We start from the raw sequence: 40,385 nt of genomic DNA, 5'->3' as shown, positions 1-40,385 counted from the left end.
GACGGCGGCGCAGGTCGCGGGTGGTGTGGTGCCGGTGGGCACGCCGGTGGCGAACACCCGCTTCTATGTCCTGGACGGGTGGTTGCGCCCGGTGCCGCCGGGTGTGGTGGGTGAGTTGTATGTCGCGGGTGTGCAGCTGGCGCGGGGGTATGTGGGTCAGCCGGGGCTGACGGGTGAGCGGTTCGTGGCGTGTCCGTTCGGTGGTGCGGGTGAGCGGATGTACCGCACCGGTGACCGGGCCCGCTGGACGGCGGACGGGGAGTTGGTGTTTGCGGGGCGTGCGGATGACCAGGTGAAGATCCGTGGTTTCCGGATCGAGCCGGGCGAAGTCCAGACCGCACTGTCGGTTCATCCGCAGCTGGCGCAGGTGGCGGTGGTGGCCCGCGAGGACGCTCCGGGTGATGTCCGGCTGATCGCTTACGTGGTCGCTGACGATGAGGACACCGATCCTGCCGTGCTGGTGGCGTCGGTGCGTGGTTTTGCGGGGGAGCGGCTGGCGGACCATATGGTGCCGTCCGCGGTGGTGGTGCTGGAGGCGCTGCCGCTGACGGGCAGCGGCAAACTCGACCGCGGGGCCCTTCCGGCTCCTGATTATGCGGGTGTGTCGGTGGTGGGTGGCCGGGCGCCGGGGTCGGTGCAGGAGGAGATCCTGTGCCAGGCCTTCGCCCAGGTCCTGGGCGTGCCTGTGGTGGGAGTCGATGACGACTTCTTCGTGCTGGGTGGTCATTCGTTGCTGGCGGTGTCGTTGGTGGAGCGGTTGCGTGGGCGGGGGGTGTCGGTGTCGGTGCGGGCGTTGTTCCAGACGCCGACGCCGGCCGGTCTGGCCGCGGTCGCGGCTCCGGAACCGGTCGTGGTGCCGGCGAACGGGATCCCGGACGGCGCGGACCGTCTCTCCCCCGACATGCTCCCCCTGGTGGAGCTGTCGGTCGCGGAGGTCGAACGCATCGTCGCGCGGATACCGGGCGGCGCCGCGAACATCGCGGACATCTACCCCCTCGCCCCCCTCCAGGAAGGCATCCTCTTCCACCACCTGTTGCAGGCGGACGGCGGCGCGGACGTATATGCGGCGCCGCGGGTGATCGCGTTCGACTCGCGGGAGCGGCTGGACGCGTTCCTTGGGGCGTTGCAGCGGGTGGTGGACCGCCATGACATCTACCGCACAGCCTTCGTGTGGGAGGGCCTGAGCGAGCCGGTCCAAGTGGTCACCCGCCAGGCCGTCCTGCCGGTTGTTCCGGTGGAGCTGAGCTGTGTCGGCAAGGCCGCGGTGCAGGAGCTGATCACGGCGGCAGGCTCGGTCATGGACATCGGTAGTGCCCCGCTGATCGATGTGCACACGGCTGCGGAGCCGGCGAGTGAGGGCCGGTGGCTGGCCCTGCTGCGGATACACCACCTGGTCCAGGACCACACGACACAGGACGTGCTGCTGGAGGAGATGGGCGCGTTCATGGCAGGCCGGGAGGATTCACTTCCGGAGCCGTTGCCGTTCCGCAACTTCGTGGCGCAGGCGCGGCTGGGCGTGACCCGGGAGGAGCACCAGGACTACTTCGCCGGGCTGTTGGGTGATGTGGAGGAGACCACCGCCCCGTACGGACTGCTCGATGCGCACGGCGACGGCAGTGGTGTGCTGCGCTCGCATCTGCGCGTGGATGAGGAGATCAGCGCCCGGGTGCGGGAGGCCGCCCGCGGCCTGGGGGTGAGTCCGGCGTCGGTGTTCCATCTGGCGTGGGCCCGGGTCGTCGCCACCCTCAGCGGGCGTGACGACGTCGTGTTCGGCACGGTGTTGTTCGGGCGGATGAACGCCGGTGAGGGCGCCGACCGGGTACCGGGGCTGTTCCTCAACACACTGCCGGTCCGGGTCCGGGTCGGCAGCGTGGGGGTCGGTGAGGCACTGGAGGGCGTGCGCGACCAGCTGGCGGAACTGCTGGTGCACGAGCATGCCCCGCTGACGCTCGCACAGCAGGCCAGCGGCGTACCCGGCGGCAGTCCCCTGTTCACCTCACTCTTCAACTACCGCCACAGCCAGCGTCCGGCCGCGGAGCCCCGCCAGGAGGCGGACACCACGCCCAGGCGGATCCGGACGGTGTTCACACGGGAGGCCACGAACTATCCGGTGGCCGTCTCGGTGGACGATCTCGGTTCCGGATTCGGACTGACTGTGGATGCGGTGGGTTCGGTGGACGGGCAGGCGGTGTGCCGGCTGCTGCACACCTGCCTGGACAACCTCGTCACCGCGCTGGAAGACCACCCGGCCAGCTCGCTGTCGGCGGTCGACATCCTCGACGAGGCCCAGCACGACCAGCTCTTGGTGGAGTGGAACGACACCGCGGCGCCGGAGTCGGATGCGACGGTGCCCGGGTTGCTCGCGGCGCAGGTCGCGCGGACTCCGGACGCGGTGGCCGTGGTCTGCGAGGGGCAGTCGCTGACCTATCGGGAGCTGGATGCGCGGTCCAACCGGCTGGCGCGGCTGCTGGTGGCCGACGGGGTGGGCCCGGAGCGCGTCGTGGGGCTGGCGTTGCCGCGCTCCGTCGAGCTGGTGGTGGCGGTGTTGGCCGTGCTCAAGGCGGGGGCGGCGTATCTGCCGATCGATACGGGCTATCCGGCGGAACGCGTCGCCTTCATGGTGGGTGACGCGGCTCCGGTGTGCCTGATCACGACGGCCGGTCATGTTGCCGGATTGTCCGGTGGCGTGGCGTGTGTGGCGCTGGGGGAGCCTGAGGTCGAGGAGCGGCTCGCCGGGCTGTCGGGCGCGGAGCTGACGGACGCTGAGCGGCTTGGTCCGCTGGTGCCGGCACATCCGGCCTATGTGATCTATACGTCGGGGTCGACGGGGCGTCCTAAGGGCGTGGTCGTCAGCCAGCGGGGCGCGGTGGGCTATCTGGAGTGGTGTGCTGAGCGGTACACGGGTCTGCGTGGGGTGGCGGGCCTGCACTCCTCGGTGGCCTTCGACCTGACGGTGACGTCGCTGTTGGGGCCGCTGACGGTCGGTGGATGTGTGCGGGTGGTGGAACTGACGGAGAGCGAAGGGGTACGGGAGGCGCTGTCGGCAGAAGGCGGGTGCACGTTCCTGAAGGTGACTCCGAGCCACCTGGCGTTGCTGGGCGAGCTGGCCGCGGGAGCCGAGCTGTCGGGCGACCTGGTGGTGGGTGGTGAGGCGTTGTCGGTGGACGTGCTGGAGCGTTGGCGTCGGGCCAATCCGTCGGCGACGGTGGTGAACGAGTACGGGCCGACCGAGGCGACGGTCGGATGTGTCACCTGCACGGTGGGTCCCGGCGAGCCTGCCGCCGGTGCGGAGGACGGCGGGATGCCGATCGGCACTCCGGTGACCAACACGCGGGTGTACGTGCTGGATGAGTGGCTGCGTCCGCTGCCGGCGGGGGTCGCGGGTGAGCTGTATCTCGCGGGTGCGCAGTTGGCGCGCGGGTATCTGAACCGTCCGGGGCTGACGGGCGAGCGGTTCGTGGCCTCCCCGTTCGGTGGCGGAGGCGAGCGGATGTACCGCACGGGTGACCGGGCGCGGTGGTCGGTGGATGGCCGGCTGGAGTATCTGGGACGTACGGATGAGCAGGTGAAGATCCGTGGTTTCCGGATCGAGCCGGGCGAGGTGGAGGCGGTGCTGGTCGCGCATCCGCAGGTCGGACAAGCCGCAGTGATCGCACGGGAGGACGTCCCGGGCGACAAGCGCCTCACCGCCTACGTGGTCGGCGAGGCGCAGGGGCCCGAGCTGCGGGACTACGCAGCCGACCGGCTGCCCGCCCACCTGGTGCCGTCGGCTGTCGTGGTCCTGCCCGAGTTGCCGCTGACGGTGAACGGCAAGCTCGACCGCAAGGCGCTCCCCGCTCCGGACTACAAGGCGGGACTCGGTGGTGATCCGGCGTCAGGCCGTGGCCCCTCAGGCGTACTCGAAGCAGCGGTGTGCGAGGCGTTCGCCGAGGTCCTGGGCGTTCCCGAGGTCGGCGTGGACGACGACTTCTTCGCGCTCGGCGGGCACTCGCTGCTGGCGGTGTCGTTGGTGCAGCGGCTCCGGGACAGAGGCGTGACCGTGTCGCTGCGGACGCTGATCAGCAACCCGACGCCGACACGACTGATGCAGACGTTCGGTCTGTCGTCGGTGCAGGACGCCCTGGGCGACGTGCTGCCGATCCGGACCGGCGGCACCGGCCCGGCGTTCTTCTTCATCCACCCCGCGGGTGGCCTGAGCTGGTGCTACATGCCGTTCGCCCGCTACATCCCGCAGGAGCATCCGCTGTACGGACTCCAGGCGCGGGGAGTCGACGGCCCCGGGGCGCTTCCCGGCTCCGTCGCCGACATGGCGGCGGAGTATGTGGACCGCATCCGCAGTCTGCAGGCGTCCGGCCCTTACTACCTGGTGGGCTGGTCCTTCGGCGGTACGCCGGCACACGAGATCGCGGTCCGGCTCGAGGCCGAGGGGGAGCAGGTGTCGCTGATCCTCATGGACGCGTTCCCGGCGGTGCCGGGGACCGATACCGTGCCTTCCCGGCGTACGACGGCCGATGGCACGGCACGCCTGGCGGAGCGTATCCGGGCTGAACTCGGTGCGCTCATGGGCGGAGTCGACGAGGAGGAAATCGCCTCCCTTGCCCAGGTGTTCGACAACAATGCCACGCTGAGAATACGGCACAATTACGGCACATTCGGTGGGGAGACCCTGATTCTCGTCGCGGAAGAAGGAAAACGGGCGGACTTCTCCGCCGAGACCCTGTGGCAGCCCCACCTCACTCGGCAGGCATCCACCGTCCCGCTTCCCTGCGCGCACTCGGACATGGCACGGCCTGACATGCTGGCACGTGCCTGGGAAGCCATCGCGGAATGGCTGCACACTCGAATCTGATCGCTTACGGCGGGCCGGCTTTGCTGGTGTGCCAGGCCGAGCGGCGCGCAATCCGCTGCCGCCCGGCATGGACACGTCGTCTGTCTCGGACCGGACGGCACCAGCAAGCCGGCCCACGGCTCGGCACCAGCAAGCCGGCCCACGGCTGTGCCGAACTCGGCGTCGGCTACGGACACACCGAGGTCGAGGGCCTGAACGCCCCTGATCCAGAGCTCTCCACGCCGCACTCGCTGCCACGGTCCTCGCTGCCATCGGCTGACGCCGGTGCGGTGTGAACTCGGTGCGCGTGGCGGGCACGTTCGCCGCCGCGGTGATCCGCACCGCCCGTGCCCGCGGCGGAGCCAGCCGCTTCACTCTGCGCCTGCCTCAACTCCGGCCCTCGGGCGCCGACTTCGCCGGCCCGTGGGCAGAGGCCGGGGCGCCGTATGCGCACCTGACCAGGCGACAGCCCCTGTCCGCCCGCGACGCGAAGGTACTCGGAGGTGCCGCGCCGAACCGGCCGACCGGCACTCACCGCGGACCGCACACCGAGGCATCGCCCCGAACCCGCTTGAACGGATCAACCCACAAGGTTGTGTAAGCCTATTGTGCTAGGGTCCTAGTGAAGGAGGTGAGAGGAGGTATTGCCTTGATCGACTTTTATCTGGACGCTCGAAGTCGTGTCGCACCGTATGCCCAAATTGCCCAGCAAGTTCGCCAGGCACTACGCCTGGGCTTGCTCGACGTCGGTGATCAGTTGCCGACGGTCAAGGAAGTTGTGGCCATCGTTGCAGTCAATCCGAACACTGTCCTGAAGGCGTATCGGGAACTCGAACACGAGGGCCTGGTGTCACCTCAGCCGGGAGTGGGGACCTTTGTCGTCCGCACGCTCGCGGATGACTCCTTGACAGCACATGAGCCCCTGCGGAAAGAGCTGGAGCAGTGGCTGGCCAAGGCGAAGTGGGCGGGGCTCGACGAGGAAAGCATTCAAGCACTGTTCGCCACCACATTCCGGACTTCCATGAAGGAGGGGAAATGACGTTCGTCTTAGAAGCTGAAGGCCTCGGGAAGAGGTACGGCCGCCACGAAGCACTGGCGGATTGCAATCTGCAGATTCCAGAGGGCCGGGTCGTCGGCCTCGTCGGCCCGAACGGAGCCGGCAAGTCCACGTTCCTCGGGCTGGCCTGCGGACTGATCCAGCCGAGCGAGGGGACCATCAAGGTCCTCGGCCACCATCCGGCCGCCGGCACCGACCAGTTGGCCCGGGTCGGATTCGTCGCCCAGGACACACCGGTCTACGCGAACCTCACCGTGGCCGAGCACCTGCGGCTGGGCGCCGAGCTGAATCCGCGGTGGGACCAGAAGCTGGCAGAGCGGCAGGTTCGACAGCTCAACCTGAAACCCGACCACAAGGCCGGCAGGCTCTCCGGAGGCCAGCGGGCCCAGCTCGCCCTGACCATCGCTGCCGCCAAGCGACCCGAACTGCTGATCTTCGACGAGCCGGTCGCCGCACTGGACCCGCTGGCCCGACGCGGATTCCTGCAGAACCTCATGGAGTTCGTCGCCGAACTCGAGGCCAGCGTCATCCTCTCCTCGCACCTTCTCGGCGACCTCGAGCGGATCTGCGACCACGTGGTCGTCCTGGGTGACGGCCGCCTTCAGGTGGCGGGCGAGGCCGATGACCTCGTGGCCGAGCACTACCGACTGGTGGGAGCGCAGGGCGACTTCGAAGATCTGCCCCAGGACATCGAGATCATCCAGGCCGCGCACACGGACCGCCAGACCACGCTGATCGTGCGCTCGACCGGACCGATCCCCCACCACTTCACCGAGGCCACGCACCTGGACCTCGAAGACATCATCCTCGCCTACATGAGCCGGTCCGCGTACGCATCGGTGACCGGGACGGCGCAGCAGTTCTTGGAGGCCCGGCAGTGATCTGGCTCACCTGGAGACAATTCCGTGTGCAGGCCCTGACGGCCGCTGTCGCCCTGGTGGGCCTCGCGGGCTATCTGATCTACCTGGGCATGCAGATTCGTGACGCTTATGACAAGGACATCGTCGGCTGCAAGACCAGCGGCGACTGCGAAGGCGCCACGCAGCTGTTCCTGAGCGACTACGAACTGCAGGTCTTTCTGGCCAGTGTCCTGCTCATTTCCGTTCCCGCGCTCATCGGCCTCTTCTGGGGTGCGCCGCTCATCACTCGTGAACTCGAGGGCGGCACGCACCGGCTGGTCTGGAACCAGAGCGTCTCGCGGACTCGTTGGCTGGTCGTGAAGCTCTCGTTCATCGCGCTGGCCAGCGTGATCGTGGTGGGCGTGTTCAGCCTGCTGCTCACCTGGGCCGCGAGTCCGTACGACCTTGTCCAAGGTGAGCGGTTCGGCGCCATGGGGTTCATGTCGAGGAACATCACACCGCTCGCGTACGCCGTCTTCGCCTTCGTGCTCGCCGTGACCATGGGACTTCTGATCCGGCGTACGCTGCCGGCCATGGTGGTCGCGCTGGCTGTGGTCGCCGCGTTCCAGGTCATCACCTCGTTCGGGATCCGCCCGCATCTGCAGGAGCCGTCCACCGCGACGGTGGCCCTGGAAGCGGACACCGAGTTCAAGGCGATCCGGGACGAGAACAGCAAGATGCAGATCAAGGGATACAACATCTCCGGAGCATGGATGCTGGACAGCACCCATACGATGCTCGAGGCGGACAACAAGCCCTTCACCGTCGCTCAGTACGAGAAGGAATGCTTCAACGGCGACATGGACAAGGTCAAGGCCTGTCTGGCGACGAAGAACCTGCACCTCGACGTCGCATATCAGCCCGCAAACCGCTACTGGCGATTCCAGTGGATCGAGTTCGCGGGATACCTCGCACTCTCCGGGCTGCTGGTCGCCTTCTGCATCGCACGCATCCGTCGGCCGCTCTTCTGAGCCGACCAGACCCGCGGTACTCATGCGAGTGGCCCGCAGCCGAGCCGGCGTCAGTGTCGAACTGTCACCGGCAGGCCCGGGCCCTTCGCCATGTTCGGCCCCGTTCCCGAGCACCGGCCCGTCGCCCGTGCACCGGCACGATCACGGAAGCCGGGACACCTCCTTCAGGAGATGTCCCGGCTTCCGTGATCGAGAGGCGGAGTCGGTCACGCTCCAGCCGGTGACGCTTCCGCGTTCGCCGCAGAGGGCTCGGACGGCTCGGACGGCTCGGACGGCTCGGACGGCTCGGACGGCTCGGACGGCTCGGGCAACCGGTCCGTCGCCTGCTGGGAGAACTGCGTGTGGTAGAGATCGGCGTAGAGCCCCCCGGCCGCGAGCAGCTCCTCATGAGTGCCGCTCTCGCAGATCCGGCCGCTGTCGACGACCAGGATCTGGTCTGCCTCGCGGATGGTGGAGAGCCGGTGCGCGATCACCAGCGAGGTGCGGCCTGCGAGGGCGGTCCTGAGAGCCTGCTGGATCGCCGCTTCCGACTCCGAGTCCAGGTGCGCGGTGGCCTCGTCGAGCACGACGATCGGGGGAGCCTTGATCAGCAGCCTGGCCAGCGCGATCCGCTGCTTCTCGCCGCCGGAGAGCCGGTAACCGCGCTCACCCACGACGGTGTCGAGCCCTTCGGGCAGAGCGCTGACGGTGTCCCAGATCAGCGCGGCCTTGCACGCCTCGATCAGCTCCTCCTCGCCGGCCCCGGGGCGAGCGTACGACAGGTTGACGCGCAGGGTGTCGTGGAAGAGGTGCGACTCCTGGGTGACGACCCCGACGCTCTCGCCCAGCGACGCGAGGCTCAGATCGCGGACGTCGTGACCGCCGATGCGCACGGTGCCCGAGGTCGTGTCGTACATACGCGGCACCAGCTGGGTGATGGTGGTCTTGCCGGCACCCGACGGCCCGACCAGTGCCGTGAGCTTGCCGGCGGGGGCGTGGAAGCTCAGCTCGTGCAGCACGTCCGGCGCGTTCGCCCCAGACCGGTCGGCCTTGCTGCTCGTGTGCAGCTCCAGCGAGAGCAGTGACACCTCGTCAGCGCTGGGATATCGGAAGGAGACCGCCTCGAATGCGACGTCCGGGGCCGACGGGGCCGAGCCGTTGCCGCTCCCGGCCCCCGGCGGCAGGGCCTTGGCGCCGGGGCGCTCGGTGATCAGCGGCTTGAGATCGAGGATCTCGAAGACCCGGTCGAAACTCACCAGGGCGACCGTCGCGGTCGCCTGCATGGACGACAGCTCGTTGACGGGCCCGTACAGCCGCATCAGCAGCGCCACCATGGCCACCAGCGTGCCGAACTGGATGGCGCCGTCGATGGTGAGCGCGCCGCCCAGGCCGTAGACGAGGGCCGTGGTGAACGTGGTCAGCACGGTGACGATGATCGGCAGCAGCCGTCCCCAGACGGCCAGCCTGATCGCCAGCGTGCGGACCTTGCCGGCCTTGCTCGCGAACAGTTCCTTCTCGTCCTGCGGGCGGCCGTAGAGCTTGGCCAGCATCGCTCCGGAGACGTTGAAGCGCTCGGTCATCAGCGCGCTCATCTCGCCGTCCTGCTCCATCATCGACCGCGAGAGCCGCTGTATCCGGCGCGCGAGCACCCGCACGGGGATCAGGAACACCGGGATCATCACCAGGGCGGCCACCGTGATCTGCCAGGACAGGTAGAGCATGGCGGCCAGGACCAGGATCAGGGTCAGGATCGTGGAGACCGCCTGGGCGAGGATGCTGGTCACGGCCTGGCGGGCGCCGGCGATGTCCGAGTTGAGGCGGCTGATGAGCTTGCCGGTCTGGGTCCGGGTGAAGAAGGCGACCGGCTGCTGCTGGACATGGGCGAACACCTTGGTTCGCAGGTCGAAGACGACGCCTTCGCCGACCCGGCTCGAGCACCAGGTCTGGACGAAGACGGCCCCGGCGTTCACCAGGGCCAGTCCGGCCAGCCCGATGCTGAGCCACACGACGCGATCAAAGTCCTTGGGAATGATGCCCTGGTCGATGATCAGCTTGAGGATCAACGGGCTGCCGACCGCGATGCAGGCATCGATGACGGTCACCGTAAGCAGCAGTGCGATCTGCCAACGGTACGGCCGGGCGTACGGAAGAATCCGCCGCACCGTGCCCGGCCTGACCCGCTGACGTTCGGCCGACTCGTCGCCCGGCCGGATGCGTATCGGGGTTGGTCTTGTCAGCACGCTCACGGAAACTGTCTCGCTCTCTGGTTTTCTCGCGTTGAATGGAGAAAATGAATCGGATCAAGATCCGGCGACAGGTACCGGCGAGCCTGCCGTGCGCTGCCGCGGTGTCGTGCCCCGGTGCATGTCGAGGAACTCGATGAGGACCGAATTGACCGCGTCGGGGCGTTCCAGGTATCCGAGGTGGCCGCAGTCAGGAATTGTGGTGAGGCCGCAGTCGGGTATCGCCTCCGCGACTTCGGCGACCAGGCGAGGGGGACAGACGCGGTCGTCGGCGAAGGCGACGGCCTGGCACGGCACGGTGATACCGCGCAGTGCCGCACGTCGGTCGCCGAGCGCCGAGACGGCCGCCGACTGGCCGCCGACGCTGTTGTCGCCGGTGAGTTCGAACATGTCCAGCCATACGGAGGCCGTGGTCTCGTCGTCCATCGTCGCCGGCGAGAGCATCTCCAGCATGGTCCTGGTGGCCGTGTACTTGGGCGGCAGCCGGATCCCGCTCTCCCGCAGCTCCCGGTCGGCAGCCGCCTGGGCCCGACGGAAGACATCGGAGCGCCCCCGGGTGGCCATGAGCGTCGCGGAGCGCACGAGATGGGGCGAGGCGAGCGCCAGCTCCTGGGCGATCATCGAACCCATGGAGGACCCCACGACGTGGCACGGGCCGAAGTCCAGCGCCTCGATCAACCCCCGCGTGTCGGCGACCATTTCGGCGATGGAGTAGTCGCCCGCCGGTGCGTCCGACGGGGCCACGCCCCGATTGTCGAAGGTGACTGTTTCATATCCGGCCCGGTTCAGCGCAGGAGTCTGGTGCATGGTCCAGACGCGGCCGGAGGCGGACGAGCCCATGATCAAGAGGACGGGTTCACCGCTGCCTGAACGCTGGTACGAGAGCTGGATGTCGTTGGTCTTGACAAAAGGCATGGGGCGCTTTTCACTTCCTGCCGGAAACGCGGAGAGTACCCGCGCGCACGGCTGTCAGGGGACCATCCGATACGAGGCGTTGCGGATTCTCATGGTGGATGGCCCCCTCCTCGGCGTGCCCTTCGGTGAGCGCCACGTCAGGCCACGGAGAAATCCACGCGCCCGCGATGCATCATGGCGCGACAGCCCTGGTCAATGCCAGCATGAGTGGCCCGATGGCCGTCCTTTCCCGTTCAACTGCCGCCCCGGGCACAGTTGAACGGCGAGGCGGCGGCCACGGCACCGTGGAGTATCGTTCCATCGCCTGGAACCGGAACCATACTGCCGATGTGACCAGCCCTTGATGTCAGCCCGATATCGGTGCGAAAGCTTCACCCCTTTCCGATACATACACGGCCGACGCATGCGGTGCCGTCGGGAGTCGGGCGAGCATGTCTGACGGGCATGCAGTTTCTCTTACATTCCTCTGGAGGGGTCTCGAAAATGGCCGACGAGTCGTTGTTCCTGCGGTCGAAGGTTATTGTCGAGCCGCTGCTGGATAGATTCTTCGCCTGGCCGTACACCATGGCACCCGTGCAGTCCGCGATGAACCTCGCATTCCTACAGGTGCCGTTGCTCGAGTCGTATCTGCAGTCCCCGCAGGTGCACGTGGCTGCCAGCAACAATCCGGACCTGCGCGGCGGTTACTTCATCAACATCGCCGAGGAGCGCGCCGACGAGGTGCGCGACCTCCTGGCGGGCATCAAGCGTGACAGGGCCGCGATCCTCCGCTTCGCCGAGGCGATAGCCGAAGGGCAGGAACTGCTACGGGCCAACGCCACCGGCTTCGACCTCACCCCGCTGTACCCCAAGCTCCCCCCGGAGCTGGGCGGTCTGGTCGAGCTGGCCTACGACACCGACAACCAGGCGCAGATGCGCTTCATCGAGCCGCTCGTCTACACCAGCGACGTCTACCAGGAGTCGCGCCAGTCCGTGCAGCTGTCGTTCGAGACCGGGATCGAGCGCCCCTTCATTCTCAGCACGCCCCGGCTGACGACGCCGGACGTCCTCGAACTCGATCTGCCGTTCCGTCACCCCGGTCTGGAGGAGCTCTTCAAGGCCCGGGTGCACCCCACCGGCCTCGGCCGTCTGCGCGACGCGCTGGAGCTGAACGACGCCCAGGCGGAGCAGCTGCGCGGCATGCTCAGCGACCGGCCCAGTCTCGCCGAGGACCGGCACATCGACGCCGGCGGCCGTATCCGCTACTTCGGGCACGCCTGCCTGGTGCTGCAGACGCCGCAGGCCGCCATCGTGACCGACCCGTTCATCAGCGCGGACAGCACGGCCGGTGACCGCTACACCCTGGACGATCTCCCGGACTACATGGACCTGGTGCTGATCACCCATGGTCACCAGGACCACATCGTTCTCGAGACACTGCTGCAGCTCCGCGGCCGTATCGGGAAGATCGTCGTCCCCCGCTGCGCGCGCGGCAATCTCGCGGACCCGTCCATGGCCCTCATGCTCAGGCACCAGGGTTTCCCCGTGCTCGAGGTCGACGACTTCGACGAGATCGAGTTCCCCGGCGGCAAGGTCACCGCCACGCCGTTCCTCGGCGAGCACTGCGACCTGGACATCCGCGCCAAGTCGACGTACTGGGCGGAGGTGGCCGGCAAGAAGGTCTTCATCGGCGCCGACTCCTCCGGCATCGAACCCTCGCTCTACCGTTACATCAAGAAGCACCTGGGCACCGCGGACATGGCCTTCCTCGGCATGGAGTGCGACGGCGCGCCGCTGACCTGGCTCTACCAGGCACTGCTGACGATCCCCATCACCAAGAAGATGAGCAACTCGCGCAAGCTCTCCGGCTCCAACGCCGAGCAGGCCGCCGCGATCATGACGGAGCTGGGGGCCGGCGAGGCGTACGTGTACGCCATGGGCGAGGAACCGTGGCTGGGTCACGTCATGGCCACCACGTACACCGAGGACACGTACCAGATCAAGCAGATCGAGGAGTTCCTGAACTGGTGCAAGGAGCGTGGCATCCCGGCCGGTCACCTCTACCGCCAGCAGGAGTGGCGCTGGTAGTTCCCTTCCGGCGGACGAGCCGGGCACACCCCGCCCGAGGGCCCCGCTCCCGCCGGCATCCGGAAACCGCCGGCATCCGGAAACCGCCGGCATCCGGAAACCGCCGGCATCCGGAGACCATCGACATCCGTGACCGCACAGGTCAGGAGGAACTCTCAGTGGCTGTTCACGACATCGCTCATGTCGAGCTGTTCACCCGCGACAAGGTGTCGATGGTCGACCACTTCGTCTCGGCCATGGGCTTCACCGTGGCCGCGGAAGCCGTGGAGGTCGACCGGAGCTCCACCCTGCTGCGCCAGGGTGACGTGCGGCTGGTGGTCACCACCGGCCACGGGATCTGGGGTTTCCTCCACCAGCACGGCGACGGCATCGCGGACATCGCCCTCGCCTGCGACGACGTGACGGCGACCTACGAGGCGGCACGGTCGGCCGGCGCCGGACCGGCCCCCTCGCGCTACGGGGTCCCGCGGCTGAAGGCATTCGGCGACGTCTGTCACACCCTGCTGCCCCGGCGCCCCGCGGGCAGCACACCGCCGGGGCGCCGGTGGGTGGCGGCGGGCACGGCGCCCCCACCCCCGGTGGAGCGGATCCGTCTGCTGGACCACGTGGCGGTCTGCGCCGAGCCGCAGACGACCGCCCACCTGGCCGCCTTCTACCAGGACGCGTTCGGCTTCACCCGCCTCTCCGCACCGACGGAACCGCCCGTGCTGCGCAGCGCGTCCGAGCGCGTCACGCTCGCGCTGGCGGCACCGGCGGCGACGGCTACGCCGCAGGACCCGCTCGTCGGCTTCCTGGAGCGCAACGGCGGACCGGGGGTGCAGAGCCTCGCGTTCCGAAGCCCGGACATCGTCTCCGGCGTACGGGAGCTGAGAGCACGCGGCATGCAGTTCCTCCCCGCCCCGGACGCCCACGACGACCGGCTCGCCGGACACTTCCCCGACCTCGCCGGCCTGCGCGACGCGCAGGTGCTGGCGCAGGGCGCCCCAGGGGCGTACCTCTTGCAGGCGTTCGGCCGCTCGCCCCACGAGCGCGGCACCCTTTCCTACGACCTCGTCCAGCCCCACGGCTCCCCGGAGCTCGGCGCCGCCGCCCTCATGGCCCGGTACGCAGCGCTGGAACGCCACCACGTGGCCGTATCGTGACGGGCCCGGCCCGGCTCCGCATGGACGAGCTGCACGGCAGCCTCGGTGACCCGGTGCTGGACACCATGAACTTCCTCAACGGAATCACCCACCGCTATCCGCAGGCGATCTCCTTCGCACCCGGCCGCCCCTACGACGGCTTCTTCGACACGGACCAGATCACCCAGTACCTGAGCCGCTACCAGGAGCACCTGGAGAAGGGCGGAGCCACCCCGGGCGACGTCCGGTCGGCGCTCTTCCAGTACGGTCCGACCGCCGGCCTGATCCGCGAGGTGATCGCCGACTGGCTGAGCCTGGACGAGGACATCCACGTCGCCCCGGAGTCGATCGTGGTCACCGTCGGTGCCCAGGAGGCGATGCTGCTCACCGTACGGGCCCTGGTGGCCGGGAGACAGGACGTCATCCTGGTCTCCAGTCCCTGCTACATGGGCATCACCGGCGTCGGCCGGCTGCTCGACGCCGAGATGGCCGCGGTCCCGGAGCACCCCGACGGCTTCCGCTGCGCCGACCTGGAGGCCGCGATCCGCGCCGAACGGGCGCGCGGCCGACGCCCCCGAGCCTTCTACGTGATCCCCGACCACGCCAACCCGTCCGGCACCACCATTGCCCTGGAAACCCGCCGGGAGCTGCTCGAACTGGCCGCGCGCGAGGACATCCTGCTGCTGGAGGACAGCCCGTACCGGGTCGTCAGCCCCGGCCGGCAACTGCCCACGCTCAAGGCGCTCGACCGCCACTGCCGGGTCGTCCACCTGGGCTCGTTCTCCAAGACGCTCTTTCCCGGGGCCCGGGTCGGCTTCGTCGTCGCCGATCAGAGCGTCGTCGACGCGACCGGCCGCACCGGGCTGCTGGCCGACGAACTCACCAAGATCAAGAGCATGGTGACCGTGAACACCTCGGCGCTCTCCCAGGCCGTCGTGGCCGGCATGCTCCTCTCCGCCGACGGGCGTGCCTCGAAGCTCAACACCCGGACATCCGCCTACTACGGCAAGGCGCTGCGCGACGTACTCGACCAGCTCGACCAGGAGTTCTCCGAGGACGAGCGGACGGCGCTCGGCATCCGCTGGAACAAGCCCACCGGCGGGTTCTTCCTCTCGGTCCAGGTGCCGTTCAGCGCGGACAACACCGCGCTGAAACGCTCGGCGGAGGAGTTCGGCGTCATCTGGACGCCCCTGTCGTACTTCTACCCCGAGGGCGGCGGCGAGCACGGCCTCCGCCTCTCCGTCAGCTATCTGACCCGCGACGAGATCGGGCGGGGGATCGAACGGTTGGGGCGCTTCATCAGAGCCCAGTCCGCCATCTCACCAGAAGGGTGATCGACCTGTCAGCAGCGCTACGCACCATACGAAGCAAGACCCGCATGTGGGGATGGACCTACCGATGACCCTCCACGCGGCTCTCCCGCAACCGCACGCCACCGAGAGCAAGAGCACGGGCGTCGTCGGCATCGTCGGCGTCGGTACGGCGACCACGGAAGCCTCGTACACACAGCCGGAGGTCCTGGACATTTTCGGGATCACCGATCCCAAGGTCCGCTCCGTCTTCCTCAACAGCGCCATCGAACGGCGTCACCTCACCATCCCGCCCCGAGGCAGCGACGGCAGCCGCCTCGCCGAGCCCCAGGGCGAACTGCTCGCCAAGCACAAGAGAATCGCGCTGGACATGGGAGCGCGCGCCGTGCACGCCTGCCTGGAGAGCTCCGGCTACGAACTGGCGGACGTCGACTACCTGTGCTGCGTCACCTCCACCGGATTCCTCACTCCCGGCCTGAGCGCCCTGCTCATCCGCGAGATGGGGCTCTCACCCGGCACCAGCCGCGTCGACATCGTCGGCATGGGCTGCAACGCCGGGCTGAACGCGTTGAACGCCGTCGCCGGATGGTCGGCGGCCAACCCCGGCAAGGTCGCCGTCATGGTCTGCGTGGAGGCCTGCTCGGCCGCGTACGTGATCGACTCGACCATGCGAACGGCCGTCGTGAACAGCTTGTTCGGCGACGGCGCCGCGGCGGTCTGCCTCGTGGCGGACAGCCTGGACGCCGCCAGTGGCCCCGCCTTCGTGCCGTCGGCGCCCGGCAGCCCGCGCATCCTGGGATTCGCCAGCCACCTCATCACCGACGCCATCGGGGCCATGCGCTACGACTGGGACGACGAGCAGGCGAAGTTCAGCTTCTACCTCGACCCGGAGATCCCCTACGTGGTCGGCGCCCACGCCGAGCGGGTCGTCGACCGGCTGCTGTCGCGCGCCGGGATACGCCGCAGCGACGTCAGCCACTGGCTCGTGCACTCGGGCGGCAAGAAGGTCATCGACGCCGTCCGGATCAACCTCGGCCTCACCCGTCACGACGTGCGGCACACCACCGGCGTGCTGCGCGACTACGGCAATGTTTCGAGCGGTTCGTTCCTCTTCTCCTACGACCGACTGCTCCGGGAGCGGTCCCCCGAGGTCGGTGACTACGGAGCCCTCATGACCATGGGGCCCGGCTCGACCATCGAAACAGCGCTGGTGCAATGGTGACGGAGAAGCAGATGAATCATCAGGACAACGACCGGGTGCTACGGCTCGACGGGCGCCAGCCGCTGTCCGCCGCATGGGTCGGCGCGGTCGTCGAAGCCTGCGGCAGGGTCGAGACCGACGGCCGCAACCTGGTCGTCCACGTCTTCGGCACCCCCGACGGCCCCTGGCCGGACGACCTCACCGTGTCGCTGGTCAGCAAGTGGGAGCGGGCACTGCGCCGCCTGGAGCGGCTGCCGGCCGCCACCATCGCCGTCGCCGAGGGCGACTGCGGCGGACTGGCGCTGGACGCCCTGCTGGCCACCGACTACCGCATCGCCACCGAAACGACCCGTCTCGTGCTGCCGGTCAGGGACGGGGCCACCTGGCCGGGCATGGCGCTCTACCGCCTGGGCCGGCAGGCCGCGGGCGCCTCCGTGATCCGTCGGGCCGCGCTCTTCGGCACTCCCGTGGCGGCGGCCGAGGCGCTGGCCGTGCATCTGGTCGACGAGGTGGCGGACGACCCGGCGCGGGCCCTGGAACTCGCCGGCGAAAGGCTCGCCCCGGTTTCGGGAAGCGAGCTGGCGATACGCCGGCAGCTGATCTTCGACGCCTCCTCCATCGCCTTCGAGGACGCTCTCGGTGCCCACCTCGCCGCCTGCGACCGGGCACTGCGGCGCGCTGCCGTAGAGGTGGCGTCGTGATCGGGCCCGCCCCGGTCCGGGCGCACGGGCCCGACACAGCCCTTTCGGTACGGGGGGAGCTGGCCCGCGCCCGCATCGTGCTGGCCGAGGCCGCCCGGCGCACCCAGGACCGGCTGGCCGCCCTGCCCGCGCCGCGGGAGCGGTCCGTGCGCGAGCGCGAGATCGCTGCCGCGGCGCTGGACGGCACCCGTACCCTGCGCGCCGCCTTCATGGAGGCGCACGCGGAGGCCGTCTACGACGAGCTGACGGCGAACCGCGACCGCGGCCTGAGCCTGGCCGAGCTGGCCGAGGCTGCCGCGACGGCCTTCCCCGGCCTCGTCCCCACCGGCGACCAGTTGGCGGCCGAACGGAGCGTGGCGCAGGCGGAGAAGGAGGGCCACGAGATCGACCAGGGCATCTTCTTCAGCCGGCTGCTGGGCTCGCCGACGGCCGGCACGCACCTGGTCGAGTCGCAGCTCCGGCCGACGCCCCGCGCACTCGCGCTGTACGCCGGGTACGCCGCCACGGGCGCGGCGGACCTGGGGTCGGTGCGGATCGAGCGCACCGCCGGCGTGGCACGCCTGACGATGTGCCGCGACGACTGCCTGAACGCCGAGGACAACCGTCAGATCGACGACATGGAGACGGCGGTGGATCTGGCGCTGCTGGATCCCGAGGTGGAGGTCTGCCTGCTGCGCGGGGGAGAGATGACCCATCCCCGGTACCGGGGGCGGCGGGTGTTCAGCGCCGGCATCAACCTCAAGTCGCTGCACAGCGGCGACATCTCGCTCGTCGACTTTCTCCTGCGCCGGGAACTCGGCTACATCCAGAAGATCCTGCGCGGCATTCGTCCGCAGGACAGCGACAGCTGGCGCAGGCCGACGGTCGAGAAGCCCTGGGTCGCCGTGGTGGACACGTTCGCCATCGGCGGCGGCGCCCAGCTCCTGCTGGTGTTCGATCATGTCATCGCCGCCTCGGACGCCTACCTCAGCCTCCCCGCGGCCAAGGAGGGGATCATCCCCGGCGCCGCCGCCCTGCGACTCGTACGGGCGGCCGGCCCCCGTCTGTCCCGGCAGATCATCCTGGAGGGCCGCCGGGTCCGGGCCGCCGAACCGGACGCCCGGCTGCTGGTGGACGAGGTCCACGAGAACGAGGAGCTGGACGGAGCCGTCGAGCGGAGCCTCGAGCGGCTGAGAGGTCCCGCTGTCGTCGCCAATCGGCGGATGCTGCAGCTCGCGGAGGAATCCGCGGACGAATTCCGGCGCTACATGGCGGAGTTCGCCTATCAGCAGGCGCTTCGCCTGTACAGCGCCGACGTGCTCGACAAGGTGGGGCGCTTTTCCGGGGCGACGTAGGAAGGTCCCGGCAGAGCGGCAGGGAGGGGGTGCGGTCGCGCACCCCCTCCCTGCCGTTGCTCAGCCCTCGGTCCACCCGTGGCTCTTGGCGAACCGAAGAAGCCCGTCGCGCACGGGCATGATCTGCGCCCCCGTGAGCGAGGGCGCGGCCGACAACAGCGTGTCGGTCACCTCATGCAGGAACTCGGACGCCGTCAGCACGTCACACAGGGACTCGTCCCCGTCCGCCTGCCTGGCCGCGACCGCTCCGGCGCCGGCAGCGCGCGCGCCGGCCGGCTTGACCTCGGCCCCCTCCGGCAGCCTGACGGACGAGGCCTTGAGCCCGCGATCCCCCTCCTCCACCTCGAACTCGACGACGAGCCCCGGGCGCAGCTGATGCTCGGGCATCAGCAGATCGTTCACATGCAGGAAGACGTCCTCCCCTCCATGCTCAGGCGCGATGAACCCGAATCCCCGAACGCCGTCGAACCGCACCACATGACCGGTAACCATGCCACCAACCCCACAAGACATCGGGCCCCTTGCCCGAACGGACACCAAGATTCAGAAGATAGGCCAGCCCGTCCCCGCGAGGCGAGGGCGCTGTCCGCCGGACACTGCCGCAGTTGAACGGGAGCGGTGCGGCGCCGCGGCTCAGGGGCGGCCGAGGACGACCACCGCGTTGTGGCCGCCGAACCCGAAGGCGTTGCTGACCGCGATCGGGACGGGGGCGTGCCGGGCCGTGCGATGGACGATGTCGATGTCGGCCACGTCGGCGCCCGGCGTCTCGAAGTTGGCGGTCGGCGGGATGACGCCGTGGTCGATGGACAGCGCCGTGAACGCCGCCTCGACGGCGCCGGCCGCGCCCAGCATGTGGCCGGTCACCCCCTTGGTGGAGGTCACCGCCGTGTGCGAGCCGAAGAAGTGCTCGATCAGCCGCGCCTCGACGGCGTCCCCCTGCGGCGTGCTGGTCGCGTGCGCGTTGACCAGCGCCACCTCCGACGCGGACACCCCGGCGTCCGCCAGGGCCTGCCGCATGGCGAGCTGTGCGCCCTTCCCCTCCGGGTGGGGAGAGGTGAGGTGGTAGGCGTCCGAGGATTCGCCGTAGCCCAGCAGCCTCGCGTACGGCCGCCGGCCGCGCGCCCGCGCGGCTTCCGCGTGCTCCAGTACGAGCACCGCGGCCCCCTCCGCCAGGACGAAGCCGTCGCGCTCCCGGTCGAACGGACGGGAGGCGGCCGAAGGCGCGTCGCGGCGCCGGGAGAGCGCCTTGAGCCGGTCGAAACCGGCGGACGTGATGGGCAGCACCGCGGCGTCGGTGCCCCCGGCGAGCACCGCGTCGCAGCGGCCGGCCCGCAGCAGGTCGAGCGCGAACCCCAGCGCGGACGCGCCGGACGCACACGCGGTGGAGAGGCCGAGCGACACTCCGTGCAGGCCCAGATCCATGGACACGGAGGCCGCCGCCATGTTTCCGATGGCCTTCGGGACCGCCAGCGGGTTGACCGGTCGCGGCCTCGCCTCCGCCAGCCGCGCAGCCTGCTCCAGCCACGTCCCCAGGCCCCCGCACGCGCTGCCCATCAGGACTCCGACGCGTGCGGGATCCCAGCCCCCGTCGCCCGGAGCCGCGTCGGCGACGGCCTCGCGGGCCGCGGCGACGGCGTACTGCGAGAAGGGGTCCATGCGGCGAGCGTCGGTACCCAGCAGCCGGTTCGCGTCGAACCCGGAGGTCGCACAGCTGAAGTCCACGGGCAGGCCCTGGAGCCGGGCGTCAGGGGCCGCCGTGGGCAGCCCGGCGCAGACGGCCTTCCAGGAGGTCATGGTGTCGGTTCCGGCCGGTGTCACCATCCCGAGGCCTGTGATCACCACCTCGGGGGACCGATGTCTGCTCGTGTGTCTGCTCGTGCTCATGCTGGTATGTCCGCTCCGCGTGACTCCAACAGCCTGGCCAGCTCGGAGACGGTGGTGAGGCTGCTCAGGTCCTCCTCCGCGACCTCGACGCCGAGTTCGTCCTCCAACTGCGCGCCGAGCTCCGCCAGCGAGAGCGAGTCGACCTCCAGGTCCACGAAGGACCTGTCCGGATCGATGGTCCCCGGAACCTTGTACACGGTGCCCAGCAGATTGATCAGGTAATCGATGAACACAGGTGGGTTCCTTCCCCTAGACCTCTGAGATCTCGACCTCTGAGATCCCCTCAGACCTCTGAAGTGATGGCGGTCAGCTGCGGCCAGACCAGGGCTGTCGACGCCCAGCTGAGACCGCCGCCGAAGGCGGTGAGTGCCGTTCGGGCGCCGGGCCGCAGCTCGTTCCTCGACAGCGCTCCGGCCAGCGCCAGAGGGATGGAGGCGGCCGCCGTGTTCCCGATCCGGCTCAGCCCGCACACCACCTGCTCGGGGGGCAGCTCGAGCCGTCTGGCCAGCGCCTCGACGATCCGCGCGTTGGCCTGGTGCGGTACCAGTAGGTCGAGTGTCCGCGGACTCCAGCCGCAGTCCTTCAGCACCCGCCGGGTCGAGTTCGCCATCTGCTCGATGGCCTGGAGGTACACCGTCCGTCCTGCCATGGCGAACCAGCGGTCACCGGTCGGCTGCTCGCGGATTCCGGGAACCCGGATCAGCTCCGCGCCCGCGCCGTCACTGCCCAGGTCGTACGCGAGGAGCGCACCGGGCTCGTCGGACGAACCCGCGCGGAGCACCACCGCTCCGGCCCCGTCGCCGAAGAGGACGGCGGTGGACCGGTCCGTCGGGTCGACGATGCGGGAGTAGGTCTCCGCGGCGACGACGAGGGCGCTGTTCACGATCCCCGCGGTGATGAGGGCGCCGGCCGACGCCAGGGCGTACAGGAAGCCGCTGCAGACCGCGGAGACGTCGAACGCGGGAATGCCGCCCTGCCCGACGCGGTGCGCGATCTCCGGCGCCGCGGCGGGGCACGGGCGCTCCGGCGTGGTCGTGGCGAAGACGAGGCTGTCGACCGAGTCCGTCCCCGCGGAACGCAGGGCGTTCCCGGCGGCCTCGCAGGCCAGGTCGATCACCGAGATGTCAGGGGTGACCCGGCGGCGGGACTCGATTCCGGTGCGGGTGCGAATCCACTCGTCGCTGGTCTGCAGGTCGTCCGGAAGAGACGAATTGCCGATCTCTGTCTTCGGCAGGCAGGTCCCCAGTCCGGAAATCACTGCCGCAGGCCGCGACTTCGGCCCGCTCCGGGCGGATCTGTCGAGGTCCGATGCCCTCATTCGGTCGCCTTTCGGAGTACGTGCGCGATCAGCACAGCAGACCGTGACATCAGGTGATTTCTACGCCCGGCGACCGTACCCATTCTGGGAACGGGGGCACAACCGCGGCCCGTCGCGGCACCGGGGGAGGGGCGGAGCGGGGGCGCCGCACCGACCTCCACGGGCCTGTCGGGCGATGTATCGTCGCTGGTGGCTGAGGGAAAGATGTTCAACTGGTGCGGTGGCGCAGTTGAACGAGGGTGTGGTGATCGCTGCCGATTGATTAGCCTCCGATGGCCGCTGTTGATCGGGGGATGGCCCTGACCTGACGCCCGATTTCACATCACCTGGGAAAGGACGGCGTGGTGACGAATCCATTCGACGACCCCGATGCCAACTACTACGTGTTGGTCAACGAAGAGGGTCAGCACTCCCTTTGGCCGATCTTCGCGGACGCACCTGACGGTTGGAAGATCGCGTTCGGTGAGGCGGGTCGTGTGGAATGCCTCGACTTCATCGAGAAGCACTGGACCGACATGCGGCCCAAGAGTCTTGTCGAGGCCATGGAGAGTTAGTCGGCAACAGCCTCTGCCCGGCCGGCCGACGGCCGGGCAGAGGCGTTTCTCCGTCCAAGTGAGCTGCGGGCCGCCCGAGATGAACCGGGCGGCCCGCAGCCGTACGTGCTCAGAGTGCCGGGCTCAGAGCGCCGGGCGAGGCGGGCGCTCCTCCACGCCGGCCTGCCGCAGGTGGGCGGGCAGGGCCGCCACCAACCGCTCCATCGTCTCGTTCAGCACGAAGTGACCGGCGTCGAGGTGATGCACCGAGAACGAGGTGCTGGTCTCCTCGCCCCAGGCCGACAGGTCCTCGAAGCCGACAAAGGGATCGTGCCGTCCGCCCACCGCGACGATGGGGACGTCCAGCCGCTCCGTGTGCTCGGTCGTCCCCTCCTCCGCGATACGGAAGTCGGCGCGCAGGGTGGGTTCGAAGACATCCATGATCTCGGGGTCGCCGAGCACGGACTCGTCGATCCCGCCGTACAGCGCGACGCGTTCGAAGAACTCCTCCCGCGGGAGCAGATGGATCGACTCCGAGGAGCGCCGGACGGGGCCCGCGATGGAGGAGACGACCAGTGCCTCGGGCCGCTTCCCGTGTCTGTCGCGGAGCCGGTGTGCCAGCTCCAGCGCGATCACGCTGCCCGAGCAGTGTCCGAGGAGGACGAAGGGCCGGTCGCTCAGCGCGGCGACAGCCGGTTCCAGAGCGTCCACCAGCAGTTGGAGGTCGTCGAACGGCGCTTCGTCGATCCGGTTCTCCCGCCCCGGGAAGCGGATGGCGCACAACTCGGCCCCGGCGGGCAGCCGTCCGGCCCACGGGGTGAACGCGGCAGCCCCGGCTCCCGCGTGGGGGAAGCAGAACACCCTGATACGCGCGTCCGGGATCCGCTGCGGGCGTACGACCCAGCGCTTGGCGGAGAGCAGCGCGCGCGGGTCCGTCGCCGGAGAGGTGGCCGCCATCTCACCCCACCCGCCAGGCGAAGACGGTGTGGAGATCGCTGGTCCGGTACTCGGCGGCCTGCCGGACGGAGGTGGACATGCCGTGCCCTTCGAGGAGGGAGAGCACCTCTTGGAGCGCTCCGTCGCGATCGGCGACCTCGATGGCGGCGTTCCGGACCGCCGGCCACAGCCCGTCGCCGATCCCCTGCAGCACCCGGAGTTCGAACCCCTCCACGTCCACCTTGAGGAAGTCGATGCGGTCGATGCCGGCCCGTCCGGCGAACGTCTCCACGCGCTGCACGTCGCAGCGCACCAACTGCCGCTCGCTGAGGCAGTCGTCCACGAGCTCCTCCGCCGCGATGATGAATTCGTCCCGGAGTTCTCCGTCGAGCGAATCCGCGGCGCTGGTGATGAAGGCCGACGCAAGCCCTCGGTCGACTTCCGGATCGGCGTCAAAACCCGACATCATGGTGTAGTTCGGGTAGTACGTCAGCTCGCGCGTCTGATCCTCGTCGCCCAGGGCCACGTTGTGGGCGTGGGCGTGGGGGAGGTGCCCGGTGTTCCGCCGGAGCGCGTCGAAGACATCGGGCGCCGGCTCGAAGGCGAAGACCTTCGCGTCGGGCCACCTTTCCATGGCGAAGAGGGTGAACAGCCCTATGTTGGCGCCGATGTCCAGAATCACCGGCTTCGCGGGAACGTCCCAGCCCCGCGGCGGGATATAGGACTCGTCGCTGAAGATCTCGCGGTACAGGTAGTCCGTCTCGTTGCCGTTGAGGCTGAAGACGTGCATCCCATTCGGGAGCTTTCTCCTGACCGGAGCCGTGGGAGCTCCTCCACCTGCTGTCATCGCACCGAGATTAGGGCGCCCCCGGTGTCGGCACCGGCAGTGCGGGAGGTGATTGTGCGGCAGTTCCGCGTACACCTGGGGCGCCTGTCGGGGGAGGGGCGCTATGTGCGTTGCCGACGAGTCGCCGCTCAAACTGCCTTTCGCGCTGATCACGGCCTCGTAGCATGCTCGATGGTTCGGCGATGTGGAGGAGCGCAGATATGGCGAGGGCACACAATCACGCGGTCCGGCTCCGGCTGAGCGATCCGACGCAGGTGGAATCGGTGAGGCGGCGGTTCTCCGGCGCCGGTTTCCGTGTGGTGGACGTGCCGCAGGCGTCGACCGGGCCCGGCGCCGTCGAGGCGTGGCGCGAGGAGGCGGCGGTCGTGGAGAAGGCGCACGCGCTGCTGCTCTGCCACCCGGACGGTCCGGCCGACCTGGTGGCCGTCGCCCCGCGGGCACTGCTGGACGCGGCCGGACTCCGCCGCCTGGCCGCAAGGTCGGTCGGCGGGGACTGGAACGCGGTGTGCGGCGAGTTCGAGCACCTCGCGCGGAGCGCCTGTGACATACCGGCGGTGCCGATCGGCGCGCCACCCGGCTGGGGGCTGGGGGAGGGCGACGGCGACCGGTTCGCCACGGCCTGGGCGGCCTTGCCGTCCGATGCCCCGGCCGACGAACAGCAGCTGCGGACGGCCCTGGCCGTGACGCTCCAGCGCTACGACGCAGACGACACCGAGCAGGTCACGGTCGGCTCCGACCCAGCCGTCGCCGTGCGGGTGAGCGGTACCCCCGAGGGGACAGCACAGGCGGATTCCCCGGTGGTGGCAGGCACGCTGCCGGGCAGCGGCGCGGAACCGCTACGTGCGGACGAGGCATACCTGCCCTCCCTCGCGCCGGCCTTCCCGCTGACCTTCTCCCTCGAGCGCCGGGCGGACCACCGCCTCTGGCTGCGTTGCGACCACCTGCTGAGCCACGCCTGCCCCGCCATCGGCGAGCAGCTGGTACGGCATGTCGCGCACGTGTACGCCGGGTCGGCGGGCGCCGGACGGCCCCCGGCCGCCGACATCGAGCTCTTCGACGACACCGAACGGCACCGGATCGTGCGCCTGGGCAGTTCGGTGCCCCCGGCGCCCTCCCCGGCGGCCACCGTGCACGAGGCCTTCGCCGCGGTGGCGGACTCCGCACCCGATGCCCTGGCGGTGTCCGACGACGAGGTCGACCTCACCTACGAGCAACTGGACCGGCTGGCGGGGGTGTTCGCGGCCAACCTGAAGGCGCACGGGGTGCGCGCCGGTGACCGGGTCGGCGTATGCCTGGACCGGTCCGCCGAGCAGATCGCCGTGCTTCTGGGTGTGCTCAGGACCGGCGCGGCCTATGTCCCGGTCGACCCCGCGTACCCGGCCGAGCGGGTGGCGTACACCATGGACGACGTGGAGGCACGCCTGCTGGTGACCCGGTCCGCCGAGTCCCCGCGGCAGCGGGCGTACCGGACGGTGACGCCCGATCAGCTGCTCGGGGACGACGTGCCGGAGAGCACCGGCGAGCAGGGCGGCACCGAGGACACCGCGTACGTGATCTACACGTCGGGTTCCACCGGGCGGCCCAAGGGCGTCGCCGTACCCCATGGCAACGTCCTGAGCCTGGTCCAGGCCACCCGCGCCGGCATGCGGCTCGGGGCGGCGGACGTGTGGACGTTCTTCCACTCCAGCGCCTTCGACTTCTCCGTGTGGGAGATCTGGGGCTGCCTGCTCACCGGCGGCCGGCTGGTGATCGTGCCCCATCACACCTCCCGCGACCCGGAGCAACTGCGGGAACTCCTGGTGGCGCACGGGGTCACCGTCCTGAGCCAGACGCCCTCGGCGCTCGCCAACCTCCTGTCCGTCGACCACAGCGGCCTTCCGGTGCGGCTGCTGATCCTCGGCGGTGAGCCGCTCGACGCCAGGATGCTGCTGCCGTGGTTCGACGCCTACCCCGGCGACCGGTGCCAGGTGGTCAACATGTTCGGCATCACCGAGACCACCGTGCACGTCACCGCCCAGACCGTGACCCGCGACCTCGCGCTCTCCGCGACCCGCTCGGTGGGCGCCCCGCTGCCGGGCTGGCACGTCTACGTCCTGGACTCCGCGGGGCGGCTGCTCCCTCCCGGTGCGGCCGGCGAGATCCATGTCGGCGGGGCCGGTGTCGCGCAGGGGTACGTCGGCCGGCCGGACCTGACGGCGCAACGGTTCCTGACCGACCCGTACCAGGGGGGCCGCATGTACCGCAGCGGCGACCTGGGGCGGCTGCGCCCGGACGGGGCGCTGGAGCATCTGGGGCGCATCGACAGCCAGGTCAAGATCCGGGGTTTCCGGATCGAGCTGGACGAAATCCGCTCGGTGCTGCTGGAGAGCGGACACGTCCGGGCCGCCGCGGTGGTCGTGGACCCCGCGCACGGCGGGCGCCTCGACGCCTATGTGGTGCTGGACGGCAGCGACGTGAAGGCCGTGCGCCGGTACGTGGCCGCCGTCCTGCCCGATTACATGGTCCCCTCGACCGTGACGGAGCTGGACGCCCTTCCGCTGACCACGAGCGGCAAGGTCGACGTGGCGCGGCTGCCCGCCCCCGCTGTCACCACCGGGGCCGGCCAGGACGACACGCCGACGGCGGACGACACTCTGGCCGCGTGGCTGCAGAAGCTGTGGGAAGAGCTGCTGGGTGTCCCGATCGGGCTGGACGACGACTTCTTCGAAGCCGGAGGCAACTCGACGGTGGCGGTGAAGAGCAACGCCGCGATGCGCGCCGAGGGCATGCCCACCCTCCGCCTCCGCCAGTTCTACCGCCACCCCACAATCCGCCAGGTGGTGGCGGCGCTCAAGGCGGCCGAAGGGTGAGCCCGGCCTGATCCGAACGAGAGGCCCTAACGCCCCAGGTCGCCGAGGACCCGCCGGACCTGCTCGGCGACCTCCGGAACGGACCGGCCGGAGCAGTCGATCCGCCGCACCGCGATCTCCGGCCGGTGGGCGCCCAGCCACTCCAGCACCGCCGCGTACCCCTGCCGGGCCCGCGTCAGGAACTCCGTGGTCTCGTGCAGCTCGTGGGAGCGGTCCCGGCCCCGGGTGCGTGACACCGCCTCGGCCACGGGCAGGTCGAGGTGCAGGACCGCGTCGGGTGCCGCGACACCGAACCGCCGGACCAGGCCGTCGAACATCTCCTGCGGCGGCCTGGTCCCCAGCTGGAGCAGGTCCGCGCCCACCGACCACGGGTCCTCGCCGCCCGTGCACTCGCGCAGCCAGGTCCGTACCGCCCGAGCGGCGGCCGCGTCCTGCTTCTGCCACCAGGCCGGCACGTCGGCGCCCGGCTCGGCGTCGTCCGTCTCGATGCGCCCGAACAGCGGCAGATAGACCAGGGGGTCGATGAGCGGGTGCCGGTCGGCCAGCACCGTCCGGCCCTGTCCGGCCGCCTGGCGCTCCGCCGGGCCGTAGAGGTGCAGTTGCAGGGCGAGGGCGGCGAGCTTCAGGTGCACCCCGCCCAGGGCGTCGGCCGCGGCCGACGCGTCGGCCAGCATCCGGGACAGCTCGGCGACCGGACTGGCCGGGTCTTCGTGCGCCCGGATCGCGTGGATCGCCGTGATGCCGTCCGTCTCACGCATGCTGCGCAGCACCGTGGTCTTGCCGGTGCCGTCGATGCCGACCACGGCCACCCGCATCTCAGACACCTCCCTGCGCCTGTTCGAGGTGCCAGAGGCGCAATGCCGTCCGGACCACCCCGGGGAGGAAGTCGAACTGCCGCTGGGTGTGCCCCGCGGCGTACAGTGCCAGCCGCGTCATCAGGAACTCCCGCAGCGCCAGCTGGTATCCGCGCCGCCAGTCGCAGCCGGCGACCAGCTCCGCGGCCCGCGGCGACACGGCGGCCACCGCCTGCGCGTGGAGCTGGAGCATCGCCGCCACCTCGGCCTCCGTCGCGTCCTCGCCCAGCGTGAACGCGAGCAGTTCCACGACGTCGCGTTGCGGCAGGCCGACCACCGCCAGCTCCCAGTCGTACGCCACCACGCGGCCGTCCTGCACCGCGAGGTTGCGCGGGTTGAAGTCGTTGTGGACCAGTGTCCGGGGCAGGGCGTACAGCTCCTGCGTCCAGTTGCCGGCGTCCTCGACGATGCCGAGCACCGCGTCCCGCCCGTCGGCGTCGAGCAACTCCGGCTGATCCGCCGCCGCGTGCCGCACCAGGGCCGCCCACAGCTCACCGGCCTTGGCCAGCAGCGCGGGATCGGGGACCTGGTGCAGCCAGCCCTCTGCCAGCAACTCCTCCTCCCGGCCGAGCCAGTGTCCGTGGACCGAGGCGATCGCGCGCAGGGCCAGTCGGACCCGGTCCCGGGTCCACGGCTGCCCGTCGTGGCGCAGTCGCTCCATGAGGACGACATAGGCCTCGCGCTCGTCGTCCTCCAGGAGACCGAAACACCGGGGCAGCAGCTCCCGCAGCGGGCCGTCCGTACGGCGGTACACCGACAGCTCCCGTCGGTGGGCGTCGGTGAACTCGGTGTAGCCGCCCCAGCGGTGCCAGGCGTCGGCCACCTCCGCACCGCACAGCGAGACCAGCCGGGCGATGCCGGCGACGATCTCCTCGCCCCGCGACTTGACCTTCGCCACGAGGTCGGCCGTATGGGCGCAGCCGTCGCCGTCGGTCCAGCTCACCCGCAGCGGATGAATGCCGGTGAGCTTGCGGTTCTCGCCCAGCGCACCGAGCTCGCTGGCGATTCCGTCGCCGTGCAGCTGCGGCAGGTGCTCCACCCGGGTCACATGGACCCCGGGGTCGTCGAGTCCCTGCGCGAGCACCGGCTGCAGCAGCGCCGTGTTGAGGTCGTCGGGAGCCTGCAGCCAATTGACGAGTCGGGCCCGGCCGAGCCGCTGGTGCGCTTCGGCGAACTGCCCGCTGACGACCGCCGCCAGCGTGGAGACGTCGAGCGCCAGGGCGAACCCGGCCACGATCTCGGCGAACCGGCGGACGCCGCCCGCACCCGCGCAGCCGAGCATCTCCAGGAGGTCGCGCTGGTGCGGCAGCGCCGTGCCGCCGCCGACGGTGCCGACGGCCAGATTGGGCAGCAGAAGAGTGACGATCACTCCGTCGCCGTCCCTCTCCAGCGAGAAGAGCGACACCCCCGACTCGTGGACGCACGCCACGTCCTGCCCCGTCGCCAGGAAGAGCGCCGCCACCACGTTGGCCGCGTTGATGCCGTACCCCGTCATGCCGGCGTGCTGGGCGCCCATGACCGTCGCGGTGTAGCCCTTGACCATGGCCTCGGGGGTGGTCTTCAGGACCGCCGCCATGACCTCACGGCTCAGTCGGCATTCGGCGGTCACCCGGCTGCCACGGCCGAACAGCATGGAGCCGGCCGTCACCTTCTTGTCGCCGCTGAGATTGCCCTCCAGCAACATGCCGACGGGCCGCAGGCTCTCGTCCTCGGCCAGGGCGTCGGTCAGCCAGCGGCAGATCTGCCAGGTCGCCGCCGTGGTCATGTTCTGACCGGCGGCGTCGGCCGTCTCGAAGACGAACCGCAGGTGCAGATAGCGGCCTATCTGGTACGGGTCGACGTCCACCAGACGGGTGTGCCGCGACACCAGGCGGACCTGCTCGTCCAGCAGGCCACGCCGCTGCCGCAGCCAGCCGGTGAACCGCCGGGCGGTGGCGATGTCGGCGAACTCGAACGCGGGTACCCGGTTCATCCGCTGCGACAGCACCGCCGTCGTCACCCCACCGGACCGTGTGAGGGCGCGGGCGCCCCGCGACGCCGAGGCGACGAGCGCCCCCTCGGTGGTGGCCAGCGGCGCCACGATGTCCCCGCGCGCGGCGTCGCCGGCGAAGCGCAGCGGACCGGCCAGGCCGACCGGCACCTCGAGGGAGCCGACGAAATTCTCCACGTTTCCGACCAGCTTCTGCGCGTCCAGGCCGGTCGTCTCCAGCGACGCCAGCGCGCTGCCGCTCCGGCCGCGCAGCCAGCCGAGCCGCTGCCGGCGGGCGTCCTCGGAGTACTGCCCCCGGCCGGGTATCGACTCGTTCATACGGTGCCGCCCTCCGTTACGGCCTGCCCCGCGGACGCCTCGCGACCCGCGGTGATCCGCGCCCACGCCTGCGTACTGGGCTGGAAGATCCGGTCCTTGACCCGGGGCGGGCGCTGCCCGGCGCGTACGACGTGCTCCCACTCCCGCAGGAAGGCGTCCTCCGGTACGGCGATCACCTCCACCGGTCCGATCCGCCCGCCCGCACGGCCCTCCCGGTAGCCGTCGCACTGCTCGGCCAGGCGCACGTCCAGGGCGTCGGCCAGGGCGGCGACCGGCGGGCCCGCGAAGGCGACCGCGAGCTGGTAGCGCGCTCCTCCGGGGGCGAGGCGGTAGGTCGCGTTGCGGATCTCCCCGCCGGTGTCGTGGCAGGCGGCGCCCAGGGCACGCAGCGCGGCGGCCTCGGTCAGCTCCTCGCCCGCGGCGGACCGGGTGGTGTTGCGGCCCGCGTACTCGATTCGCGGGGTGCGGCCGACCTTCCCGACGACCCGGACCACGTCCGTCACCGCACAGCGGTACATGCCGCCCACGTGGCTGAACACCAGGTGGTAGTCGCGGCCTTCCTCCAGCTCGGGGATGAGCATCGTCGGGCTGTCGGCCGTGAGGGGCTGGTCGGCGGGCACGAACTCGTACACACAGCCCGGCAGGTACAACGGGGCGCCGCCGGGGTGGCGGTCGACCGGCACGGCGGCCGGCCCTTCGCAGGAGGCGATCGGTGCGGAGAACAGCTGGACGCCAGGCCCGTACATCTCCCGCACCCGAGGAAGGTAGAGGGAGGCGAGCCCACTGTTCCAGACGAAGATCGCGGAAAGGTGCGGCCAGAGGTGGTAGGGGTACAGCGTGCCGAAGGCCGCGGCGTACCGCTCGAGCTGGTCCGCGCGCTCCGGACGGGGTTGCGTGTGCGGCCGGCCGTCGAGGGTGCCGGCCCGCACGTCCTCGACCAGGCGGGGCCAGAGTTCGCGCAACTGGTAGGGCAGGGCGGCGACCATGGCGGGGTTGATGCCGATCAGCAGCCGGATGTCCTGCTCGGCGGCGAGCCGCAGCTTGTAGTAGCTGCGGTCCCAGGGACTGGCCGATGCCAGCTCCTCGGGTATGCGGCTCCAGGGGGCGTGGATGCCGGGGCCGGAGGCGGAGTCTTCGCCGATCTTGCGGTAGTCGAACTGGCTCGCTCCGATGTGCGGTTGGCCGGTGCTGGTCCGGGCGATGGGCGAGGTCGGGTCCTGCCAGAGGTTCAGCACCCGTTCGGGCGCCGCGAGGGCATCCGGCAGCGTCTGCAACAAGGGGGCGAAACTGGCGTGGTAGAAGGGCAGGAAGGTGCTCCGCAGGTAGGTCCGCGTGACCGGGATGTGCTTCTCCCGCCCCGTGCTCCCGCTGGAGGAGAAGTAGACCAGCGGGTCGTCGGCGGTCAGCACGTTCCGCTCGCCGTTCATCGTCCGCTCGATCCACGGCATCAGGTCTTCGTGGGTGCGGATCGGCACCGCCTTGCGCAGCTCCTCCACGGTCCGGACCCCGGCGAGCCCGTGCTCGCGGCCGAAGGCGGTGTCGGCGTTCTGCTCCAGGACGGTCGTGAGCAGATCGCGCTGCACCGCTTCGGGGTGGTCCAACGTGTCCAGGAAACGGCGGTGTTCCGCGAGAACTCGTGTCGCCTGCATTCAGTGGTCTCCTCCGTGACGGTTCGAGGTCAGCACGCCGAACAGGCGCAGGTCCCCGGCGCCGGTCCGGGCGGGGGCGATCCGGGTCTGCGCCGAGCCGGCCCGGGTGGGGTCGAGGGCGTCGCGGAAGTCCGCGGTGGCGAGGGCCGGCCGGTGTTCGACGAGCAGGGTGTCGCCGGGCCGGATCAGCCCGCGCAGCGACGCCTCGGCGACGAGGTGATGCACGTGGACCAGGTACGCGCCGGTGCTCACCCCGCCGACGGCGAGCGCGACCTCGACGTGGTGCCCGGTGGGCGGCCCAGGGACGGTCACCGCGAGCTCCCCGGCCGGGGCCTCCATCGGGGCCGGGCCCGAGAAGGCGCGCAGCAGCCGGGACAGCGAGGTCAGAGCGCGCCGGGGAGCCGGTCCGTACCACGCCAACTGCCCGTCCGGCGTGACGTGTTGATACGGATGTCGGCCGGCCAGGGCGGCGGGCTGCCCCGCCAGGAACACGGTGCGGGTGAACGTCCGGTACCAGCCGTCGCGCAGACCCTCGGGGACGGCCAGGGCGAAGCCGGCGGCGCCGCGGATGAACGCCGCCGCGTCGAGGTGCGCCACGACCACGGCGACATCGAGTCCCGGGGCGGCGGGAAGAGCGCCGACCGCGGCCACGCGTGCCTGAGCGGCCGCGGTGAGCATCGCGGTGCCGCAGGGCGCGCTCATGTGCAGATCGCCCGGAGGACAGGGGTCAGCGGGAGGGCACCGGCACCGTGCAGGGAACTCATCAGCCGGTACGGGTCCACGTACCCCTGCTGCGCCTGGAGCCGGGACAGCTCCGCCGTCAGCCGCGCCCCGGGCGGGCCCTCGGACCCGGTGGGGGCCTGGACGAGCAGGCGGGCGGCTCGGCCGACGCACCGGCGCAGCAGCGGCATCCGGAACGACTGCGCCGAATCCCGGTGCAGGGTGCCGGCGAAGTACATGCGCATCCCGAGCCGGTAGGCGGCCCGGCCGGCGGTGCCGGGGGAGGAGGAGAGGTCGGTGAGCGTCACTCCCCGCCAGCCGCCGTAACGGCTGGAGAGGGCCGCTCCGTCGACCGGAACGCGGCTGATGGCGAGGCGCGCCACGTCCGCCCCGAAGGTGGTCAGGACGTGCGCGAGCAGCACGTAGTCGGCGGTGAGGCCGTCGTCGTGGATGAGCAGGAAGGTGCGTGCGGGACGGACCATGGGGATCAGCTCGCGCAGGATCGGCAGGAGGTAGTTGGGGAGCCCGTCGCCACTGATCAGCTGCCGCAGCGGCAGTCCCCGGCGCGAGCCGTCGAGGTGGACGGGGCCGCCGTACCGGCGGTGGTCGATCAGCAGACCGTGCGCTGCCAGCGCGTCGGTCAGCGACGCCGCCGACATGGCCAGCGGGCGGTCGTCCGCGAGCCCCGGATCACCGATGCCCAGCAGATCCAGCTGGCCCCGCCACAGCTGGAGCATGCGGCGGCCGGCGGGATGGATCCAGCCGTCCTCGTCCGCTCGGCGCAGATACCCTTGAAGGGCTCGGCGGTCCAACTCCCGGCGCTCGCTGTGGAAACGTACGTAGCGCTCGCCGATCCCCTGCTCCGTTTCGCCGCTCCAGTCCTTCTCGGGCTCCGTGACGTCCAGATACCGCCAGAAGGCCGTCGACTGGACCGTGATCGTGGCCATGCGGTTGTTCCAGACCAGCCGCACGCCGGTGACCTGTGCCGTCGCCTTGGCGATGAGGTCGGTCCAGATCAGGCCTTTGACATGGGTGGGCGTGAGCGGCTTTGTGGGCGTGATCGTCACCGGCGCGACCACGAGTTCCGTGGGCGGCGCGGAAGCGCCCGGCGGGGGAACGGGGGGAGTCATGTGACGGAGAGACAGGTGGTGTTGTGCGCGCCGGGCAGCGCCGAGGCGCTGGGGAAACGCTCGGGTGCGTGCTCCGGCCGGATCAGATGTCGCACGAGGTGGAGAGCCGCGAACCGCTGCGGTGTTCCCGTCTCGGACGCGATGCGGCGCACGAGTCCGTGCGTGCACATGCCGTGGATGATTCTCTCGGCGTATTCGACCGGGCAGCCGAGGAGCGCGACGGCGTCGCGTACCGTCCACGGGCGCGATTCGGCCAGCCTGCGCAGGGCGTCCGTCTCCACGATGGGAAGCGACGCGATGGCGTGGCGCATCCAGGAGATGAGCGAGCCGTTGGCCCCGGACGGGGACACCGCTATCCGGGCCGGCGCGGATTCGGCGATGCGCAGAAGTTCCGCGGGCTCATAGACCAGCAGCCAGGAGGCGGCCGATTCGAGTGCCGATGGAATTCCGTCGAGATGTCGGCATATTCCGGACAGTGCGTCGAGCGTTCTGGGATCCGACAGCGCGTCCGGATAGATCGGGGCGCAACGCGCTATCAGATACTGCACCGCCGGATAATCGGCGACGTCCGAGGCGCCGCCGCCGATCGCATGACCCGGGCTCGGGACGCCGAGCGGCGGTACCGAGTACGTCGCCACACCGAGCGGAACCGACGAGATCTCACAGGTCTCGTAGAGAACCCTCAGGCCGCGGCAGCGCTGAAGGAGCCCTCGCAGATCCTCCTGGTCCCGGTCGTCGAGGTCGCGGCCGTCGACGGTGAGCAGGACCTCGTTGCCGGCGAGACCCCCGGCCACGTCCTCCAGCGAGGCGCCGCATCCGATCACCTCGGCGACACCGCCGATCAGTCCCCGCGGCATCTCCGACCCGCCGTCCGCCGCGGACCCCCTGCGATCCAGGCAGATCACGGGCAGGAACTCGGTCCTGTGCAGCCGGCTCGCCACCCCTTGGATCAGGGACGTCTTGCCCATGCCGGGGGCACCCGTCACCTGGACCACCTGGACGCCGGGCGACCGCAGCAACCCGGTCAGCGAGGCCGTCTCCACCGTGCGGGGGACCAGAGAGGTGAGAGCGGTGGGCAGGTCCGGCAGCGTGTCGTACAGCGGCCTGCCGACAGCGAACCCCGCGGCGGCCTCGAACTCCGCCTGCTGCACCCGGTTCAGAAGCAGCGCGCCCGCCAGCAGCAGGACCGTCTGCGCACGCGGCGCACCCGTCCGGTCGAGTTCGAGGTCGCGAATGGTCCGCACACTCACCGTGGAGATCTCGGCCAGCTGAGTCTGCGTCATTCCCGCATGCCTTCGCGCATTGCGCAGCATGCGGCCGAATCGATCATTCGGTGGACGATCGACGATCATTTATCCCCGCTCTCTCATTCATCGGGAGCGTCTGTCAAGTGCGATCGAGATGGTGTCCCAGCCGGCAGCGCACGGCCGCCGCCTCTGAGCGTGCACGATCCGGACCGCTGTTCAAGTGAGGCACTGACCCAGTTAAACGCGGGAAACGGGGAATCAGCGTGGCATCTCATCGCCCCCTTGCCGCCCGCGATTTGTGAAGTGTTGATCAGCAGCTTGAGGTCCCGCATAGTGAAACCGGCAGGACGTGGCCCCTGCCTGTACCGGGAATGCCAGAACGTCACGTCGCAGCTTTGTCCTTGAAGGCTGGACGGCAATCAGCATGCCTTGGCGGCGGCTGCTCTCTGCTGCTCCAGCCGATGAGTCTGATCGGTGGGGGTGTGCAGGCGTGACTGCAACTCGAGGTGAAACCCAGGAACTTATGCCCGGCCAGCTCGCAGTCTGGTACGCGCAGCAACTCGCCCCGGAAAATCCGGTCTACAACATCGCGGAGTATCTGGAGATCTGCGGCGACCTCGACGAGGAGCGCTTCACCGAGGCCCTGCGACGCACGGTGGACGAGGCCGAAACGGTCCGGCTGCGCTTTCGGATGGCCGACGGTGAGCCGCGACAGTATCTCGCCACCGCGGACGACCTCCCTGTCGAGACTCTGGACGTCAGCGCCGAATCCGACCCCCACGCCGTCGCCCGGTCCTGGATGCTGAGCACACTGCGCCGGCCGTTGCACCTCCTCGGCGGGCCGCTGACCGGCCACGCCGTGATCAAGGTCGGCCGCGACCGCCATTACTGGCTGCACTACGGCCACCACCTCGTCATGGACGGATACAGCGGCCAGTTGTTCGCCCATCGCCTGGAGCGCAACTACAACGCGCTCTCCGCCGAGCCGGACGCCGACCCCGCACCAGCCCTGGAACCGGTCTCCGTCCTCTTCGACGAGGCCCGCGCCTACCGGTCCTCCCCCGCTTTGGCGGAGGACCGGGAATTCTGGACCGGAGCACTGGCGGAGGTCGCCCGCGCGGGACGTCCCGCCAGGCACAAGCCCCGTCAGCTCCCACAGGTCCCCACCCGGTACGGCGGCGAGCTCGGCGCTGAGGACACCGGTGCCCTCAAGCGGGCCGCGCGGAGGCTGGGGACCAGCCTGACCGGACTGTCGATCGCCGCGGCGGCCCTCTACCACCACCGGACCACGGGCACGCGGGACGTCGTGGTCGGCATCCCCGCGCGGGGACGGGCCGGCGGGCGGGCGCACGCGATCCCCGGCATGACCTCGAACATCCTGCCCATCCGCCTCACCGTCGGCCAGGACACGACGGTGGCGCAGCTGCTACGGCAGATCGGCGCCGAGATCCGCCTGGCGAGCCGTCACCAGCGGTACCGGTACGAGGACATCCTCCGCGATCTCAAGCTCCTCGACGGCAGTCCGCTCTGCGACCTTGTCGTCAACTCCATGTCCTTCGACTACGCGCTGGACTTCGGCGGCTGCACCACCACGGCCCACAACCTCTCCAACGGGCCGATCGACGTCCTGAGCATCGACGTGTACGACAGGCGGGCCGGCGCCGGCCTCCAACTGGACGTCGACGTCAACCCGGACGCCCGCGGGCTGGAGCCGGAAGCGGACATCTACCGGCGCTTCCTCCGGATCCTTCAGGGCCTCGCCGCGGCCGACCGCACCGCTCGCGTCGCCGCCATCGACGTCCTGTCCGCCCAGGAGCGCCGGCGCGTGCTGGTCGAGTGGGACGACACGTCGGCCGGGCCGGCGCCGGTCGTGTCGGCCGTGTCGGCGGTGGAGCTGCTCGAGGCGGAGGCCGCCGACCGTGCGGGGGTGCCGTTCGCCGCGCTGGACGCGCGCGCGAACCGCCTGGCACGGTATCTGGTGAGCCAGGGTGTGGGCGCCGAGTCGGTGGTCGGTCTCTGTCTGCCGCCGGGCGTCGACCTGATCGTGGCCTCGCTGGCCGTGTGGAGGGCCGGCGGCGCCCGGCTGCCGATCGACCCGGCGCTGCCCGCCGACTGGATCGCCGCCGTGCTCGCGGACAGCGGGACAGAGCTCGTCGTCTGCGACGGCGAGGTGCCCCCGGCGCTGCTGGAGGGCCGGGCACGTGTGGTGGCGCTGGACGACCCGTCCGTGTCCGAGCAGGTGCGCGGCCTGGAGAGCGGTCCGCTGGGCTTGCCTGTGTTCAGCCACGGCCTGGCCCAGGTGACAGCCGCGCCAGGACAGCTGGGTCGGCCCCGTCCGGTGGGCATCTCCCACGGCGCACTGGCGAACTGCGGCGCCGGCTTCGAGGGAGCCGAGGGATTCACCGGCCTGGAGGGCTTTCAGGCCGGTGCACCGCAAGGGGATGAGGTGCATCTGGGCCGCCCGGCCGCGAACTGCCGGGCCTATGTGCTGGACACGACGCTGAACCCGGTCCCGCCGGGAGTGGCGGGCGAGCTCTATCTGGCGGGCGCCGGCGTGCCGCGCGGGTACCTGGGCCGCGCCGGCCTGACGGCAAGCCGCTTCGTGGCCAACCCGTTCGCCGCGGACGGGTCGCGCCTCTACCGGTCCGGCCACCGGGTGCGCTGGAAAGCCGACGGCGGGCTGGAACTCCTGAGCCGCGCGGACGGGCAGGCGATGCTCCGTGGCCTGTGGATCGCGACCGGCGAGATCGAGTCCGTCCTGGCCGCCCACCCCGCCATCGGCCAGGCAGCGGTGATCGTCCGGGAGGACGCCCCCGGGGAGCAGCGCCTGATCGCCTACGTCGCGATGAGCGGGGACGAGGCGTCCGCGTACGCCGGTGACGCGGAGCTTGCACAGCTGATCCGCGAGTACGCGGCGGACGAACTGCCCGCGTACATGGTGCCGTCGGCCGTGGTCGTGCTCGACGCGCTGCCTTTGGCGGTCGGCGGCGGCCCGGACCGGCGGGCGCTCCAGGCGCCGGAGTACGCCACGGGTGCGAGCGGTGCGAGCCGGGGGCCGGCCGACGCCCGCGAGGAGGCCCTGTGCGCGGTCTTCGCCGAGGTGCTGGAGCTGGAGAGCGTGGGTGCCGACGACGACTTCTTCGACCTGGGCGGACATTCGCTGCTCGCAACCCAGCTCGTCAGCCGGATCCGCAGCCTGCTGGACGTGGAGCTGCCGATGCGGGCCGTCTTCGAGACCCCCACGGTCGCGGGCCTGGCGGCCAGGCTGCCGGATGCGGGCCGGGCGCGCCCCGTGCTGCGGCCACGTGAGCGCCCCGACCGGGTGCCGCTCTCCTTCGCCCAGCGTCGGCTGTGGTTCCTGGGCCGGCTCGAAGGCCCCAGCGCCACCTACAACGCCCCGATCGTCCTGCGGCTCTCCGGCGTGCTGGACACCGCGGCGCTGGCGGCCTCGATGCGTGACGTGGTCGGCCGGCACGAGGCCCTGCGCACGATCCTGCCGGTCGACGGCGCCGAACCGTACCAGCGGGTCCTCGGCATGGACGAACTGGACTGGGAGCTGGAGCACGTCACCGTCAGCGATTCCGGCCGGGCGTACGAGCAGCTCGCGGCGATGACCGACCTGCCGGAACCGGCCGCGTCGTCGCCCGACCCGTCGTCGCCCGACCCGTCGTCGGACTTGGCGGTCGCGGTGGTCGGTGCCGCGAGCCATGTCTTCGACCTGTCGGCCGAAGTGCCCTTCAAGGCCTGGCTGTTCGGGACCGGGCAGCCGGACGAGCACGTGCTGGTGGTGCTGGTGCACCACATCGCGGGCGACGGCTGGTCCATCGGCCCGCTGGCCCGGGACATCTCCTCCGCGTACACGGCGCGGTGTGCGGGACAGGCGCCGCAGTGGGCCGCGTTGCCGGTGCAGTACGCGGACTACGCGTTGTGGCAGCGGGAGCTGCTGGGCGACGAGAGCGACCCGGAGAGCGTCCTCGCGCGCCAGGTGGCGTACTGGCGGGAGGCTCTGGCGGACATCCCGGAGGAGCTGGAGCTACCGGCGGACCGGCCGCGCCCGGCGCTGGCGAGCCACCGTGGACGCACGGCTGCCTTCGCCATCTCGGGCACGGCGCACGCACGGCTGCTGGAACTGGCGCGGGCTGAGGGTGTCACGCCGTTCATGGTGTTGCACGGCGCGCTGGCGGTGCTGCTGTCCCGGCTCGGCGCGGGCACGGATGTCCCGATCGGGTCGGCGGTGGCGGGCCGGACGGACGAGGCGCTGGACGACATGGTCGGCTGCTTCGTGAACACCCTGGTCCTGCGCACCGACCTGTCGGGCGATCCCACCTTCACCGAACTCCTGGGCCGGGTACGGGAAGCCGGGCTGAGCGCCTTCGAGCATCAGGATGTGCCCTTCGAGCGGCTGGTGGAGGAGCTGGCGCCGACCCGTTCGCTGGCCCGGCACCCGCTCTTCCAGGTAGTCCTGACCATCAACGACATCGCCGATGGCCGGATGGAACTCCCAGGCCTTCAAGCGGAGTTGATCTCCACAGCGCGGCCCGCGGTGAAGTTCGATCTCGACGTCATGGTGGGGGAGGTCTTCGGAACGGAGGGCGAACCGGCCGGCGTGCGGGGTGCGGTGACCGCAGCGGCGGACCTGTTCGACGAAGGGGCGGCTCAACGGATCGCCGACTGGTTCGGCCGGGTGCTCGCGGAGTTGGTGGAGGCGCCTGCGACCCGGGTGAGTCAGGTCGGGGTGCTGTCGCCGGGCGAGCAGGAGCGGGTGTTGGTGGAGTGGAACGACACCGCCGTGCCGGTGGCTTTGGGTTCGTCGGTGCCGGGGTTGTTCGCGGCGCAGGTGGCGCGGTCTGCGGATGCGGTGGCGGTGGTGCAGGCGGGTGTGCGGGTGTCGTATGCGGAGTTGGAGGTGCGGGCGAATCGGCTGGCGCATTTCCTGCGGGTGCAGGGGGTGGGTGCGGAGTCGGTGGTGGGTCTGTGTCTGCCGCGGGGTGTGGAGATGCTGGTCGGGATCTTCGCGGTGTGGAAGGCGGGCGCGGGCTACCTCCCGCTCGACCCCGGCCAGCCCGCGGAGCGGATCGCGTTCCAGTTGCGGGACAGCCGTGCGGTGTTGACGTTGACGACGGAGGAGATCCTGGAGGGTCTTCCGGCGGGCCGGCATCGTCTGGTGGCGGTGGACGACACCGTCGTGGCGATGCAGATCGAGGCCGCTCCGGTGACGGCGCCTGTGGTGGAGGTGCGGGCGGGGCAGGTGGCGTATGTGATCTATACGTCGGGGTCGACGGGCCGGCCGAAGGGTGTCGTGGTCACTCATGGCGGGCTGGTCAACTATGTGTCGTCGGTGCCGGCCCGCATCGGGTTCGGGAGTCCGCACGGCCGGTTCGCGGTGTTGCAGGGGCAGGCGACCGACCTCGGCAACACCACGGTCTTCGCGAGCCTGGTGGGCGGGGGTGAGCTGCACTTCCTGGAGGAGGAGGCGGTCACCGA

At 70.4% G+C, this 40,385-nt stretch carries 27 protein-coding genes; 13 read left to right on the top strand and 14 right to left on the bottom strand.

All coding sequences use genetic code 11. From position 1 onward, the window contains the following. The 4 genes from BZL64_RS20555 to BZL64_RS20535 all read left to right on the top strand — a co-directional run. A partial coding sequence (locus BZL64_RS20555; RefSeq protein ID WP_143663243.1) for a non-ribosomal peptide synthetase occupies positions 1 to 4,849 on the top strand: 4,849 nt, incomplete at its 5' end. A 628-nt stretch (positions 4,850 to 5,477) separates the two neighbouring features. Further along, on the top strand, positions 5,478 to 5,867 hold the full coding sequence (locus tag BZL64_RS20545) for a GntR family transcriptional regulator (RefSeq protein ID WP_086770663.1): 390 nt from the start codon (positions 5,478 to 5,480) through the stop codon (positions 5,865 to 5,867). After that, positions 5,864 to 6,766, top strand: a complete 903-nt coding sequence (locus BZL64_RS20540) for an ABC transporter ATP-binding protein (protein ID WP_086770662.1) — start codon at positions 5,864 to 5,866, stop codon at positions 6,764 to 6,766. The genes BZL64_RS20545 and BZL64_RS20540 overlap by 4 nt, the downstream gene beginning before the upstream one ends. Next, positions 6,763 to 7,755: an ABC transporter permease subunit gene (locus tag BZL64_RS20535; protein WP_086770661.1), complete on the top strand. Its 993-nt coding sequence runs from the start codon at positions 6,763 to 6,765 to the stop codon at positions 7,753 to 7,755. Before BZL64_RS20540 ends, BZL64_RS20535 begins: the two co-directional genes overlap by 4 nt. Positions 7,756 to 7,961: 206 nt before the next feature. Here BZL64_RS20535 and BZL64_RS20530 read toward each other — a convergent pair whose 3' ends face one another. Continuing rightward, positions 7,962 to 9,974, bottom strand: a complete 2,013-nt coding sequence (locus BZL64_RS20530; protein ID WP_244205418.1) for an ABC transporter ATP-binding protein — start codon at positions 9,972 to 9,974, stop codon at positions 7,962 to 7,964. Positions 9,975 to 10,034: 60 nt separating this feature from the next. Beyond that, positions 10,035 to 10,892 carry an alpha/beta fold hydrolase gene (locus tag BZL64_RS20525; protein WP_086770660.1) on the bottom strand — a complete coding sequence of 286 codons (858 nt, stop codon included), beginning with the start codon at positions 10,890 to 10,892 and terminating at the stop codon, positions 10,035 to 10,037. Between the two features lie 483 nt (positions 10,893 to 11,375). Here BZL64_RS20525 and BZL64_RS20520 point away from each other — a divergent pair, with 483 nt between their 5' ends. The 6 genes from BZL64_RS20520 (at position 11,376) to dpgC (ending at position 18,626) form a co-directional block, all read left to right on the top strand. Then, a complete protein-coding gene (locus BZL64_RS20520) occupies positions 11,376 to 12,959 on the top strand; it encodes an MBL fold metallo-hydrolase (RefSeq protein WP_086770659.1) in 1,584 nt (527 codons plus the stop codon). 158 nt (positions 12,960 to 13,117) lie between these two features. Then, complete coding sequence (locus tag BZL64_RS20515) at positions 13,118 to 14,101, top strand: VOC family protein (protein ID WP_086770658.1); 984 nt, start codon at positions 13,118 to 13,120, stop codon at positions 14,099 to 14,101. Positions 14,102 to 14,121: 20 nt separating this feature from the next. Continuing rightward, positions 14,122 to 15,414 carry an aminotransferase-like domain-containing protein gene (locus BZL64_RS20510; protein ID WP_244205419.1) on the top strand — a complete coding sequence of 431 codons (1,293 nt, stop codon included), beginning with the start codon at positions 14,122 to 14,124 and terminating at the stop codon, positions 15,412 to 15,414. A 64-nt stretch (positions 15,415 to 15,478) separates the two neighbouring features. Continuing rightward, the gene (dpgA, locus tag BZL64_RS20505) at positions 15,479 to 16,612 is read left to right on the top strand and encodes a 3,5-dihydroxyphenylacetyl-CoA synthase DpgA (RefSeq protein WP_086770657.1); all 1,134 of its coding nucleotides are present in this window, start codon (positions 15,479 to 15,481) and stop codon (positions 16,610 to 16,612) included. Positions 16,613 to 16,623: 11 nt separating this feature from the next. Next, positions 16,624 to 17,292 (top strand): enoyl-CoA-hydratase DpgB, encoded by a 669-nt coding sequence (gene dpgB, locus BZL64_RS20500; protein WP_208639480.1) that lies wholly within the window; start codon positions 16,624 to 16,626, stop codon positions 17,290 to 17,292. A 59-nt stretch (positions 17,293 to 17,351) separates the two neighbouring features. Continuing rightward, positions 17,352 to 18,626 carry a (3,5-dihydroxyphenyl)acetyl-CoA 1,2-dioxygenase DpgC gene (gene dpgC / locus BZL64_RS20495; protein ID WP_086770667.1) on the top strand — a complete coding sequence of 425 codons (1,275 nt, stop codon included), beginning with the start codon at positions 17,352 to 17,354 and terminating at the stop codon, positions 18,624 to 18,626. A 60-nt stretch (positions 18,627 to 18,686) separates the two neighbouring features. On the opposite strand, the gene BZL64_RS20490 is transcribed toward dpgC, so the two are convergent. From BZL64_RS20490 to BZL64_RS20475, 4 genes are all read right to left on the bottom strand, one after another. Further along, positions 18,687 to 19,118, bottom strand: a complete 432-nt coding sequence (locus BZL64_RS20490; protein WP_086770655.1) for a cold-shock protein — start codon at positions 19,116 to 19,118, stop codon at positions 18,687 to 18,689. A 141-nt stretch (positions 19,119 to 19,259) separates the two neighbouring features. Next, entirely contained in the window at positions 19,260 to 20,510 is a 1,251-nt protein-coding gene (locus BZL64_RS20485; RefSeq protein ID WP_167396173.1) for a beta-ketoacyl-[acyl-carrier-protein] synthase family protein, read from the bottom strand. Further along, positions 20,507 to 20,743: an acyl carrier protein gene (locus tag BZL64_RS20480; RefSeq protein ID WP_086770654.1), complete on the bottom strand. Its 237-nt coding sequence runs from the start codon at positions 20,741 to 20,743 to the stop codon at positions 20,507 to 20,509. Before BZL64_RS20480 ends, BZL64_RS20485 begins: the two co-directional genes overlap by 4 nt. 50 nt (positions 20,744 to 20,793) lie before the next feature. Further along, positions 20,794 to 21,768 carry a beta-ketoacyl-ACP synthase III gene (locus BZL64_RS20475; protein WP_244205415.1) on the bottom strand — a complete coding sequence of 325 codons (975 nt, stop codon included), beginning with the start codon at positions 21,766 to 21,768 and terminating at the stop codon, positions 20,794 to 20,796. 404 nt (positions 21,769 to 22,172) lie between these two features. On the opposite strand from BZL64_RS20475, the gene BZL64_RS20470 reads away from it, so the two are divergent. Further along, positions 22,173 to 22,382 (top strand): MbtH family protein, encoded by a 210-nt coding sequence (locus BZL64_RS20470; protein ID WP_086770652.1) that lies wholly within the window; start codon positions 22,173 to 22,175, stop codon positions 22,380 to 22,382. Positions 22,383 to 22,505: 123 nt separating this feature from the next. Here the strand turns inward: BZL64_RS20470 and BZL64_RS20465 are convergent, their stop codons facing one another. Together BZL64_RS20465 and BZL64_RS20460 are read right to left on the bottom strand one after the other, a co-directional pair. Beyond that, positions 22,506 to 23,318, bottom strand: a complete 813-nt coding sequence (locus tag BZL64_RS20465; RefSeq protein ID WP_086770651.1) for a thioesterase II family protein — start codon at positions 23,316 to 23,318, stop codon at positions 22,506 to 22,508. A 1-nt stretch (position 23,319) separates the two neighbouring features. Then, positions 23,320 to 24,144 (bottom strand): FkbM family methyltransferase, encoded by an 825-nt coding sequence (locus tag BZL64_RS20460; RefSeq protein ID WP_086770650.1) that lies wholly within the window; start codon positions 24,142 to 24,144, stop codon positions 23,320 to 23,322. A gap of 200 nt (positions 24,145 to 24,344) precedes the next feature. Between BZL64_RS20460 and BZL64_RS20455 the strand changes: the two genes are divergently transcribed. Further along, positions 24,345 to 26,993: a non-ribosomal peptide synthetase gene (locus BZL64_RS20455; protein ID WP_086770649.1), complete on the top strand. Its 2,649-nt coding sequence runs from the start codon at positions 24,345 to 24,347 to the stop codon at positions 26,991 to 26,993. Positions 26,994 to 27,019: 26 nt separating this feature from the next. Here the strand turns inward: BZL64_RS20455 and BZL64_RS20450 are convergent, their stop codons facing one another. From BZL64_RS20450 to BZL64_RS20425, 6 genes are read right to left on the bottom strand one after another with little or no spacing between them, the layout of a single operon-like run. Then, positions 27,020 to 27,808 carry a hypothetical protein gene (locus BZL64_RS20450; protein WP_086770648.1) on the bottom strand — a complete coding sequence of 263 codons (789 nt, stop codon included), beginning with the start codon at positions 27,806 to 27,808 and terminating at the stop codon, positions 27,020 to 27,022. A 1-nt stretch (position 27,809) separates the two neighbouring features. Continuing rightward, a complete protein-coding gene (locus BZL64_RS41240; protein WP_244205414.1) occupies positions 27,810 to 30,155 on the bottom strand; it encodes a hypothetical protein in 2,346 nt (781 codons plus the stop codon). Further along, on the bottom strand, positions 30,152 to 31,804 hold the full coding sequence (locus BZL64_RS20440; RefSeq protein WP_086770647.1) for a GH3 family acyl-acid amido synthetase: 1,653 nt from the start codon (positions 31,802 to 31,804) through the stop codon (positions 30,152 to 30,154). The genes BZL64_RS41240 and BZL64_RS20440 overlap by 4 nt, the downstream gene beginning before the upstream one ends. Beyond that, positions 31,805 to 32,506: a DUF6182 family protein gene (locus BZL64_RS20435; RefSeq protein ID WP_143663239.1), complete on the bottom strand. Its 702-nt coding sequence runs from the start codon at positions 32,504 to 32,506 to the stop codon at positions 31,805 to 31,807. It abuts the gene before it with no gap. Then, on the bottom strand, positions 32,503 to 33,654 hold the full coding sequence (locus BZL64_RS20430) for a hypothetical protein (protein ID WP_143663237.1): 1,152 nt from the start codon (positions 33,652 to 33,654) through the stop codon (positions 32,503 to 32,505). Before BZL64_RS20430 ends, BZL64_RS20435 begins: the two co-directional genes overlap by 4 nt. Beyond that, on the bottom strand, positions 33,651 to 34,967 hold the full coding sequence (locus BZL64_RS20425) for a helix-turn-helix domain-containing protein (protein ID WP_158101545.1): 1,317 nt from the start codon (positions 34,965 to 34,967) through the stop codon (positions 33,651 to 33,653). The genes BZL64_RS20430 and BZL64_RS20425 overlap by 4 nt, the downstream gene beginning before the upstream one ends. 457 nt (positions 34,968 to 35,424) lie before the next feature. Here BZL64_RS20425 and BZL64_RS20420 point away from each other — a divergent pair. After that, positions 35,425 to 40,385 (top strand): condensation domain-containing protein (locus BZL64_RS20420; RefSeq protein ID WP_086770643.1); only part of this gene is annotated, 4,961 nt, incomplete at its 3' end.

The organism is Streptomyces bobili, from assembly GCF_002154575.1.
GTDB lineage: Bacteria > Actinomycetota > Actinomycetes > Streptomycetales > Streptomycetaceae > Streptomyces > Streptomyces bobili.
Note: the sequence above shows the minus strand (reverse complement) of the source record. Positions and strands in the feature narration are given on the sequence as shown.

What these genes read in the sequence shown, in the direction of transcription:
- BZL64_RS20540 (WP_086770662.1), top strand. Translation starts at nt 5,864, where the DNA reads ATGACGTTCGTCTTAGAAGCTGAAGGCCTCGGGAAGAGGTACGGCCGC.
- BZL64_RS20525 (WP_086770660.1), bottom strand. Translation starts at nt 10,892, where the DNA reads ATGCCTTTTGTCAAGACCAACGACATCCAGCTCTCGTACCAGCGTTCA.
- BZL64_RS20520 (WP_086770659.1), top strand. Translation starts at nt 11,376, where the DNA reads ATGGCCGACGAGTCGTTGTTCCTGCGGTCGAAGGTTATTGTCGAGCCG.
- BZL64_RS20510 (WP_244205419.1), top strand. Translation starts at nt 14,122, where the DNA reads ATGGACGAGCTGCACGGCAGCCTCGGTGACCCGGTGCTGGACACCATG.
- dpgA (WP_086770657.1), top strand. Translation starts at nt 15,479, where the DNA reads ATGACCCTCCACGCGGCTCTCCCGCAACCGCACGCCACCGAGAGCAAG.
- dpgB (WP_208639480.1), top strand. Translation starts at nt 16,624, where the DNA reads ATGAATCATCAGGACAACGACCGGGTGCTACGGCTCGACGGGCGCCAG.
- BZL64_RS20490 (WP_086770655.1), bottom strand. Translation starts at nt 19,118, where the DNA reads ATGGTTACCGGTCATGTGGTGCGGTTCGACGGCGTTCGGGGATTCGGG.
- BZL64_RS20485 (WP_167396173.1), bottom strand. Translation starts at nt 20,510, where the DNA reads ATGAGCACGAGCAGACACACGAGCAGACATCGGTCCCCCGAGGTGGTG.
- BZL64_RS20465 (WP_086770651.1), bottom strand. Translation starts at nt 23,318, where the DNA reads ATGGCGGCCACCTCTCCGGCGACGGACCCGCGCGCGCTGCTCTCCGCC.
- BZL64_RS20460 (WP_086770650.1), bottom strand. Translation starts at nt 24,144, where the DNA reads ATGACAGCAGGTGGAGGAGCTCCCACGGCTCCGGTCAGGAGAAAGCTC.
- BZL64_RS20455 (WP_086770649.1), top strand. Translation starts at nt 24,345, where the DNA reads ATGGCGAGGGCACACAATCACGCGGTCCGGCTCCGGCTGAGCGATCCG.
- BZL64_RS20450 (WP_086770648.1), bottom strand. Translation starts at nt 27,808, where the DNA reads ATGCGGGTGGCCGTGGTCGGCATCGACGGCACCGGCAAGACCACGGTG.
- BZL64_RS41240 (WP_244205414.1), bottom strand. Translation starts at nt 30,155, where the DNA reads ATGAACGAGTCGATACCCGGCCGGGGGCAGTACTCCGAGGACGCCCGC.
- BZL64_RS20440 (WP_086770647.1), bottom strand. Translation starts at nt 31,804, where the DNA reads ATGCAGGCGACACGAGTTCTCGCGGAACACCGCCGTTTCCTGGACACG.
- BZL64_RS20435 (WP_143663239.1), bottom strand. Translation starts at nt 32,506, where the DNA reads ATGAGCGCGCCCTGCGGCACCGCGATGCTCACCGCGGCCGCTCAGGCA.
- BZL64_RS20430 (WP_143663237.1), bottom strand. Translation starts at nt 33,654, where the DNA reads ATGACTCCCCCCGTTCCCCCGCCGGGCGCTTCCGCGCCGCCCACGGAA.
- BZL64_RS20425 (WP_158101545.1), bottom strand. Translation starts at nt 34,967, where the DNA reads ATGCTGCGCAATGCGCGAAGGCATGCGGGAATGACGCAGACTCAGCTG.